Here is a 57,671-nt window from a genome sequence, read left to right as displayed (position 1 = left end):
GACCTGCTTTACGTGCAGCGCGGTCTGACATGAGACCCTTGGAAGTGGAAACAACAGCAACACCAAGACCGCCCATCACTGATGGTAGTTCGTCTTTCTTCTTATAAACACGAAGACCTGGACGAGACACGCGCTTGATTTGCTCGATTACTGGTTTAGCTTGGAAGTACTTAAGAGTAACTTCTAGCTCAGGTTTTGCTTCGCCTTCAACAGCGAAGTCTGCGATATAACCTTCAGCTTTAAGTAGTGCAGCAATTGCAACTTTAAGCTTTGAAGAAGGCATTTTAACAGCAACTTTGTTTGCTGCCTGACCGTTACGAATACGGGTCAGCATATCCGAAATCGGATCTTGCATGCTCATAAACTTTACTCCAAATGATTAAGTGGCAATTACCAGCTGGCCTTACGAAGTCCAGGAATCTCGCCTTTCATGCAAGCTTCACGAACTTTAATACGGCTCAGACCGAATTTACGTAGGAAACCGTGTGGACGACCAGTTTGGTTGCAACGGTTGCGCTTACGTGATGCACTCGAATCACGTGGAAGTGATTGCAGTTTAAGAACTGCATTCCAACGATCTTCTTCAGATGCGTTTACATCGCTGATGATAGCTTTAAGTGTTGCACGCTTTTCTGCGTACTGAACTACTAGCTTGGCACGTTTTACTTCACGTGCTTTCATTGATTGTTTAGCCATAACAGTAACCCTTCACCTTACTTACGGAATGGGAAGTTAAAGGCAGCCAGCAGAGCACGGCCTTCCTCATCGGTACCAGCAGACGTCGTGATAGTGATATCAAGACCGCGTACACGATCGACTTTATCGTAGTCGATTTCCGGAAAGATGATTTGCTCGCGAACGCCCATGCTGTAGTTACCGCGTCCGTCAAAAGACTTAGCGCTAACACCACGGAAATCTCGTACACGTGGTAGAGCGATAAAAATCAAACGCTCTAAGAAATCCCACATGCGCTCGCCACGCAAGGTTACTTTACAACCAATTGGGTAGCCTTCACGGATTTTGAAACCAGCTACAGATTTGCGAGCTTTAGTGATAAGTGGCTTTTGACCAGAGATGGTCGCCATATCAGAAGCTGCGTTTTCTAGTAGTTTCTTATCGTTGATTGCTTCACCAACGCCCATATTGAGGGTGATTTTCTCAATTCTAGGGACTTGCATGACGCTTGTGTAACCGAACTGTTTGGCCAGCTCAGCGACTACAGACGACTTGTAGTAATCATGCAGTTTCGCCATAGTAGAACTCCAAATTACTCTATTAGTTAGAAACGATTTCGTTGTTAGACTTAAAGAAACGAACTTTCTTACCATCTTCGAAACGGAAACCGATACGGTCCGCTTTACCGGTTGCTGCATTAAAGATCGCAATGTTAGATGCATCAATCGCTGCTTCTTGCTCTACGATACCACCTTGGATACCAAGCGCAGGAACTGGCTTTTGATGTTTCTTAACTAGATTGATACCTTCAACGATAACTTTACCAGTTGTTAGAACCTTAGTTACTTTACCTTTCTTGCCTTTGTCTTTCCCAGCAAGAACGATCACTTCGTCATTACGACGGATTTTAGCTGCCATTTTTTGCCGCTCCTTACAGAACTTCAGGTGCTAGTGACACAATCTTCATGAATTTCGCGTTACGAAGCTCACGAGTCACTGGACCAAAGATACGTGTACCGATTGGTTGCTCGGTATTGTTGTTTAGCAATACGCAAGCATTACGGTCGAAGCGAATGACAGAACCGTCTGGACGACGTACGCCTTTACGGGTGCGAACTACCACCGCCTTCAATACATCACCTTTTTTCACTTTACCGCGAGGAATTGCTTCTTTCACAGTAACTTTGATGATGTCGCCAACATGGGCGTAACGACGGTGAGAGCCACCCAGAACCTTAATACACATTACGCTGCGAGCGCCTGAGTTATCAGCTGCGTCCAGCATACTTTGCATTTGGATCATGTTAGTGCTCCGCTAAATATTAAAAAAACTAGACCCATCTCGGGTCGGGCTGCCTCTTTAAAGGGACGCGAATTGTACCACCCTTTTTTGTGATTGGGTAGTCAAAAAACAAGCGGCCCCAAAAATAATCGGGGCCGCTGTATTCGCATTAAAAGCTCAATTAAATTTTCGCTTTTTCTACTACTTTTACCAAAGTCCAAGACTTAGTCTTAGACAATGGACGACACTCACGGATTTCAACGGTATCGCCTGCGCCACACTCGTTGTTTTCATCATGTGCGTGTACTTTAGTCGTGCGACGAACGAATTTACCGTAAATTGGGTGCTTCACGAAACGTTCGATAGCAACAACGATAGATTTGTCCATCTTGTCACTGATAACACGACCTTGTTGGGTACGAATTTTATCGCTCATTATGCGCCTGCCTTCTCAGTCAAAACAGTTTTCACACGTGCGATATCACGACGGACAGCTTTCAGAGTATGAGTTTGCTGAAGTTGACCAGTCGCTGCTTGCATGCGCAAGTTGAACTGCTCTTTCAATAAACCTAGTAGCTCTGCATTAAGCTCTTCAACGTTTTTCTCGCGTAGATCTTGTGCTTTCATCACATCACCTGCTTAGTTACAAATGTAGTCTTGAATGGCAGTTTACGTGCCGCTAGGCGGAACGCTTCACGAGCCAATTCTTCAGGTACACCATCAACTTCGTACATCACCTTGCCAGGTTGGATTTGGGCTACCCAGTACTCAACGTTACCTTTACCCTTACCTTGACGAACTTCAAGTGGTTTTTCTGTGATTGGTTTGTCTGGGAAAACACGGATCCAGATTTTACCTTGACGCTTAATGTGACGTGTCATAGCACGACGTGCCGCTTCGATTTGACGAGCAGTTAGACGACCACGGCCTACAGCTTTCAAACCAAAGGTGCCGAAGCTTACTTCAGTACCTTTTGCTAGACCACGGTTACGACCTGTATGAACCTTACGGAACTTGGTACGTTTAGGTTGTAGCATCTGTCGACTCCTTACTTACGGCCTTTGCGCTGCTTCTTAGGCTTGTCAGCCTTTGGCTCTACTGCGTTAGCAGCTGGCATACCGCCTAGGATTTCACCTTTGAAGATCCAGACTTTAACACCAATCACACCATAGGTAGTGTGAGCCGAAGAAGTTGCGTAATCAATGTCAGCACGTAGAGTGTGTAGAGGCACACGGCCTTCACGATACCACTCAGAACGTGCAATTTCAGCGCCGCCTAAACGGCCACTTACTTCCACTTTGATACCTTTAGCGCCTAGACGCATAGCGTTTTGTACCGCGCGCTTCATAGCACGACGGAACATAACACGACGCTCTAGTTGAGACGCGATGCTATCAGCCACTAGCTGACCGTCTAGCTCAGGTTTACGTACCTCAGAAATATTAATCTGAGCTGGTACACCTGCAATCTTCGCTACTGCTGCGCGTAGCTTCTCAACGTCTTCACCTTTCTTACCGATAACAACGCCTGGGCGAGCAGTGTGAATAGTCACACGGATGCTCTTAGCAGGACGCTCGATAACGATGCGTGATAGAGACGCTTTTGCCAATTCCTTAGTGAGGTATTGACGTACCTTGAAGTCGCCGTCTAGGTTGTCAGCGAAATCTTTGGTATTAGCAAACCATGTAGCATTCCAAGGCTTAACGATGCCTAGACGAATACCATTAGGATGTACTTTCTGACCCATTGCTTACTCTCCTAGTCTTTTAGCGGTCTGCGACAACAATAGTGATGTGGCTTGAACGCTTCAAGATACGATCCGCACGACCTTTTGCACGAGGCATAATACGCTTCATGGTTGGGCCCTCATCTACGAAGATTTTAGCGACACGTAGGTCGTCAATGTCAGCACCTTCGTTGTGCTCCGCGTTAGCGATTGCTGACTCTAGAACTTTCTTAATAAGTTCAGCCGCTTTTTTGTTGCTGAACGTTAACGTTTCTAGAGCTTGGTCAACTGACTTACCACGAATTTGATCTGCAACTAAGCGAGCTTTCTGAGGCGAAATGCGAGCAAAGTTATGTTTAGCGAATGCTTCCATCATCTACTCCTTAACGCTTCTTAGCTTTCTTATCCGCAGCATGGCCGCGGTAAGTGCGAGTTGGGGCAAATTCACCCAGTTTGTGACCGATCATCTCGTCAGTTACAAAAACTGGAACGTGTTGACGACCATTATGGACAGCGATGGTCAAACCGATCATTGTTGGAATGATCATTGAACGACGGGACCAAGTCTTAATAGGCTTTTTGTCTCCGCTTTCCACCGCTTTCTCTACCTTCTTCAGCAAGTGTAGGTCAATAAATGGACCTTTCTTGAGAGAACGTGGCATGGCGATTCCTCTTTAAATAGATTACTTATTACGACGACGTACGATGTACTTGTCAGTGCGTTTGTTGCTACGAGTTTTGTAGCCTTTCGTTGGTACGCCCCATGGAGATACAGGATGACGACCACCAGAAGTACGGCCTTCACCACCACCATGTGGGTGATCAACAGGGTTCATTACCACACCACGTACGGTTGGACGTACGCCGCGCCAGCGTGAAGCACCCGCTTTACCAAGCTCACGTAGCATGTGCTCAGAGTTACCAACTTCACCGATTGTTGCACGGCCTTCAGAAAGTACTTTGCGCATTTCGCCAGAACGTAGACGGATAGTAACGTATGCACCGTCGCGAGCGACAAGTTGAGCATACGCACCCGCAGAACGAGCTAGCTGTGCACCTTTACCCGGAGTTAACTCAACGTTATGAATCGTTGAACCAACAGGGATGTTGCGCAATGGCAGGGTGTTACCTGCTTTGATTGGCGCATCAACACCAGACTGGATAGTATCACCAGCTTGGAGGCCTTTAGGTGCAATAATGTAACGACGTTCACCATCTGCGTATAATACGAGAGCGATGTTTGCGCTACGGTTTGGATCGTATTCTAGACGTTCAACTTTCGCTGGGATACCGTCTTTAGTACGTTTGAAGTCAATCAAACGATAGTGTTGTTTATGACCACCACCGATATGACGTACTGTGATACGACCGTTGTTGTTACGACCACCATTCTTAGAGTTTTTCTCTAGAAGAGGTGCGTATGGCTTACCCTTGTGGAGGTCAGCGTTAACAACTTTAACAACGTGACGACGACCAGGGGAAGTCGGCTTACATTTAACAATAGCCATTATTCAACTACTCCTGTTATTCCGCGCCGCCAACAAAGTCAAGATCTTGACCTTCTTTCAAAGTCACATACGCTTTTTTAACGTCGCTGCGGCGACCTTGGCGTAGACCTTGACGTTTGGTCTTACCCTTAAGAATAAGAGTATTTACAGACTTAACTTCAACTTCAAATAGCTTTTCTACAGCTGCTTTGATCTCTTTCTTAGTTGCATCTTTTGCTACTTTGAAAACGATCGTGTTCGCTTTTTCAGCAGCCATAGTGGCTTTTTCAGAGATGTGCGGTGCACGTAGAACTTTTAGTAGACGCTCTTCACGGATCATGCCAGCATCTCCTCAACTTGCTTAACTGCAGCAGCAGTCATTAGAACCTTGTCAAATGCGATTAGGCTCACTGGATCAATACCAGTTACGTCACGCACGTCAACTTTGTACAGGTTACGAGCAGCTAAGAATAGATTCTCGTCTACTTCGCCAGTCACGATAAGAACATCGTTCAGCTCAAGTTCTTTCAACTTAGCCGCTAGCTCTTTCGTTTTTGGTGCTTCAACCGAGAAGTTATCAACAACGATTAAACGCTCTTGACGAACTAACTCAGAAAGAATGCTTTTCATAGCGCCGCGGTACATTTTTTTGTTTACTTTAACGCTGTGATCTTGTGGTTTCGCAGCAAAAGTAACACCACCTGTACGCCAGATTGGGCTACGGATTGTACCAGCACGTGCACGGCCAGTACCTTTTTGACGCCATGGCTTAGCGCCACCGCCAGAAACTTCTGAACGTGTCTTTTGAGCACGAGTACCTTGACGAGCACCTGCTGCATACGCAACAACTACTTGATGTACAAGAGCTTCGTTGAACTCACGTCCGAAAGTAGTTTCGGAAACAGTTAGTGCGTTAGCACCTTTAACCATCAATTCCATTACTTACTCCTAGACGTTATGCTTTAATAGCTGGTTTGACGATCACGTTAGCGCCAGTTGCACCTGGGACTGCACCTTTAATAAGAAGCAGATTGCGCTCAGCGTCAACACGTACGATCTCTAGGTTTTGAGTCGTTACACGCTCAGCACCCATGTGACCTGCCATTTTTTTGCCTTTAAATACGCGACCTGGAGTTTGACATTGGCCAATTGAACCAGGAGCACGGTGAGACAAAGAGTTACCGTGAGTCATATCTTGAGTACGGAAGTTCCAGCGCTTAACAGCACCTTGGAAGCCTTTACCTTTCGATGTACCAGTAACGTCTACTTTCTTAATTTCGTTGAACAATTCAACAGTCAGTTCAGCACCAACTTCGAACTCTTCGCCGTTTTCTAAACGGAATTCCCAAAGACCGCGACCAGCTTCTACACCTGCTTTCGCAAAGTGACCAGCTTCTGGCTTAGTTACGCGGTTAGCTTTCTTAGTTCCAGCTGTTACTTGAATAGCAGCATAGCCGTCAGTCTCAAGAGTTTTCACTTGAGAAACACGGTTCGCTTCAACCTCAACAACAGTTACTGGGATAGAAACGCCTTCTTCAGTAAATACGCGGGTCATACCCACTTTACGTCCGACTAGACCAATCATTCTTCTAATCTCCCTTAACCTAGGCTGATTTGAACATCAACACCAGCAGCAAGATCAAGACGCATAAGTGCATCAACAGTCTTGTCAGTTGGTTCAACGATGTCGATCAGACGCTTGTGAGTACGAATTTCGTACTGGTCACGTGCATCTTTGTTTACGTGTGGAGAGATAAGAACAGTGAAACGCTCTTTACGAGTAGGCAGTGGAATTGGACCACGAACCTGTGCGCCGGTACGCTTAGCTGTTTCAACGATTTCCGCTGTAGAAGCATCGATTAGTTTGTAATCGAAAGCTTTAAGGCGGATACGGATGCGTTGGTTCTGCATGAGACAGAGCTCCAATAAGTAAAAATTACACAAACAATATCGCCATTCGAACCTGCCATGGCGGGTGAATGTCGATTGATTTATGTGAAACCGTAGTACCCCGATTGGGCACATTGTCAGCTAATTAAATTAACTAAAGCTAATCCTATTAACTGCGAACATAAGCTGAGTATACGTTACCTCACCTGTGTTGCCACAAGCTTGCTCCTCGCTGCTCATTGGTTCACAACTGGCTTAACCAGTGGGGGTGCATTATACAGATCACAGATTGACTTGCAAGGGGGTGTTGGAAAAATAAACGAATGAGGCGAGAAACAAGAAACCTAGGTCAGTAGACCTAGGTTTCTTAACGATGACATCAGCATAAACATTAAACGTTATTGCGTTGACGGACCGCTTCAAATAAGCAAATCCCGGTCGCGACTGAGACATTTAAACTGGAAACACTGCCTGCCATTGGGATTTTGATTAGATCATCACAAGTATCACGAGTTAAACGGCGCATACCATCGCCTTCAGCTCCCATGACAATCGCTAACGGACCAGTCAGCTTGCTATGATAAAGATCATGCGTCGCCTCGCCCGCTGTGCCAACAAACCAAACACCTTGCTCTTGTAGAGCACGCATCGTGCGCGCTAAGTTGGTCACACGCACTAAAGGAACGGTTTCTGCAGCACCACAAGCGACCTTACTTACCGTGGCCGTCATCGGTGCTGAACGATCTTTAGGGACAATCACCGCCGCCACACCAGCAGCATCTGCATTACGCAAACACGCCCCTAAGTTATGCGGATCGGTCACGCCATCCAGTACTAGCAGCAACGGTTGTTCATGCTGACTTAATATTGCGTCTAGATCATGTTCGTTTAACGCTTTAGCTGGCTTGACTTTGGCTATCAACCCTTGGTGATTAGCACCTTGAGCTTTGTCATCCAGTGCCTTACGCCCCATCTCCTGAATGGATAGCCCTAAACGCTGCAATTCATTCAATACCGGAAGTAGCCGATCATCTTGACGACCTTTCAAAACATACACTTCAATGATACGGGCTGGCTCACGCTGCATCACAGCGTTGACCGAATGAATGCCGTAAATCAGTTCATTACTCATTACTTACCTATTTCGTTTTTGTCCGGCTCTTTGCCGTTTTAGAACGAGATTTCGCTTTACTGGCTTTATCAGACTTAGCGCGTTTACTTTTCGCTGAATCTGCGCTCTCTGATTTATCTGGACGCTTGGTTGGCTCAACCATTGGAACGGCTTTTCCACCACGCGTGCCCGCTTTTTTACTCTTGGCTTTTGCTTGCGCTTCTACTGCCCGCTTTTTGGCCGTTTTACCTTCGCCGCGTAGCTTACGACTTGTTTCGACTAATTCAAAGTCAATTTGTCGATCATCCAGATTCACCGATAATACTTTCACTTTCACCGCATCACCTAAACGATAAATATTACCGAATGACTCACCAATCAAACGTTGACCGATAGGATCAAACTGATAATAGTCATTAGCCAAATTGGAGATGTGAACCAAACCATCGATATGTAATTCAGTGAGTCGAACAAAAAAACCAAATCCAGTCACATTGGCAATCACACCATCAAGCTCTTCACCGACATGATCTTGCATGTACTCGCACTTCAGCCAATCAGACACTTCTCGTGTTGCATCATCAGCACGGCGTTCGGTCATTGAACACTGTTGTCCATAAAAATCCATCTCTTCAAACGAGTAGTGATAGCCTCCGGTTGGTGTCCAGCGATCTTGGGTCTGATGTTGTTCTTTCGCTATCAAATATTTGATTGCACGGTGTAAAAGTAAATCTGGATAGCGACGGATTGGAGAAGTAAAGTGCGCATAACGTTTTAATGCTAGACCAAAGTGACCTGCGTTATGGGCGTTATAGACAGCCTGCTTCATTGAGCGCAGTAGCATGGTTTGAATCAGCTCTTTATCTGCACGCTCACCGATTTGTTTCATCAGATTGGCGTAATCGGTTGGCGATGGCTCAAGCCCACCACTCAAGTCGAGTCCTAGTTCGCCCAAGAAGTCTCTAAAGCCCATTAAACGTTCTTCACCTGGTGGCTCATGCACTCGGAACAGAGCGGCTTCCTTGGCTTTTTCGACTAGCGATGCTGAGGCAATATTGGCGAGGATCATACACTCTTCAATCAGCTTATGAGCATCGTTACGGATCACTGGCTCAATGCTTTCGATCTTACGCTGGGCATTAAAGATAAATTTGGTTTCTACCGTTTCAAATTCAATCGCACCACGTTGATCACGAGCCGTTTTCAGCACCTGATACATGTTATGTAACTGTTCAAGATGAGGCACGACCGCTTGGTAGCGCTCACGCAGTTCTTCATCACCCTGCAAAATATCGTTAACTTTGGTATAGGTTAGTCGAGCATGAGAACTCATCACCGCTTCATAATGCTGATAATCGATGAGTTTGCCGCCATCAGAGATCGTCATTTCACACACCATGCATAACCGATCGACTTGTGGGTTGAGCGAGCACAGTCCGTTAGATAAAACTTCCGGCAACATGGGGACCACTTGCGATGGGAAATACACGGAGTTACCACGATTGGTCGCCTCTTTATCCAAGGCGCTGCCAGGACGGACATAATAGCTCACGTCGGCGATGGCTACCCATAAACGCCAGCCCCCCTCTTTTCTAGCTTCACAATACACAGCATCATCAAAGTCACGGGCATCTTCCCCATCAATAGTCACCAAAGGCAATTGCCGTAAATCGACTCGACCTTGTTTGGCCTCTTCAGGGACTTCTTCTTTTAGTCCACTGACTTGCTTTAAGACTTCATCAGGCCATTCATGAGGAATTTGATGGGTGCGAATAGCGATTTGAGTCTCCATACCCGGTGCCATACTTTCACCCAGTACTTCTACAACCTTACCCATCATGCCTCGGGTACGAGTGCCACGATCGGTTACTTCAATCACCACCACATTACCCATCCGAGCGCCTTCGCGGTGTTCGGTTGGGATTAAAATATCTTTATGGATGCGCGAGTCATCCGGCACCACATACGAATAACCTTGTTCAAGGAAAAAACGCCCGACAATTTGTGCATTACGAGCTTCAAGGATACGAACCAAGCGCCCTTCTTTTCGGCCTCGTTTGTCGGTGCCAGTTGGCTGCACTAATACAAAGTCACCATGAATCAAGGTGCGCATTTGGTGGTGCGGCAGTAAAATATCGTTTTCTTTGTTTAGACCACCCTCTGGGCGAACCCAGCCATGGCCATCTTTATGACCAATAACATGGCCTTTAATCATTTCCAGTTTTTCTGGTAGGGCGTAACATTGACGACGCGTAAACACCAATTGACCATCTCGCTCCATCGCTCTGAGGCGGCGACGTAGACCTTCGTAATGATCCTCACCCGATAATTCAAGGGCGGCAAACAGATCGTTACGGTTCATGGGGACATTGGCTTTGGTTAGGAATTCTAAAATATATTCACGACTTGGGATCGGGTTATCGTAGTTATCGGCTTCGCGATCCGCAAACGGATCAGTATGGGTAGTATCAGACATAGGCAGACCTGCTTTTCTAGGAAGGTACATAAAGTATATCCTACTGTGTTCTTAAGCTTAATAGCTAATCCCAACCGGCAGAAGCGCAACAACTTTGTGTATTACGTGACCGGAATCAAGTTGTCACAATAAATAACGAAGAGTTGAATCGTGTGTATGATGACAGGATGTTGAGAGAAAGTGGTAAAGCGAGCGTTAAACGCTAAGTAGGAAATAATAAGATAGGATTGAGTATTAATAATATTCTATATCTATCACTTACTGCATGACAATCATCCAGCAAGCGACAGAATGATAGAGAAAAAAGCTAAGATAAACAAGCTTTATTTACCAGAAGCTGCCACGGCGCTTTGCTCGAGCAATGATATTTTCTGGCATCCTCATTTCTAATCCTTGTCGCAGCAAGGTAATTCGATTATGAGTTCGCTGATCGGCAGTCACGGAATTGTATAACCAACGATAGGCATCTTCATAATCTAACGGGCTACCATGATCGCGTAATAACAGCTCAGCAAGATGAATCCGAGCATTAAGATTGCCCATCGCCGCCGCTTCACGAAGATACGGAATGGCTCGCTCTCTATCTTGCTGGACTAACGTGCCTCGCGAATAATAACGACCAAGCTGTTCTAGGGCACTGGCTAATCCTTGATGGGCAGCATTTTCCATATAATATAAGCCCAGCTCAACATCTTGTTCAACGCAAACGCCCCACGCCAGCATATCACCATATAAAAACTCATACGCAGGCAGACTGATCCGAGTTGCACGAGCAACAATGTCCTCAACCAACTGGCAGCGATCGGCTTTCAGTCGCTCCAAGTGTTGGTTCTGTTCAATCAGTTTGATTAGCTCAGCTTCAGAATAAATCGGCACAGGCTCTTTAACATCCGCCACGTTGGCGTGACCGAAGGAAGAGTGAAATGCGAATAATATAGAAGCGGCTACCGTACGTAGCTTCATACTTGCACTCTTGGTTGAATCCGATAGCCATAATAGTATAGCGCGACAGCGCGCAAGGGCTCGGCTTGATTCTTGTATCGGCAGCCCTAGCATTCACTTTAGGATAAATTGCCTCTTTGCGGCAACTTTTTGCCACCAAGACTAAGAGTATGAAGAATGAGGCATAAAAAAAGCTGGCGAAGCGCCAGCTTTTTAAATAGAGAAATCGTCAAGCGAATCAAAAAATCACACGTTAAATGGGTGTACTTTGATGATCGTTTCGTTACGGTCTGGGCCCGTTGAAATAATATCAATTGGCACGCCCGTTAACTCTTCAATGCGTTTAATGTAATTAATCGCCGCTTGAGGTAATGATTCAATTGATGTCGCGCCAAAAGTATTTTCTGACCAACCTGGCATGGTTTCGTAAATAGGCGTCACCGCCTCGAAAGCATCTGCTGCCATTGGTGATACCTGTGCAACAGAACCATCCGGCATTTGATAACCCGTACAGATTTTTAGCTCTTCCAGTCCATCAAGTACATCTAACTTGGTTAAGCAAAAGCCAGTGACTGAGTTAATTTGAATCGCACGGCGCATAGCCACCGCATCAAACCAACCACAACGACGTTTACGGCCCGTCGTCGCGCCAAACTCATGACCTTTAGTACCTAAGTGGTTACCTACTTCATCATCCAATTCTGTTGGGAATGGGCCCGCACCAACACGAGTACAGTAGGCTTTTGCAATACCTAAGATATAACCTAGATGACGAGGACCAAAGCCTGAACCAGCAGCCACACCACCAGCGGTCGTGTTAGAAGACGTTACATAAGGATAAGTACCGTGGTCAATATCCAACAGCGTACCTTGTGCACCTTCAAACATGATCTTGTCGCCACGCTTGCGGGCTGCATCCAATTCATCCGTCACATCGATGACCATAGAGGTCAACAATTCAGCGTACCCTTGGACTTGAGCTAAGACGTCGTCATAGCTCACTGGATCTACTTTATAAAAATGCTCTAGCTGGAAGTTATGGAATTCCATGACTTCTTTAAGTTTTTCAGCAAAGGAAACCATGTTGAACAAATCGCCAACACGCAGACCACGACGCGCCACTTTATCTTCATAAGCAGGACCAATGCCGCGACCTGTGGTACCAATGGCTTTTTTGCCACGAGCCAGTTCACGCGCTTGATCAAGAGCGATATGATAAGGAAGAATCAAAGGACAAGCTTCAGAAATAAACAGACGCTCCTTAACAGGAATGCCACGCTCTTCAAGCGGTGTCATCTCTTTGATTAATGCATCGGGTGACAGAACCACGCCATTACCAATGATGCATTTTACGTTGTTGCGGAGAATACCGGACGGAATTAAGTGAAGAACGGTTTTTTCACCGTCGATGACTAGAGTATGTCCAGCGTTATGGCCACCTTGATAGCGAACCACATATTTGGCATCTTCTGTTAAAAGGTCAACTATCTTGCCTTTACCTTCGTCACCCCACTGGGTGCCTAGAACGACTACGTTATTTCCCATCTTTCCAAGTCTGATTGCTAGTTAAAAAAGGATTCTAGCACCGAATCCTTCGACTTGCAGTTATTTTTTAAACGCGTGGCAATTGCCAGTCGCCAGTAGTGAGACACTGATGAAAATCAACCTGACACTCAGAAGGCATCGCCGCGTTTATTCATCAGCATAAATTTTTACCGAACAAACCCCATCACAGTCAATCGCCGCGCGATACATGCCGGAACTGTTCATCGCAAAATGAATGTGGCCCTGTTGATCAATAGCGATCAATCCTCCTTCGCCTCCCACTTGCTTGAGTTCACCTTGAATAACCGTCTCACAGGCGGTGACGAGGTCTTGTTGCAGATACCGCATTCGAGCGGCGACTTCTCCCGCTACCTGATAGCGAATAAAATATTCACCCACTCCAGTGGCTGAGATAGCCACATTACCATTTTCAGCCAGCGTACCTGCGCCAATGATCGGCGAATCCCCGACGCGTCCATAGCGCTTGTTGCTGATGCCACCTGTACTGGTCGCCGCCGCCAAATTACCCTGTTGATCGAGCGCAACCGCACCCACGGTGCCATATTTCTTATCATCTGGATAAACCGATTCAGATAACGCCGTTTGATCACTGGCTTTCATGGCTAATAATTGCTCATAACGTCGCTCAGTAAAAAAATAGTCCTGTTCGGTATACGTATGGCCCTGCGCAAAAGCAAAGGCTTCTGCTCCTTCCCCAATCAAAAATACATGCTCACTGTGCAACAGCACATCTCTCGCCAGAACAACCGGATTTTTGATGTGTTTTACCCCAGCAATCGCGCCAACGCGCCGTTGTTGACCATCCATCACCGCGGCATCCATCTCAACCATTTCTTGATGAGTCAAGACGGAGCCTTTGCCAGCATTAAACAACGGCGAATCTTCAAGTAAAGTAACAGCAGCGACAACCGCATCTAGCGCATCGCCGCCTTGCTCTAAGTGCTGATGTCCCGCGCGCACCGCCGCCTCTAAGGTTTGGGTTATTTCTTGCTGCAGTGAAGCGCTCATCTGCTCACGCAAGATAGTGCCAGCTCCGCCATGAATGGCGATTGCAAAAGGTGATTTCATCGTAGAGTTCCTTTAAAAAAAGCGCTAACCGCAGAACAGTTAACGCTTTCAATATCGACAAACTTACACGATTTCCGAATACCAATCGGTCTTAGCCGCTCGTTTCCATCGTAATAAGTTATCTTTGGCTATCGATTAATGAGAGCCGCAGCTACCGCCACCACAGCAGCCTTCTTTTTCTTGTCCATGATGGTGATGACCTTCGCCACCGCAGCAACCATCGTGATCGTGGTCATGCCCATGGTCGTGACCACAGCCACCAGCATGATGAATGTGACCATGCTCAAGCTCTTCAGCTGTCGCTTCACGTAGCGCAATCACTTCAACATAAAACGTCAAGGTCTGGCCCGCTAACATGTGGTTACCATCAACCACCACTTCATCACCATCGACTTCGGTGATCTCAACAGGGATAGGACCTTGATCGGTATCAGCTAAGAAACGCATACCGACTTCCAACTCATCCACACCTTGGAAAACATCCGCAGGAACACGTTGTACTAGCGCATCACTGTGTTCACCGTAAGCATCTTCTGGTGCGACAGTAGCGCTAAATTTATCACCGATAACTTTACCTTCTAGCTCACGCTCAAGACCAGTGATTAGGTTGTTGTGACCATGTAGATACTCCAGTGGGGCTTCCACTGTTGATTGGTCTACGACCACGCCATCTTCCATTTTTACTTGGTAGGCAATGCTCACAACCATGTTTTTTTCAATTTTCATAACGGCTCCAAGGAGGTTGGTTTTGTTTTGCTCATCTCAGATTAAGAGAGAGATGAGCAATATTATGAAGATTATACACTGAAACTCAATTATTCTGGTTTAAAAATCCCAATCATTTGCTCAGTAGCATGTTGGCTTTTTTCTACCGATTGCGGTTTACGTTGCTCTGCGTAATCACATTCTACACACTCAACCAGCTCAATATTATTCTCTATCCACCAGCGCAGTGTGTCTTGTGTTTTACAATTTGGGCAACTGGCTCCAGCAATAAAACGTTTTTTTTTGCTCACTATTTCGTCCTACGTTTTTCCCAATAATCACGAGCTTGACGATCATTAGCCATCTCTCGTCCAAAAATCTCTTCCAGCTCTTTACGAGCCGCTTTAGTCCGTAACGTTAAGTTTTTATCATCACTGTGCTGCGGCAATAATTCTTTAAGCATCGTGACATCCAACCGCCGAAAGTGCGCTTCTGCTCGTTTCGCTTGATAAGGGTGCATGCCTAATTGCACAAGCACTTGGCGGCCTAAATCTAAAGCGCCAAGAAACGTCTCTCGAGAATGCCCTGCGATACCGTGGCTTAATAATTGATAGGCCTCTACCCAACTTCGCGCCCGTGCTAAGATTTTTAATTGTGGGAAGTGCTGTTGACACAAAGTCACAATCCGCATCACTTCATCGGGTTCATCGGTACAGATCACTATCGCCTCTGCCTGTGCAGCCCCCGCAGAGCGCAACAGTTCAAGGTGGGTCGCATCGCCATAAAACACCTTATAACCATATTTACGCAGCAGTTTAATTTGACTGGCATCACTCTCTAATACGGTAATTTTAATCTTATTGGCGTACATTAATCGGCCAACGATCTGTCCAAAGCGGCCAAAACCAGCGATGATCACTTGCGGAGTTTGATGGCCAATCGTGTTGTCAGGCTCCTCTTCAGGGCTATTTAACGTCTGGCTATAATAGAAGGTTTGGAGTTTGAGCAATAATGGGGTCGTCATCATCGAGACACTGATCACTAAAACCAGCAACGCTGACTGACTAGCCGTGAATAATTGCCCCTCCGTCGCGGCCGTCAAAATGACAAAACCAATTTCTCCGCCTTGACTCAAAATCAACGCGCTGCGACTGCGTGCTTTCGAACGCACTTTAGCTAGACGCGCTAAACCATACATGATCGCCATTTTGACACTGATTAGCCCGATCACCAGCAGACTGACCAACCACCACTCCTGCCACAGTAAGGCGATATTAACCGACATGCCCACGGCGATAAAAAATAGCCCCAACAGTAAGCCTTTAAAAGGCTCAATGGCTGTACTTAACTCATGACGAAACTCACTTTCCGCAAGCAGCATGCCTGCCAGAAAAGCCCCTAAGGCCATCGACAAACCCAGCTTTTCCATCAATAAGGCAATCGCAATAACCAACAACAGCGAGGCTACGGTAAATAGCTCGCGCACTTGGCTATTCACCACCCACCGAAATAAAGGCTGCAATAGGAAATGCCCAGCCATTAATAGCCCAGCTACCCCTGCCAACATCCACATTAATGGTAAGCTGTCACTCGTTGTTTGGCCGGCAAAGATGGCCACTAAAGCGAGCGTTGGAATAACCGCTAAATCTTGAAACAGCGACACGGCAAATACCGTGCGTCCCGTATCACTTAAGGTTAACCGCATTTCATCAATGGTACGTAGCGCTATTGCCGTCGATGATTGAGCAAGAATCAACCCAACCGTGATACTCACTGGCCAAGAGAAACCGTACATCCATAAACCGCTCGCGAGCACGCTACTGGTGATTAACATCTGTGACCCACCCTGCCCAAGGATCGGTCCTTTCATTTGCCACAATCGCTTAGGGTTTAGCTCTAAGCCAATCAAAAATAGCAGCAGTACCACACCAAATTCGGCAAAGTTCAAAATCGCATTAACATCAGTGATAAGCTTAAAACCCCAAGGACCAATCACAATCCCGGCGAGTAAATAGCCCAAAATAGCCCCAAGCCCTAAACGTTGCGCAATCGGTACTGCGACCACGGCAGCCGTCAAAAAAATCACCGAACTGGACAGCCAATCAGTCATCATAACGTAACCCTTCTAGCCAAGCGACATACTGATCAGCATGTTGCCTGCGTTCAGCATCACTGATGTGCCTTGCCCAATACATCACTAACGGATCAATCCAGCGCATACGACATAACGCGGCGGTTAATTCAAAAGGTTGTAGAATTTCACTCAATGGATAACGATTGTATCCCTCAGCACTAAAAGCCTCTCTATGCCCACCTGTCGTGATCACGCTTCGCCAACACTTACCTTGCAGCGCACTTTCTGGTCCAAAGGCAAAACCTTTACCGAGCACTTTATCAATCCACTCTTTTAATAATGCAGGACACGAATACATGTACAACGGGTGTTGAAAGACAATCACATCAACTTCCAGTAAACGTTGATGCTCTTGATTCACATCGATAAAAAAATCGGGATAGGTCGCGTACAGATCAAGCACTTCAACATGAGGCAAAGCGATAATTCGTTCAATCAGCAGACGATTAGCCAGCGAGTGATCAGGGTCGGGGTGAGCGTAAATAACCAATACCTTGGGTCGATCGGCGGTGCCCACTTGATGATGGGAGGATGCGTTCTCTTTATCCTTATCCTTGGTCATTCCTTGATTCTCTTTAATAGATGCGAACGGTCGATAGAGCAACCAACGGATTTCCTTATCGTAAGCGGCTCAACAGTAACACAAATTGTAGCCTTAAAGCCGACCAAACGATAGTCGAGCATGTAACGAGCCAATGTCGCTAAACGATAGAGAACAGCCTAGGAAGACCATCAACGAATCGGTATAATCATCGACATTGATCAAGATTACTCCTACTATTCGCGGCGACATACACGGCTAACTAGACACGACTCTTTATGATTATCTTCTCTGACATTCAATTACTCCGTGGCGGAAAACCGCTGCTTGATAAAACTTCAGCCACTATTCATCCCGGCGATAAAGTCGGTTTAGTCGGTAAAAACGGCTGTGGTAAATCAACACTATTTGCATTAATGAAAGAGGAGTTATCGATTGATGCCGGCTCATTTAATCAACCGGCTCACTGGGAGTTGGCTTGGGTTGCCCAAGAAACGCCCGCTTTAGAGCGACAAGCTTTAGAATACGTGATTGATGGTGATCGAGAATATCGTCGCTTAGAACAACAACTCCGTGAAGCAGAACAGCAAGATAATGGCACCCGTGTTGCCGAGTTGCATGGTCATATTGAAACCATTGGTGGTTACAGCATTCAAGCGCGCGCTGCCGAACTGCTGGATGGTTTAGGTTTCAGTCAACAACAAATGAGTTGGAATTTAACCCAATTTTCTGGTGGCTGGCGCATGCGTCTTAACCTTGCCCAAGCGCTGATCTGTCGCTCTGATTTATTGCTCCTCGACGAGCCCACTAACCACCTCGATTTAGATGCAGTGATGTGGCTTGAGCGTTGGCTACAAAGCTATCCTGGTACGCTACTGTTGATCTCTCACGATCGCGATTTTCTTGACCCGATCGTCAATCGAATTATTCATATTGAAAATCAACAGCTCAATGAGTACACCGGTAACTACTCATCGTTTGAAGTGCAACGCGCACAAAAGCTAATGCAGCAACAAGCGCAATATCAAAAACAGCAAAAGCAGATGGCACATATGCAAAGCTATATTGATCGCTTTCGCTATAAAGCCTCAAAAGCGCGCCAAGCACAAAGCCGAATTAAAGCACTGGAAAAAATGGAGCAAGTTTTACCAGCGCAATTTGATAACCCGTTTAGCTTTGAGTTTCGTCAACCTGCCGCCTTGCCTAATCCGATTTTAATGATGGATAACGTGGCCGCCGGATATGACGATCGGCTGATCCTCGAAAAGATTCGTCTTAACTTAGTCCCGGGTAGCCGAATTGGTTTGCTAGGTCGTAATGGCGCGGGTAAATCAACATTAATTAAACTGCTCTCCAGTGAACTGAAACCGCAAAGTGGCGATCTCACTTACTCTCAAGGCGTGAAAATCGGCTACTTTGCCCAGCATCAGTTGGAAACATTACACCCACAAGAAACGCCGTTGCAGCACATGATGCAAATTGCCCCTGATAAAACCGAACTTGAGCTGCGCAATTATTTAGGCAGTTTTGGTTTTCAGGGTGAAAAATCGCTAGAAAAAGTGGCCCCTTTCTCCGGTGGCGAAAAAGCCCGTTTGGTGCTGGCGCTGATTGTGTGGCAAAAACCTAATCTGTTGTTGTTGGACGAACCCACCAACCATTTAGATTTAGACATGCGCCAAGCCTTGACCTTTGCCTTACAAAGCTTTGAAGGTGCAATGGTTATCGTCAGTCATGACCGCTACCTATTACGCGCGACCACTGACGAGCTGTACTTAGTGCATGATCAGCAAGTCGCTCCTTTTGATGGCGACTTAACCGATTACTACAAATGGCTAACCGATCAGCAGAAAATTGCCCGTAAAGAAGCTCAAGCGACTCAGCCAGTCAAAGACAGTACCAACAGTGCTGCGGCGAAAAAAGAGCAAAAACGTCGCGAAGCTGATTTTCGTAAACAAACCGCGCCAATTCGCAAAAAATTGACACAGTTAGAAGAGAAAATGGATAAATTGAATGCCATTCTCGCCCAAGCCGAGTTAAATCTCTCTGAGGCCAGTTTGTATGACGCAGAGAACAAAGCCCAATTAACCGAAGTGATTGCTAATCAAGCGTCAGCAAAAAGCGCGCTTGAGCAAGTAGAAAGTGATTGGATGGCCGAGCAAGAACATCTTGAACAACTGGAACAGGAATTCACTCAGTAATGATCCCAACGCACGCGCATTCATCATTAACGTTAGAAGGCTTATGGCAATTTAGCCTCGACTATTATGCGGTTAATGAAGTGAAAGAAGCGTGCTTGTGTCTGCAAAACCAGTTTCAGGGGAATGTAAATTTACTCTTGCTGCTCAAGTGGTTAGACGAACAACAACTCAGTATTAACGACTCAGAATGGCCACGCTTATTGGCGTGTTTAAGTCATTCAGAAAGCTTAGTTCACTCTTTTCGTGAGTTGCGCCGTAAACTAAAGTCTCACCTATCAGAAACACTATACCGTGAAGCGCTACAGTTTGAATTGCGGTTAGAAAAACAGCAACAAGCAGAGCTGATCGGCTGCGTACAGGGATTCCGATTATCCCCGACCAAAGACCTAGCGTTGACTGAGCGCTACTGTCGACAACTTGGCGCTGAGCATTTGATCTCTCTATTCTCTACCCCGGTAAAACCAACATGATGCTCATAAAGAATTGAGGCTTTTTATGTCGCCGTTTACTGCCGCGAAGGGATTAACCAATCCACATTTACAAACCCTACTACCGCGCTTAATTCGTCGAGCGGCTTGCTTTACGCCGGTTTGGCAAACCTTAACCACGCCAGATAACGATTTTCTTGATTTAGCATGGAGTGAAGCAGCCCTCCCCTGTGTCGATAAACCCATTTTTGTCTTATTTCACGGTTTAGAAGGCAGTTTTTATAGCCCTTATGCTAATGGCTTAATGGATGCGTTTGCTCGACATGGTTGGCTATCGGTGATGATGCATTTTCGAGGCTGCAGCGGAAAACCCAACCGCTTAGCTCGAGCTTACCATTCGGGTGAAACGGAAGACGCGCGTTTCGTACTTGAATACCTACGAGCGCAATTCCCTCAGCGTACCATCATTGCAACTGGAGTCTCTTTAGGCGGTAATATGCTGGTCAACTATTTGGCGCGCTATCGGGATGATCCGATTGTCGATGCGGCAACCATTATTTCCGCACCACTGGATTTAGCGGCGTGTTCGCAACGCATTGAACAGGGCTTTTCAAAAATTTATCGCCGTTATTTACTCTCATCATTAAAAAATAATGCGTTAAGAAAAGCCCCATTGCTACAAAATGAGCTAGGTTTAACCACGCAATCCATTCGTCAAGTAAGCAAGCTCTATCAATTTGATGATTTGATCACCGCACCGCTACACGGCTTTAAAGATGCGCAAGAGTACTATCAACAATGCTCAGGACTCATGAAATTAGGCGCGATTACTATCCCTACGCTGATCATTCATGCTGCCGATGATCCGTTTATGACTGAAGCAGTGATCCCGCGCGGTCCTTTAAACCCACAGATTAACTACCAATTATTTGAACACGGTGGCCATGTTGGTTTTTTAGCTGGCAGCTTACGTCAACCTAGGTTCTGGCTTGAGCAGGCTTTGCCGAGTTACTACGCTAATTGGCGACAGAAATAAAAATTAGCGTCATTTAGCGTCATATGGCAGCAAAATATCGTAAAACAGAGATTATCAGTTCATAAAATCATGAGGTATTTATGATCGTTCCTTGGCAACATATCGCCAGTGACACTCTAGACAATTTAATTCGTGAGTTTGTATTACGCGAAGGTACTGACTACGGTGCAAGTGAAATCAGCTTACAAGACAAAATCGATCAAGTCATCGCTCAACTGCGCAGTGGGCAAGCGATGATCGTCTATTCTGAGTTACACGAAACGATCGATATCAAAAGTACCGCACGCTGACGGCAAAAATCGGCGTTTTCTGCTGCGTTTTTTCCATGATATAGTGAAACCAGCCATGGGCTTTGCCCCTCAAGGATCAACAGACAAGGTATGTCATGTCAGCAAAACACCCCATTATTGCGGTCACCGGTTCATCAGGCGCTGGTACAACGACCACATCAGAAGCTTTCCGTAAAATGTTCAATATGATGAACATTAAACCCGCTTGGGTGGAAGGTGATAGCTTCCACCGCTTCACTCGTCCAGAAATGGATATTGAAATTCGTAAAGCAAGAGAACAAGGTCGACATATTAGCTACTTCGGTCCGCAAGCGAATGACTTCCCTGCTCTGCAGGATTTTTTCCGCCAATATGGCAAAACGGGCGCAGGACAAATTCGTCGTTATCTGCATACTTTTGATGAAGCCGTCCCCTATAATCAGATGCCTGGCACCTTCACACCTTGGCAGCAGTTGCCTGATGATACCAATGTCTTATTTTATGAAGGCTTACATGGTGGAGTGGTCGATGGTGACATTAATGTCGCGCAACATGTCGATTTTTTGATTGGCATGGTTCCAATTGTCAATTTGGAATGGATCCAAAAATACGTGCGCGATACTCGTGACCGCGGCCATTCTCGTGAAGCCGTCATGGATTCTATCGTTCGCTCAATGGACGATTATCTGAATTACATTACCCCTCAGTTTTCGCGTACGCACATTAACTTTCAACGAGTGCCTACGGTCGACACCTCAAATCCTCTCAATGCGAAAGGCATCCCGAGTTTAGATGAAAGCTTTGTGGTGATCCGTTTACGCGGAATAAAGAATGTCGATTACCCCTATTTACTGGCAATGATTGATGGCTCGTTTATGTCGCGTCACAACACGATTGTGGTTCCTGGCGGCAAAATGGGCTTTGCTATGGAACTTATCGTGCAACCCTTACTCCAGCAATTAATTGAATCCGGAAAAATTGGTTGAGATTGCCTTATCTTGACCTGATGAGTAAGAAATTCGCATAATCGGTCAGGCTACGGTCTTATTAACACGATTACTTTTCATACCGTGATCATGTGCACGTTTTTGCGTAAAATATCCATGGTTTGATACGATTAAAATCAAGAAATCGCGTTCGAAAAAGGATACTATTCCTTACCGAACACAAGATAGCTTGCAGCCATTAGGAAGTCCTCTTATTCTAGTTAATCCATTAAGGCTTCGCTAAAATATACGGACAGCAGCGAGCGTACCCTGCAGAGGAAGTGAGATATTATGGTTCTAGGTAAACCTCAAACCGACCCAACACTAGAGTGGTTCCTTTCACATTGTCATATTCATAAGTACCCTTCAAAAAGCACGCTGATCCATGCGGGCGAAAAAGCGGAAACCTTGTACTACATTGTTAAAGGTTCTGTTGCGGTACTGATTAAAGACGAAGAAGGTAAAGAGATGATTCTTTCTTACCTTAACCAAGGTGATTTCATCGGCGAGCTTGGTCTGTTCGAAGAAGATCAAGAACGTACCGCTTGGGTTCGAGCTAAATCCCCTTGTGAAGTCGCGGAAATTTCTTTTAAGAAGTTCCGTCAATTGATTCAAGTTAACCCCGATATCCTGATGCGTCTATCAGGGCAAATGGCTCGTCGCCTACAAGTAACCAGCCAAAAAGTCGGTGATTTGGCGTTCCTTGATGTGACTGGTCGTATTGCACAAACTCTACTAAACCTAGCAAAACAACCCGATGCAATGACTCACCCTGATGGGATGCAAATCAAAATCACTCGTCAAGAAATTGGTCAAATCGTTGGTTGCTCTCGTGAAACCGTTGGCCGGATTCTGAAAATGCTTGAAGAGCAAAATCTGATATCAGCACACGGTAAAACCATCGTGGTCTACGGCACTCGTTAACCTCTGGTTTAACATGCTTAAAGCCTGAATAAGCTACTTTAGTTGACCTAAAGTAGCTTTTTTGTTGTTCATCGTTGGCTACCCGTTCCGTTTTTTACTAACGAAGATCGGTACTTTCAAAGATTTTATCTGCTGAAGCCGCCACAAAGCCGCTATACAGTTGACCGTTCGCCATCGGATAACGTTTAGCGAACTCATAAAAACCACCAGGGATCACTTCAACACCGTCGTTAAACGAGACTGGCACCTTATCAGCCATAGTCGAGGACTGTTCTAGTAATACTTCTGGTGTGCCTTTTACTTCACCGCCATTTTCATTGATAGTAAAGCCCGCCTGACGCAGATGATCATTGACCGCTTTGACCTCATTAAATGCCTTGAGCTGATTAACACTCACCGTAAAGTGATTGGCCCCATAACCATGGGCGGCTAACCACGCCGCATACTCGCTTTCTTTGGCTAAGATTTGATAATCCGCAAACGAAAGATCCCATAGACGGCCCGCGTAAAGAAAATCGACATCATCAAGGCGAGTCGTCTCGACTTGAGCCACTAACTTAGCGACTATCGCTTGTAACTCTGCTGAGCACTCTTCGACCTTCAATTCACTAATAAATACCTTAGGTTGCTTAGGATCAGGGTGCTCATAATGCTTCGCCACCAGCTTTTTGCTTTCAAACAGATAATCACCGCAAGCAACGTAGCCTAAGGCCAGAAACGGCTTGGCCAAAGTCTCTATACCCAGTGGTGCGATATTAAAAGTTCGTAAAGCAATGTGGTCATTGATCAGTACTTCGTCTTCCTGGAGCAAATGATGGACTTTTTCTGCCGCAGGGCAAAGACGCTGAATATAGTCATTCCATAAACATTGAAAAAGCGCACTTGGCGTCATGACGCCTCCTTGTCAGTGGGTGGATAACGTCTCTCGCGATAGAGACGTTATGGGTTAAACATTATCTACACTCTTTAGCTGTGTTGACGACTTAAGGCAAAACAACCCCTGGTGATAGTGTCGCGGGTAATTCTGTCGTTTGCCCTTCCATCGACGCCATTGGGTAAGCACAGTAATCCGCGGCGTAAAACGCGCTGGGGCGTAAGTTACCTGACGCACCCGGCCCACCAAAGGGAGCATCGCCACTGGCTCCGGTAAGTTGACGGTTACGGTTAACAATTCCGGCGCGAATATGATCAATAAAATATTGCCACTCTTGATCGTCGGTCGACACTAAGCCTGCTGACAAACCAAAGCGCGTATTATTAGCCAGTGCTACAGCTTGAGGCAGTGTTTGATAACGAATGACTTGCAATAATGGGCCGAAATATTCTTCATCAGGTAAATCATTAATCGCAGTGACATCAATAATCCCTGGTGTGACGAACGCCGCTTGTTGTGCCTTCGCGGTTAATAAACTTTTTCCGCCTAACGCTTGTAAATTCGCTTGTGCCGTCAAAATAAACTCAGCGGCAGCACGTGAAATCTGTGGCCCCATAAAGGGTGCAGGATCAGCAAAAGGCTGATCAATGCGCAGCTGCTCGGTCGCTTTTAGCAACTTATCAAGCAACTTATCGCCTTTTTCGCCTTCAGGTAAATAAAGACGACGAGCGCAAGTACAACGTTGTCCTGCACTAATAAACGCTGACTGAATAATAGTGTATACCGCCGCATCAATATCGCCATAGTGCTCAGAAATCACCATCGGATTATTGCCGCCCATCTCCAGTGCTAACATTTTATCGGGTTGACCGGCAAACTGACGATGTAAGAGGTGACCCGTATTCGCACTACCAGTAAAGAGCAAGCCATCAATATTTTTTGATTGCGCGAGCGCAATACCCGTTTCTTTCGCACCTTGTACTAGGTTAAGCACACCATCGGGCAATCCCGCCGCTTGCCATAACTGCATCGCTAGCTCACCAGTCCATGGGGTTTGCTCTGAAGGTTTAAACACCACGCTATTACCAGCCAGTAAAGCAGGAACAATATGGCCATTGGGTAAATGGGCAGGAAAATTATATGGACCAAATACCGCCATTACGCCAAGAGGACGATGCCGCAATACAATCGTATTGCCTGCCACCTCACGTTGCTGCTGCCCAGTACGTTCATGGTAAGCACGAATAGAAATCGCAATTTTACCAGCCATCGCCGCGGCTTCGGTGCGCGTTTCCCATAATGGTTTGCCGGTTTCTTTAGCGATCACTTCAGCAATTTTTTCACTGTTGGCTTTGACCTGCTCAGCAAAAGCCAACACCACTTGTTCACGCTCAGCAAACGGGCGATTTTTCCATGCGATGAATGCTTGACGAGCCGCGCTGATCGCTTGTTCAACCTGCTCTGCTGTGGCGCTATTACCTTGCCAAACCACTTGGTCATCGTAAGGGCTGATTGAACTCAACGCATCGCCTTGTCCAGCAATCCATTGACCTGCTATCCACTGAGTCATTGTATCTTCCTTATCTAAAAACTATTGAGCCAAAATTCGCAACCAATCCCCTTGGTCAACGTTTAATGCTTGAGCCACTTCGGGAGTAATCAACACCGTTTCTCGCTCACGGTTGTAGGCCGCTTTTTCGGCGGTAGCACGAAAATGAGTAAATGAGGTATTACACATCAAATATTGTTGGGTGCTGGAATGACGCGCGACTTCAACCCTAGCACGAACAGAATTACGCACCGATTCAATATTACGGACATCACATTCTACGGCTGGGCCGGCATCAAAAATATCGACGTAATTACGGCAAGTAAATCCTTCGTCTTCCAATAACTTGAGGGCTGGACGAGTATTCTCGTGCACTTGGCCAATCACCGCTTGGGCTTCAGGACTAAGTAAATTGATATAAATCGGCAACTTGGGCATTAAGTCGGCAATAAAACCTTTTTTACCGATCCCAGTTAAATAGTCAGCCAAGGTAAAGTCGATTGAAAAGAAGTGCTCTTGCAGCCACTGCCAAAAGGGAGAATTACCATCCGCATCAGAGACGCCTCGCATCTCAGCAAAGATGGTTTTAGAGAAACGTTCTGGATGCTCCGCCATCATTAAAAAACGACTCTTCGACATTAAGCGACCATTCAAACCTTGGCGAAAGTGCTCTCGCAAAAATAAGCTGCAAATTTCTGAGCATCCGGTGTAGTTGTTACCAAAGGTGAGTAATTTAACGACATTGTTGACCCCAAGCTTATGTGAGGCATGGACAATCGTACTAATATGATAAGAATAAAAAGGACGATCCCAACCAACCGCCGCTTCGATCCCCGTCGTACCAGCCACCTCTCCGGTTACACTGTCTACACCGACCATTAAATAACCTTCATCCCCTGGTTGCGTTACGGACGGTTTAGCAAAGCTGTATTCTGAGTGTTCAATACGATTGGTGAGTAATTCTTGATTAACGGGCAGTGACGTAAAGCCATGACCCGATTCAATGGCACAGTCATGAAGTGCCGGATAGTCAGACGTTGCAATAGGGCGAATAACTAGCATCAATATTCCCTCCAGATGCATAGCACTAGGCCAGCTTGGCCTAGCGAAGACAGCAAACACCCACCGCTATCCATGGTGGGTGTGAATAGCAGAAGACTACACGAGTGTTGCGATCGCTTGCTCGAGTTTAGCCAATCCTTGTTCGATTTCTTGTTGAGTGATCAATAATGAAGGCGTCATACGGATCACGTTCGGTCCCGCCACCAACAGCATTAATCCATGCTCTCCAGCCGCTAATAAAATATCTCGAGAACGGCCTTGCCACTGCTCATTGAGTGCCGCGCCAAGCAGTAAACCTTGACCACGGATTTCAGAAAACACATGGTACTTATCATTGATTTTGGTTAATCCCTCGCGAAACCAAGCTTCACGTTGCTTCACACCCGCTAAGGTTTCTGGTTGACTAACAATATCAACGACGGCCAGACCAACAGCGCACGCTAACGGGTTACCGCCATACGTTGAACCGTGGGTACCGACTTTCATATGCTCGGCAAGCTTATTAGTGGTTAACATCGCACCAATCGGGAAGCCGCCACCTAATGATTTCGCCGTACTTAAGATATCTGGCGTGACACCTAAACCTTGGTAAGCATAAAAGTGCCCCGTACGCCCATTACCGGTTTGAACTTCATCAAAAATCAGTAGCGCGTTATGCTTATCGCACAGTTCACGCACCGCCTGAACAAATTCTGGCGTTGGCGAAATAATACCGCCTTCGCCTTGCAGGGGCTCCATCATGATCGCGCAGGTGCGATCCGACATATGCGCTTGCAAAGCATCAATATCGTTATAAGGCAGGTGAGTAATATCGCCGGGTTTCGGTCCAAAACCGTCAGAGTAAGCCGCTTGTCCACCTACCGTGACAGTGAAGAAGGTTCGGCCATGGAAGCCTTGTTTAAAGGCAATGATTTCCGTTTTCTCTGGACCATAAACGTCAGCCGCATAACGACGAGCTAATTTCAGTGCCGCTTCATTGGCTTCAGCGCCTGAGTTGGCAAAAAAGACTTTGTCAGCAAAACTCAGTTCAATCAATTTATTAGCAAGTTGTAATGCTGGCTCATTAGTCATCACATTACTCAAATGCCACAATTTATTGGCTTGCTCGGTTAATGCATTAACCATGGCCGGATGGCAGTGTCCTAAGCAACTGACTGCGATACCACCAGCAAAATCGATGTACTCTCGTCCCTGCTGATCCCAAACTCGGGAGCCTTGTCCTTTTACTGGGATGAACGCCATCGGGTTATAACAAGGCACCATCACCTCATCAAATAAACCACGTTGTATCTGTTTTTCCATTGTCATTACCCATTCCTTCTTATACCGCATGCCAAGTTGCTCTGCCATTTGGCGACAAAACCTTAGCGTAAGATTTTGTATGGCATTATCACTAATACGGCATTGTATTTACAAAATATTAACCAATTCAATAGCGAAATATTCTTTTCACGACATCAATACCAGTGTACTCGATATCGTCTCTGATTATTTATGCACTAACGACTGTCTTTTATGAAGTATTTTTTACCTTCGCATGCAAAATAGAATAGATAGCCATTGTAAGGCAAGGGATTCACCAAGGAGAGAGACTATAAAGGCGCATAAAATCGCACATCACGATCAAGTGCCATTTAGACGAAAGAAATGTTAAGAAAAGTGATCAAGATCGGTAATGGTTGGCTTAACGATTTAAGAAATTAGCCAGTAGCTGATGCCCTTGCTCGGTTTTAATCGATTCAGGATGAAACTGCACCGCATCAATCGGTAACGTTCGATGTTGATAACCCATAATTTCATCGACAGAACCATCGTCTAATTCTGTCCATGCCGTGAGTTCAAAACATGCCGGTAGCGAGTGCTTTGCAACCACTAATGAGTGGTAGCGGGTGACCGTCAAGGGATTGTTTAAGCCAACGAACACACTGCGTCCATTGTGCTTAATCAGTGATGTTTTACCGTGCATGACTTGTCTGGCGCGCACCACTTGTCCACCAAACACTTGCGCGATCGCCTGATGACCAAGACATACCCCTAATATCGGTAGCTTCCCGGCAAAATGAGTGATCGCTTGGAGAGAAATCCCCGCTTCATTCGGCGTACAAGGTCCGGGGGAAATCACTAAATGGCTCGGATTAAGGGCTTCAATCCCCTTTATATCTATCTGATCATTACGTACGACTTTGACCTCTTTCCCTAATTCACAGAAATATTGATATAAGTTGTAGGTAAAAGAATCGTAGTTATCGATGAGAAGCAACATAATGTCAGCCGCGCCAGTCAGTTGAAGAAATAGAAGGCGATATTGTGCAGCACCGTTGTAGAAAGGCAAGTGCTTTACTTGAGTCGAATAAGAGTCATCGACATTAAGGGTCTTGATGTTCCGCCGCATTGAACAATAAAAAACGATCAAATACAGCTTGTGCATGTCCACTTTGCTGGGCATCGAGTAAATACTGGTTAATACCATTGAGTAGGAGTAATGCCTCCGGTAAATCACGACGAATTTGCACATGAAACTGCTTATCTCTCCCCAATAAATGAGGTGTAATTGGCCGTTCAAGCTGATAAAGACCAAGCTGAATACCACCATAAATTGGCTCAATTTCACTGACAAACCAATCACAGCGCTGCTTTTGTAACATATCTAACGCTTGTTGGACGGTGTTTAAACGCAACGATGGCTCGCGAGATAGGCCAAAGTCTTGATAGTTAAAACCATGTACACCACACAATACGCCAGAATCTTGATGATGACTGAGGAGATTATTCGAATCAGCGAGAGTAAAATAACCGAGTTGAATACGATACAGGGTGACTGAAAAGTAGCTGTATTCCGCTCTGTCATGACGATAGCTGGCATTCCACGTTAAATCACAGCGTCCATTCGCCTGAGCTAGCTCATGCTGTACCCTCGCCCACGGCATAAACAAAAGCTGATAATCCACGTTTAAGTGTTCAAGGGATTGTAATACCAATGTCGTGGCTGATCCGGTTAATGATTGAGCTTTTTCTTCATCGGTAGCGCCTTGCCAATAAGTAAAAGGTGGCCATACATTCATATTACCTACACAAACCCGTAAAGGGCTCGCAGCTAATCCATTGCTGATGATCAGCAATCCACACAATAACCACCATTTCATCGCGATCCCCTTACTGTACTACTCCCACTAAGTGTAGACCGTGTTGATTCATCTTGTAGTCGCTAGCAGACAAATAAGCCCAAAGTGAGTCATTCGCTTTGGGCTTATTCAGTGTCGTAGAATCAAGGGGGGGAGCTTATGGACGAGGCACAAATCCAACCGCTTGCTGAACGTTTTTCAGTGTGAGAGCAGCGCGAGCGGAGGCTTTTTCGGCCCCGGCTTTCATGACCGCATCCAGATAGGCTCTGTCATCGCGAATACGATGGTACTCCGCTTGTACCGGAGCAAGCATCGCGACTAATGCCTCTCCAACATCCTTTTTAAAAGGACCGTACATTTCAACGCCTTGGTATTGCGCTTCAATCTCAGCAAAGGTTTTGCCTGTGGCCGCTGAATATAGGCTCATTAAATTCGAGATACCGGCTTTTTGCTCAGTATCAAAGGCGATACGCGGTGGTGTTTCGGTATCCGTTTGCGCTTTATTGATCTTCTTGATAATCGACTTGGGATCTTCTAATAACGTAATCACATTTTTACGATTATCGTCCGATTTTGACATTTTCTTAGTCGCATCTTGCAGGCTCATGACTCGTGCATTGACCTGCGGAATATACGGTTCAGGAATGGTGAAGATCGGTTGTTCCGGACTGTAAATATTGTTAAAACGTGTCGCGATATCACGCGCGAGTTCTAGGTGCTGTTTTTGATCGCTGCCCACGGGAACTTGATGCGCGCCATAGAGCAAGATATCGGCCGCCATCAATACTGGATAACCAAATAGTCCGGCATTAACATCATTGGCATAACGAGCCGATTTGTCTTTAAACTGAGTCATGCGACTGAGTTCACCCATTTGGGTATAACAATTAAGTATCCAGCCAAGTTGAGTATGTTCAGGCACATGAGATTGGACAAACAAGGTGCTTTTTTGCGGATCGACACCAACGGCAAGACAGATGGATAACGCATCGAGTGTCGCTTCATATAACGCCTTTGGATCTTGACGTACGGTAATCGCATGTAAATCAACCACACAGTACTGACAATCATAATCATCTTGCATCTGTTGCCATTGACGCAGAGCACCCAAATAGTTACCAATGCTGAGTTCACCAGATGGTTGAACACCACTCAATACGATGGGTTTGCTCATGAGTATAATTTCCTTGTGATTCAAAATAAGGGAAGGCGATACCCACACCACTGAGCATGACTAATCGGCAGCAAATGAACCTAGCCCACGAGCATAGATAAGTTCTATGCTTGGGGTGAACGAACGTCGCCAACACCGCAATAGCTTCAAGTAGGAAGGGTATAAAACCAATAAAAAACTGCGCTTACAGTGAATAGGCGCAGTTTAGCAGTGTACTCATTGATGAGTATTTTACCAGAGGCAAGTGATAATTTTTACGCGCAAACCATAACAACATCGAGGAGTTGAACGATATCATCCGCCACCACATCAGGCTTGGCATTGGCAATTGGCTCACCGTGGTTATAACCATAGGTTAAGCCAAATGAAGCACAGCCCGCATTTTGGGCCGCTAAAATGTCGTTTTTCGAATCACCGACCATCAACATTTGCTCTGCCTTCAAGTGGTGCTTTTCGAGCAACCAATTAAGGGCCATAGGATCGGGCTTTTTATGGCTAAAGGTATCGCCACCAATCACATCACTAAATAGCTCAGCTAAACCATGTTGAGCAAGAACATCAGGCACAAATTTACTCGGCTTATTGGTCACCAACGCTAAGATAAACCCCGCGCGATGCAGTTCCGCCAAGGTATGCTTTACATTCGGATAGAGGTGGCTCAATTGGTGGCCCGTTTGCGCATAATACTCATCAAATAACAAACGCGCTTGTTGATGAGTATCATTATTCAGCTCAAGGTCGATATTGAGACTTTGACTTAAACAGCGACCGATTAACACATCGGCACCATTACCGACATAGTCACGTACCTGAGATTCCGTTACCCCAGGATAGCCCAAAGCGCGCACCGCTTGATCAGCAGCAACAGCAAGATCTGGCACACTATCAAGCAGTGTCCCATCGAGATCAAACGCGATTAATTTTATTGATTGCAAAACTCTGTCCTATTTGTGCTCTCCCTACCGACGAATCACAGTCGCTTGCCGATGGACGTCATCGGCGCTCAGCGGTAAGGAATAATAACTATCTTATTAATTACGACGTTCAACACCAGCCAGTTCACTACGCATAGCATCAATCACCGCTTTATAATCTGGCTCGCCAAAAATTGCCGACCCGGCAACAAACATATCCGCGCCAGCTTGGGCGATTTCACGGATATTCTCGACCTTTACGCCCCCGTCTATTTCTAAACGAATGGAGCGACCACTTTGCGTAATACGCTCACGTACCGCACGTAGCTTATCTAACGTGTGCGGAATAAAGGACTGGCCTCCAAAACCTGGATTGACCGACATTAGGAGAATCAAATCGACTTTGTCCATAATGTAATCGAGGTGACTGAGCGGCGTGGCTGGATTCAGCACCACTCCAGCCCGACAACCATGCTCTTTGATCAGTTGCAAGGTGCGATCAACATGCTTCGAGGCTTCCACATGAAAGGTGATCATTGATGCGCCAGCGTTAGCAAAATCAGGAATAATTCGATCAACCGGCTCAACCATAAGATGCACATCGATTGGCGCGGTAATACCATAATCACGTAGCGCTTTACAAATTGGCGCACCAAAGGTCAGATTAGGTACGTAATGATTATCCATCACATCAAAGTGAATCACATCCGCTCCAGCGGCAAGCACTTTATCAACATCGTCGCCAAGGCGCGCAAAATCTGCAGAGAGAATGGATGGAGCAATAAGAAAATCTTTCATACCTGACCTCTTCGGTGATAGAACATAGCAAACAAAATATGCCCAGTATTCTAACCTAGGGGTGGCAAAGATCCTAACCGGAAGCGACGTTCACTCCCTCAGAGAGTGAGAATTACCTTATTGACTAAGGTGTAAATAAGGCCAATAACTCATCGACTTTATTCCGCCCAGCACCATTACGACTGATCGTGCGCTTAACTTTAACCACATTCAGTTGCGCACCATGGTAAAGGCGACGAGTTAAAATCGTATCATGATTGGAAATAAGGACCGGAATACCCCGCTCTTGGGCGGTTTTCTCAGCCAAATCGGCTAAAGCCGCTTGGTCATCAAGACTAAATCCATTCCCCGCATAAGCCGTAAAATTTGCAGTATTCGACAACGGTGCATAAGGAGGATCACAGTAAATAGCACTGGATGCCATGGCTTGATGAAAAGTTTGTTGGTAACTTGCGCAAATAAACGTGGCACGCTGCGCTTTCTGTGCAAAAAACTCTAGCTCAGCTTCAGGAAAATACGGTTTTTTGTACGAGCCAAACGGCACGTTAAATCCACCTTTTTTGTTATAACGGCATAAACCATTAAACCCAAAACGATTCATATACAGAAACGCCAACGAACGATACATCACATCATCGCAGTCATTAAACTGTTTACGTACGTCTAAATAGGCTTCTTTACGATTATTTTCTGGTGTAAACCAACGCTTGGCTTCGCGAATATACTCTTGCGGCTGATGTTTTAATAAATTGTATAAATTGATTAAATCCGGATTAATATCCGCCAACAAATAATGTTCAAAATCGCTATTAAGGAAAATCGAACCTGCACCGACAAAAGGCTCAACCAACTGACTTGCAGGTGGCAGATGGCGTTGAATCTCTTCGACTAGGCCAAACTTTCCCCCAGCCCATTTCAAAAAGGCACGCTGCTTTTTCATCTACTGCTCTAATCAATCACCAAAAATAAGGGTGCGGAATGTAACATATTTTCTACTGAATCTCAGCGTTATTTCGCACGTTGAATTTCACGTTGAACTTGGCTAAGTGATTTGGCCCAAGGACCGAGTGCTTGTACCGCAGGCGGTAAAGTAGCCACCGCGTCACGAGCTAACTGGATGGTTGGATAGTTATCATAAGTAACGATATACCAATCCACCTCATCACGAACGGTTGGGTAGACGTATAGCGTTTCTGTCAGTGAATAACGGTCAATAAAGTTTTGGACTTCTTGCAGAGAATTCACCGCCGCCAACTGTAAGGTATAGCTGCGCGGCGACATCGCCATCAACTCTTCTCTGGCGAAAGAGAAACGAATAGATCCTGATGACGGAGCAGATTCCACTATCGACAAATCGTCATTCGTCCCTTGAGTGATAGGATAGCGATTAACCTCAACAGCGACTGATTCCGAACGACCATCCAGTAAGGCATCCACCACATCGGAAGTGATCACCACTCGCTGATGTGCAGTATCAGCGATACCAACCCCTTCTAAACTCTCAACCACTTTGGGAGGCAAAGCAATGGCATCATCGGCCATCGCATTGGATGGGTTCGGTTGTGAAGACGTCACAGCGACGTTTTGATAAGAACGAGCATTGTCCTCTTGAGACGGTAACGTCGGAATCGCCGTTTGCTCAGCTCGTTGAGTTAATACAGGCAATGTCTCATTTGGCGACGGCTGGGACCATAGCCACCAGTAGCCACCACCAATAAATAACATCAATAACAGTACCAGCAAGCCAATATTCAGCGGTGAGCCGATGATCGAGCGAATAATGATGCGCTTCTCACGCTTTTGATCGACTAACGCCATGATCTCCCCCGGAAGATAATTCACTTTTTTATATGCGCTACGAGCTTGACGCTCCAGTGTTGGATCAACATAACGCATGACTCGCTGTTCAAATAACCGGTCGGCCTCATACTCTGATAATGGCTCGATCTCGAGTTCAATCGGTTTATGTTCTTGACCATAAGTTAAGCGAGTTAATAACGCATCAAGACGATTAGCTTGCGCAAATAACACCACATTAATGGTCCAGCGAGGATTAGTCTGAGCTTCAAGCACCCACATCCATAACTCGGAGAGTAACGTATCAGACAACAAATGCGCATCATCAATCACCACAACAATATCGCATGTCGTACGCTCGCCAATCAAACGTGAAAAACTATCAAGCAACGCATCTTTGGCATTAAACAGTGGCTCTGATAACACTTGGCTAAGAATGGTGGTGCGATGCTGCTCATCGCTTTGATTAGGATGACATAAAAGTAAGGATTGATTTTTATCCGCCACCCAATACTCAAGGTAACGTTGCGCTAACCAAGATTTTCCGGCACCTAGACCGCCAAAAACATTCACTAGGTTGGAACCAAAACGCGTCAGTAACTGTAATCGTTCCAACAGTTCAGTTTGCGAATCTAACTCTAGTTCATGTTCCACACTCATCGACGATCCTAATGGCTTAATGTCTGATACTGATACCGAAACTGACTGATCAACGATACAGCGGTCAGATAGACTCATTCTAATTTAGATTGAATGGGAACGTCTGGCCAACACCGCTGTAACATCAAGTAGGCAGAATACCACTATATATTACGACAATCTTCTATCGCTTGCTTAATCACCGTTTGCGAAACCCCTTTTACCACTTCAGACGTTCCGATACCGGTTGGGAGCACTAAGCGTAACTCACCCGCCAAAACCTTTTTATCACGCATCATATGTTTAATGAAATCATCAAAACTCATGCTGCTCGGCGTGTGCACAGGTAAGCGCGCTTTTTTCAGTATGGCATGAATACGCTGTTGCTGCTGCTCTGAGATCAAACCTTGTAACTTAGCCGTTACTGCGGCCATCATTGTGCCTGCCGCTACGGCTTCACCATGCAACCAGCAGCCATAACCTAACTCGGCTTCAATGGCATGGCCAAAGGTATGACCTAGATTTAATAAAGCGCGAATTCCGGATTCCTTTTCGTCTTGAGCAACGACTTCCGCCTTTATCTGGCAGCAACGAGCAATCGCATAAGACAGCGCGGACGCCTCTAACGCATACAAGTCTTCAAGATGGTTTTCAAGCCACACAAAGAAATCATGATCATAAATAATGCCATATTTGATCACTTCAGCCATGCCGGCGGCAAACTCTCGGGGGGGCAGTGTCGCTAGGCAGTCAGTATCAATAATCACCGCTTGAGGCTGGTAAAATGCCCCAATCATATTTTTACCCAACGGATGATTCACCGCGGTTTTTCCACCGACAGAAGAGTCGACTTGAGCCAATAATGTGGTTGGGATTTGAATAAAATCGACACCGCGTTGATAACACGCTGACGCAAATCCGACGAGATCACCAATCACCCCACCACCAAGCGCAATAATCACCACATCGCGGCTGTAATTATGCTCAAGTAGATAGCTCATGACCGTATTGAAGGTATCGAGATTTTTGTACTGTTCGCCGTCTGGAAGTTCCAGTAGAGCCGATGAACAGCCGATTTGGTTTAGAACGGCAAGTAATCGCTCAGCATAAAGTGGCGCAACCGTATGATTGGTGATCACCACCACTTTTTGCTGGGCGGAAAGAGGAAGAAGGGCCGGATTATTTAATAATCCGGCACCAATTGAAATGGGGTAGCTACGCTCACCTAGGCTGACCGTAATCCGTTCCATGGTTTGCACTCCAAAATAAAAGAACTGGTTAGTGTTCTTCTAGCATTTTTACGATCTGGTTGGCTACCACTTTTGCACTTTGATCGTCGGTACGTACTGTGATGTCCGCAATTTCTTCATACAAAGGATTACGCTCATCAGCAAGTGCTTCTAGCACTTCTCGAGGATGATCCGTCTGTAATAAAGGGCGTTTCTTGTCACGGTTAGTACGTGCTAATTGTTTTTCAATAGTGGTTTCTAAGTAGACAACCACGCCTCGAGCAGAAAGGCGGTTACGGTTTTCTTTGCTGATCACTGAGCCACCACCAGTGGCGAGAACAATACCTTGTTGCTCAGTAAGATCATTGATCACCGCTTCCTCGCGTTTGCGGAAGCCTTCTTCACCTTCAACGTCAAATACCCATGCGATATCTGCGCCAGTGCGCTCTTCAATGACAGTATCGGAATCAACAAACTCCATATGAAGTTGTTGAGCCAAGTGTCTACCAATTGTACTTTTGCCAGCGCCCATCGGGCCAACAAGAAAAATATTGCGTTTTTCGGCCATGTTTAGCAGTAATTTACAACGTTAATTCAATGACATCGCCACAAGATTCGCCAGACAGCGGTCGACGATAGGAATGCTTGTGGCACCTATTCCTCACAGATAATTCGTGATAAGACCCGAAATTATCTAGATAAGGTGCCACTAATGCAACTTTAATTTTGCTTTAGCAGAAATAATCACACTAAGTTACTGAATTACAACCTTTGGAGTAACAAAAATCAGTAGCTCACTTTTGCCCATTTGCTGATAGCTACGTCGAAAAAGCGCACCGAGTAACGGTAAATCACCCAGTAATGGCACTTTATCGACCGTATTAGTGATGCTGTGTTGGAAAATACCGCCCAGTACCACGGTTTCGCCATTATTGACTAAAACTTGAGTACCAATCCGTTGCGTGTGGATCGCTACCGCTTCTCCGGTACCGGTTTTGACAATATCGCCAGGTCGGTCTTGGGTAACACTTAAATCCAGCACCAAACGATTATCCGGCGTAATCTGTGGGGTAACCTGTAAACTCAGTACCGCTTTCTTAAATGCCACCGTAGTCGCACCGCTGGAAGACGATTCTAAATAGGGGATCTCTGTCCCCTGCTCTATATAAGCTGGCTTTTTATTGGTAGTGATGAGCCGTGGACTGGAAATAATTTCCGCCTTCGATTCTCGCTGCATCGCTGACAGTTCAAGATCGAGCAGTGTCCCTGAACCCAGCTTTGCCACCTGAAACGCGATGCTCGAAGCATTCGCTGCTGTGGCTCCCAAATTGACATTAAGGAAGTTATTGATCATTTCGCTACCATCTTCTGGTTGATAGAGACCAATACCCGTTAAGTTACCTTCTATTGAACCACCAACTGTATTATTACCGCGTGTTGAGCTCACGCCCCAACGAATACCGAGTTCATCAAGATTACCTTCATTCACGGTCACAATTCGCGCTTCAATTTGTACCTGCTTAACAGGGATATCTAACGCCGAAATGATCTCTCGGATCACATGAATATTTTCCGGCAATTCGCGAATTAATAAGGCATTGGTGCGTTCATCGATACTGATTGAACCTCGTTCAGAGAGCATATTCACCGCTCCCGTCCCACCAATCATCTCAGCGATATCTGACGCCTTCGCGAAACTTATTTTGATGATGGCTGACTGCAAGTCTCCCAACTCTTCTGCTAAACGGGCTTTTTCCAGCTGTTGTTTTTCACGTAAATCGAGTTCCGCCTTAGGCGCTACCAAAATCACATTGCCCTCAACCCGTTTATCCAACCCTTTCACCTGCAAAATAATGTCCAACACTTGCTGCCATGGCACACCATCTAAACGCAGGGTTAAATTCCCTACCACTGAATCAGATACCACTAAGTTAAACTGATTATAATCAGCGATCAGTTGTAAAACGTTACGTACCGGAATGTCTTGAAAGTTAATCGAAATCAGCTTGGCTGATGGTTCAAGTAGATTGGCTGGCGCACTTTGAACCTCGGCTTTTAACGGCGTGATCGTCACTTCAACGTAACGACCTTTGAGCTGATAATCATAATGAAAGGGACCGTGTATTTTAGCCAACAACAACGTGCTTGGTGTTTGACGAAAAACTTCCACACTCTCAACTATGGTTGCGAAATCTTGAACATCAAGTAAATAAAGCTGTTCCTCAGCCACATCGGTTTTTAATAATTCAATACTCAACCCCTGCGTCGTTTTCTGGACATCAACCACACTCGATGCCGACGCTAACTCAATCACAATCACCGCGGCTTTGTCGGGGGTTACCCGAAAATCGATGTGTTTAAACTGATTGCTATCACTCGCTAGAGCAGCCTGCGTCGTCAATGCTAAACCTAGCCATAGCGTGATGCACAGATAGCGCAGCACTACCGCGATACTTGAAGGTAATCCTTTAATCATAATTTAGTCTCTAAACAGAAATGTTTATTTCAAAGCCAATGTGACGTGACGCTGATTCCAGCACCCCAATCCATCTGGTAAGGTTTCTTTAATCAATAGATGATCCTCGGCCACGCGTATAACTTGCCCATTATTTACTCCGACGTACTGACCCGCTTGGAGAGTAACCACCATTCCATCAGGTGTTTGAATCAAAGCAGAAACCTCTCTTTCACGGCGCATCACACCACGCAATTGCAATTGATTTAGCGGATATCGCTCCAGTGAAGTGGTTTTTCCTCTCGATTTAGGCTGCCAGCAATGGCGATTGGTGATCGGTTGATTTTGGGCAATCGCTTCTCGTGGTAAAACAAAAGGCTCGCGTGCGTCATGCTGTGCATATTCAAAAGCTTGAAACGCAATCACTGGCGTTAGCTGAGCAACCTCTTGTTGACTCTTAGCTTCCACTTCCGCTAAGTAGTCCACCAGAGACTCTTGATTGGCTTTACAGCCGATCAAAGAAACAAAAGTGACTAGCGCAGTCACGATTGACGTACTATTTCTCATCGCCTGCCTCCGCTTTAAATTGATAGGTGTAAGCCCGTACTCTGAAATGTAAGGTACTGCTCTCTTGACTGACTCTTTGCCAATCCACATCATCAACATTGATGATTCTTGGTAGCGTGGCTATCGCCTGAGAAAAATCGCCAATGTTGTGGTAACTTCCCGTCAGTTCAATATTCAATGGTAAGCGATACAAAAATGCCTGCGGTTGCTTTTCTCCCCAATCAATTCGAGTAAAGGTTAACCCATGTTCTAATCCCAGCTCGTTGACGGAAGCAAGCAAACTGGCCAGCTCTTGCTGTGCTGGGAGTTGGCGCAATAAAAAATCATAACGCTCAGCTAACTCATCCAATTGAGTTTGCAACTGAGGTAATGCCGCGACTTTATTGGCCTTAATACGTACTAATGATTTAAGACTCTGCTCTTGCTGATTGAGCCCTTCGAGTGCCTCTTGTTTAGGTGATAAATACATGCCATAGCCGATGACTTGAATCACTACCATGACCAACACAATCACCGTCAGTTGTGCGTTGAGCGGCCATTCAAGCAATTCATCGATATCCAGATCACGAAAATTAGCCATGATGTTCACCTTGCCGAATCAACGCCTCTAATCCTGGTTGAGCAGTATGAAAATGAAAAGAGACCTTAAAACTCTGAAAATCTTTATTAAAACGCTGATTCCCAGCGACAATCGAGTGCATGCCTACTGCTGATAAGTGTGGTGACCTTTCTAATTTATCTAACATGGTGGCTAAGCGTGCGGTACTATCGCTAATCCCGCTGACTTCGACCGCATCCCCCTTCATACTAATTTTGTCGACGTAAACCCCTTCAGGAATCAACTCTGGCATCAAGTTCATCAATTGTGTGGTTTTATTGCGCTTTTGCTGTAAGGACTCAACAACACTGAGCCGGGCTTGCAGTGCTTGATGCTCAGCTTCGGTCATTTTGAGCGCCCGTAATCTCTGATCCAGTTGCTGAAGATGCTGATTCAAAAAATCTAATCGTGCCTGTTGGTGCTGTTGTTGCTGATCAAGGTAATGGCCGGCACCCCATTGCATGAGCAAAGCGACTAAGACACCAAGACTCATAAGCTGGAGAAAGCGCCGTTTATGATCAGCACGCTGCGCCTCTCGCCAAGGGAATAAATTGATACTATGCAACATGCCCACTCTCCAACCATGCTATTCCTCGCAACGCAAGACCAGCAGCCGTCGTGAATTTAGGCTGATCATTTAACCGCTTACGTTGAGTGATTTTGTTGACAAAAGTCGCTAATGGCGCGAACCGTTCACAGGGTAATCCAAGCTGCTCGGTGATGGTTTCTGCTAGCCCATCCATCATCGCCCCGCCACCAGATAACCAGATCCCCGCTAGGCTTTGCTGACCATGAACGGAAGTAAATAACTGCAGTTGACGGGTTAGGCGTTCGACAAATAATCGATTGAATAGCCATTGGTTACGTTCATCGCTGCGCGCCATCGTTTCCGCCAGAGACGGCAATTCAAACCAGCGTGTACCTAAAGCAATATCCTTATAAAACGGCGCTTTATCGGCAAAATCGATACATAACGTTGTTTGGGTATAACCAACATCGACCAACATCCAATTCGAGCGCTGTTGAGCCTGACTCACCTGCTGCCAAATCTGAGCCAGACCATGTAATTGCACATCCAGTAAGGTTGCTTCCAGTCCGGCTTGTTGAATCGCCGATAATCGACTCGCGACAACTTCTCTTCGGGTGGCATACACCTGATAGGTCGCAGTTCGGTTTTTAGCGAATGCTTGAATCGGTAAGGGAACAAAATCTAAGCTCAGTTCTTCCATCGGCAACGGCGATTGATGAGAAAAAGCCTGATAAATAGCAAACTCTTTTTCACGAGGGTCTAAGTCGCTATCTATTTGTAATACTTTACTAATTACCGCCGTATCAGGCAGTGCAATCGCAACCTTGCGACTAAATAGCGGCAAACTCTTTTTTAGTTCTTTGAGTTTCTTTACAATTTTCTGATAATTCAACGTGTCGTTATCGGCGAAAATGTCGTCAGTAATGACTATTTCTGTGCAACCGTGTAGCGAATAATTGTCGCCATTTGGTTTAAGAGCCACAGCTTTGATGCTGTGATGACCGATATCGACACCAATAACTAATGATTTACTCATGCCATTAACTCCAGTGACAATTCTCAGCCTCACACACTTATTTGTGAGAAAATAACCGTTCACTATTTTTAAGTGCTGAGGTTTTAGTCTAGAGTACAGGGGTTTGTACTAAGACAGCCTCTACTAAACAGGGATTCTCCGGTGAAGTTCATAAAGCGTTTACTCATATTTTCATTGATTTGCATTATTCTTGGAGTCACTACAATCTTTGGCTTCTATTTTTATGTAAAGCCAGATCTACCCGATGTCGCTGAATTAAAAGACGTTCGGCTACAAACTCCCATGCAGGTGTTTAGTGAAGACGGTAAACTGATTGCTCAATTTGGTGAAAAACGACGCATTCCATTGCGCCTTGATGAAATGCCACCAGAATTACTCGAAGCGGTGATCGCAACCGAGGATTCACGTTTTTACGAACACTACGGCTTTGACCCGATTGGTATTACTCGTGCTGCTGTGGCCGTCATGGCCTCAGGGAGTGCCTCTCAAGGGGCAAGTACCATTACCCAACAACTGGCCCGTAATTTCTTCTTATCCAATGAGAAGAAAATCATGCGTAAAATTAAAGAGATCTTTATTGCCATTCATATTGAGCAGCTCTTGAGTAAAGAAGAGATCTTGGAGCTTTACCTGAATAAAATTTATCTCGGTCATCGTTCTTACGGTGTTGGTGCCGCAGCCCAAACCTACTTTGGTAAAGAAGTCAAAGATCTGACGTTAAGCGAAATAGCGATGATTGCTGGCCTACCCAAAGCCCCTTCTACCATGAATCCCCTTTTCTCTGTGGAGCGAGCCACTCACCGTCGCAATGTCGTCTTATTACGCATGCTGGCAGAAAACTACATCACGCAACAAGAGTATGATCAGGCTCGTAATGAACCATTAATCTCCAAATTCCATGGCGCAGAAATTGAGCTACGAGCTCCTTACGTGGCAGAAATTGCGCGCGCATGGATGGTCGAACGTTATGGTGAAGAAGCGGCCTATACCTCTGGGATGAATGTCTACACGACGGTCAACACCAAGTTACAACAAGCAGCAAACCAAGCCGCTATCGATAATCTCCTCGCTTACGACATGCGTCACGGCTACCGTGGTGCCGAAAAAGTACTCTGGAAAGCGGGGCAATCGGCTTGGGATACCCCGACCATGATCGCTCACTTACGTAGTGAACCCACTTACGGCGATCTTCTGCCTTCAATTGTGGTTAAGGTCGAAGAAAAATCGGCTCAGGTTTGGGTAAAAAATGCCGGACTAAAAACCATTGCATGGGAAGACATGAACTGGGCAAGGCGATTTATTACTGACGACCGTCAAGGGCCTTTACCGACTAAAGCCAGTGATATTCTAGCGGTAGGTGAACAAGTGTGGATTCGTCGCCAGCACGCTATAGGTGATGAACAAGAACACTGGACATTAAGTCAAGTGCCTAATGCGAATACGGCGTTCGTTGCTATGGATCCCGATAATGGTGCGATACTAGCACTGGTTGGTGGCTTTAACTTCGTGCACAGTAATTTTAACCGTGCAACCCAATCGGTCCGTCAGGTGGGGTCAAGTATCAAGCCGTTCATTTACTCTGCGGCTTTGGAAAAAGGCCTCACTCTAGCCTCATTAATCAATGATGCTCCGATTAACCAATGGGATCAAAGCCAAGGTATTGCTTGGCGTCCTAAAAACTCGCCCCCGACTTACGTCGGCCCCACTCGTCTGCGGATTGGTCTAGCGCAGTCGAAAAACGTCATGGCAGTCCGGGTACTGCGAGAAGTCGGCTTGGAAGAGACTCGCCATTTCTTGACCCGCTTCGGTTTTGAGTTATCTCAATTACCTCGCTCTGAGACCATTGCCCTAGGCGCAGGCAGCTTAACGCCCGTCAAAATGGCTCAAGGCTATTCGGTATTTGCTAACGGTGGATATTATGTTGAGCCGTTCTACATCAGCAAAGTGGAAGACAGTTTTGGCCATGTCGAGTTTTTAGCTAACCCCAAAGTGGTTTGTCATCAGGATTGTCAATCTTCATCCGATAATCCGTTCAATGAGCAAGATGCCACGGTCAATTATGCACCACAGGTGATTTCCGAACAGAATGCTTTCCTCGTTCGTGAAATGATGTATAGCAATATCTGGGGTGGCGGTGATTGGCGTGCAGGAACGGGATGGAATGGTACCGGTTGGCGCGCACAAACCTTAAGACGTCGTGATGTGGGCGGAAAAACAGGAACAACTAACGACTCGAAAGATGCTTGGTATAATGGCTTTGGACCAGGCATGGTCGCAACGGCTTGGGTCGGATTTGATGATCATAGTCGTAACTTAGGTAGCACAGCCCCTAACCCGAATACTGATGATGATATTACTGGCGCGGAAGCCGGAGCGAAAACAGCCCAACCGGGATGGGTAGAATTTATGCGCATCGCTCTCGATGGTGTGCCGGCCCAACCCAAAGCCATTCCACCGAAAATCATTCGCGTGAGAATTGATCGCGACAGTGGGCTACTCACCAATAAATTAGATTCCAGTTCTATGTTCGAATACTTTGTCCAAGGAACGGAACCGAAAGAGTATGTACAAGAGGATACCCCTCACAGTATCTACTTAGATGATAGTGACAGCTTATTTTAATCTTGACCGCCCCAATTAGGGGCGGTGTTATTTTCAGACACTGAACAGGCAGGCTATTGAGTGGCTAACGCTTGTAGACGCTCTTTCATCACCTGAGCTAGCTGTTCATAGCGCTGGCGCAGCGGTGAACCGGGGCGATAAGCCAAAACAATTTGTCGTGATGGCTGTGGATTGACCGCTTTGATATAACATACACCATCTTTGGTTTTTTCGTCCGGTAGCGAGAGCTGAGGTAATAAAGTAATCCCAGCCCCAGCGGCGACCATATTACGTAAGGTTTCTAAACTGGTGGCTTTAAAACGCTCATCGTCTTTCGCCCCCGCAGCAAAACAAAAACCTAACGCTTGGTCACGTAAGCAGTGACCATCGCCTAATGCCAATACGGTTTTACCGTTCAGTTCCAACATATCCACCTCATCACGATTGGCCCATTCGTGTGAACAAGGCACAGCAATACTCATCGGCTCGTTGTAGATATCGATCTCTTTAAAAGGGGCACTCTCCTCAACCGAGGCTAATACCAAGCAATCGAGCTTGCCCTCTTCTAACTGACGCACTAATTGATGCGTTTGCGCTTCATGTAAATAGAGTTCCAAATCAGGAAATCGAGCTTTGAGCTCAGGGATAATCTTCGGCAATAAATAAGGGCCTAGCGTCGGAATAAACCCAATGTGCATCGGGCCACTCATGGCCCCTCCCTGTTGACTGGCCATATCTTTGAAAACTTTAATTTCACTGAGAATACGTTTGGCTTGGTCAACAAGCTGTAGCCCAGAATCGGTAAATAATACCCGCCGACTACTACGCTCTAACAATACCGTACCAAGTTCATCTTCTAGCTTGCGAATTTGTCCACTAAGAGTCGGCTGACTGACAAAGCAGGATTCAGCGGCTTTACGAAAATGCTTGTGCTCAGCAAGAGCAACTAAGTATTCAAAATCTCGAATGTTCATCTTATTCCTAGATAAAAACCATCAATCATATCGAAAGCAACAGAAAAGGCGTCTCGTTATAGCGTCACTGCTGCAGTAAGAATATACCTATCAAAAACCATAACATTGAATACTGATGACTATCAAAGCTTTTATGTTTTGCCACTAATCTCACACTGATGGGTTAATACTTCTCGTGTTTCGCTTAACGCGATAACATACTTAAGCGCTGCACCTCATCCATTAAGGAGTCACCATGAAACTCACCAGTTGTCACTACTGTGATCAAGCATGGTTCTGGAAAAAAATCGGTCGTTGCCAACGCTGTATTGATTGGTTAACCGTACTATCTGTCGCTTGCTGGGGAGTCTGGTTTTGGTTATTTAGAAATGAGCCAACCGCCATCGCATCCATCGCCCTTCTCTTCGCAGGTTTCGCTTTTAATGGTTTGTTATTTTTACATTTATGGATGAAGTTTGTCGTACTGCCTTGGCGAGAGCGTCAAAAAAACTCGACTGATCACTCGCCCACAAAAAAGCCCTAAAACGAAAAGGAGTTTTAGGGCTCTCTTAGAGCGATCTAAGAAAAAGCAGTGGTACAGATATAGACTGTGCTTTTTCTGGTTGGTTCCACTTTACACGATCTTTTTTGATCTTTTCTTTTGCTTGGCTTCACCATAAAAGATCTCAACACTTATCGTTGATGGATAACAATCCGCTGGGCAAAATCCACTTCTAAGGCTACTTCATCACAAGCATGTTGCCGCGGGCACTGCTCACAATCTTTTAATACCTTTTCCGGCAATAACGTTTTCGAGGTTGGAATAAAGTTCAGTTTCATAAAGAACTCCGGAGAACGAGTCAGTACGAACACTTTATTAATCGCCATTTGCTGGGCTTTTTTCACTAAGTAATGGACAATCGCACGCCCTTGACCTTGACGCTGCCAGCCCGCTTCAACCCCAAGAGAACGAATTTCTGCTAATCCTGAATCGTAAACGTAGAGCGAGGCGCATCCCGTTATCTCACCATGATGTTCAGCCACAGCGAACGAACCAATATCGCGTACAATGTCGCTTCGTGAACGGGGTAAGTTCTCGCCCATGTTTGCCCAATAAGCAACCATGCCTTCTAAACGTTCAATATCGGTTAAGCGTGCCGGACGTACTTTGACCGCACTTGCATCCCGCTTCGCCAAACGTTTTTCGGCTTCTTCAACCGCATAAGCCACTTGTGACGGAGCGACGCCACCGAGTGCACTGCGTTTTTCTAAGCATGATTCGATGGTTAAAATGGCGTAAACATCATCTTCAATCACAGGAGAAAAGGCTTTTAACTCAGCCAAGGATAACTCTTCCAATGCGCAGCCTTTTTCGATAGCGCCAACTACCGCGACGCCAACAATATGGTGTGCTTCACGAAACGGAATACCTTTAGCCACTAAATAATCCGCCAGTTCAGTAGCATTAGCATACCCTTGTTTGGCCGCTTCTAAAGTCCGCTCAGTTTTCACTTTGATCCCGTCAAAACACAATGCTGCCATTTCCATACAATCATGCCAAGTATCAAGCGCGTCAAACAGCCCTTCTTTATCTTCTTGCATGTCTTTGTTGTAAGCCAAAGGCAAAGCTTTTACGGTCATCACCATCGCCGCTAATGACCCATAAACCCGACCAGTTTTACCGCGAATCAGTTCCAGAGCATCAGGATTTTTCTTCTGCGGCATTAATGAAGAGCCAGAGGTTACGGTATCTGCTAATTCAATAAATCCAGACTCACCGGAGTTATAGAAGATCATATCTTCGGCTAAACGCGATAAGTGAAGCATCGAAATCGATGCCACCGACATCAGTTCCATCACATGATCGCGATCCGACACCGAATCGAGTGAATTACGCGTAGCCCGGCGAAACCCAAGATCATAGGCCAACTGCTGACGATCAATAGGATAAGCGGTTCCAGCCAAAGCGCCAGAGCCGAGGGGACAAGTATCCAGCCGTTGTAGCGCATCTTGTAAACGTGAGTAGTCACGCTCAAACATCTCAACATATGCCAAACACCAATGAGCAAACGTGACGGGTTGAGCACGTTGCAAGTGCGTATAACCAGGCAGTACTGTCGCTTGATGTTGTTCAGCGACCGAAACCAACTGACTCTGCAATCTATCTAAGCCGAGCAGTAATTGCTGGCCTTGCTGACGACACCATAATTTTAAATCGGTGGCGACTTGATCATTACGTGAACGTCCGGTGTGCAGTTTCTTACCTAAATCGCCCACTTTACTGATTAACTGCTGTTCAACCCACGAGTGAATATCTTCCGCATCCGATGACAAGATCTGCTCAGGATCTTCCATTACCGCGAGCTTCAACTCATTTAATGCTAATTCTAATGCTTGTTGCTCTTGTTCTGTTAGTACGTTGACTGACCGTAACGCTTTCGACCAAGCAATCGAGCCGACAATATCTTGCTCAGCCAATCGGTAGTCAAAACGCAGGGAGTCGTTAAATTGTTTAAACCGGGTGTCTGCTGCTTGGGTAAATCTTCCGCCCCATAATGCCATTGCGTTTCTCCTACCTTTGACCTAAGGCGCATACGCCATAGGAAAACATCTTGTACTCGGGTTAAAAACAAGGATCGCCGAGCGATCCTTATGAGCTAATCTCTAACGATGGCCTCATTCAATCCAGTGAGGCTTATTTATTTTCGTTCAAGGCACGAATCCGACTCGCCAAAGAATACAAACGAATGAATCCACCAGCATGACTTTGATCGTACACTTCATCAGCCCCAAAGGTAGCAAACGCTTCTGAATACAAACTGTTCGCAGAACGCTTCTGAGTAGCGATCGCTTGCCCTTTGTAAAGCTTGATCACCACTTCACCATTAACCTGCTGAGCGAGCTGATCGGCAGCGGCAAATACTGCTTCACGTAGTGGGGTGAACCAACGGCCATCATACACCAGATGTGAGGCTTTAATGCCGAGCTCTTCACGAAACTCAAACGATGCCTTGTCTAACACCAGTTGCTCTACTGCACGTAGTGCTTCCATCATGATCGTGCCTCCCGGAGTTTCATAACAGCCGCGAGATTTCATCCCCACCAAACGGTTTTCAACAATGTCGATCCGACCAACACCATGTTTAGCCCCTTTTTCGTTCAAATAAACTAAGGCGTTATAAGGTGTCATCAGCTCACCGTCGACACCAACTACCTGACCCTTTTCTACTTGTAAAGTGACATACTCAGCGTCATTCGGTGCTTGTTCAGGATCAACGGTCCATACCCAGCAGTCCTCATTGGGTGCATTCCAAGTGCTCTCCAGTACACCACCTTCAGTGGAAATGTGCCACGCATTAGCATCACGTGAGTAAATTTTAGTTAACGATGCTGCACAAGGGATATTACGCTCAGCCAGATAGTCGAGGCACTCTTCACGGCTGACAATATCCCACTCTCGCCATGGGGCAATAACATGCAAATCTGGTGCAAGGGCAGCAAATGCACCTTCAAAACGTACTTGATCGTTGCCTTTACCAGTACAACCATGACACAGCGCATCAGCGCCTACTTTACGAGCGATCTCTACTTGTGCTTTAGCGATGATTGGGCGAGCCATTGAGGTGCCCAGCAGATATTTCCCTTCGTAATACGCGCCAGTTTTTAAGGTTGGGTAGATGTATTCAGCAACCATTTGTTCTTTTAAATCGACCACATAACACTCTGAAGCGCCTGAGGCTTTCGCTTTTGCTTCAATGCCTTGTAACTCTTCTTCTCCTTGGCCGACATCTGCAACAAAGGCAACCACTTCACAGGCATAGTTTTCTTTTAGCCACGGAATAATCACTGAAGTATCTAGACCACCAGAATAGGCAACTACTACTTTATTAACTTGAACTTTACTCATCGATGCTTTCTCCATTACCCAGTGCCCGCTTAGCGGTCTGCACTAAGGTCTATTGATTGTGTTTAGTGGTCATGCGCCACTCATTGCCTATTGTGATTTATTGCGGTAAAAATTGGGTTCCAATACTTTCACCAGCAAATAGTTTGTGCAGCTTTTCCGGATAGCGCCATGTGGCGACTTGAATCGGACGCCCCAAATCATTGGCGGCCTCTAGCGCGGCTTTGACTTTGACGATCATCCCATCGGTGATCACTTTACCAGCAATCAAACTGGTGGCTTGCTGAGCGTTCAAGCTCGGCAATAAGTGCCCTTTGCCATCCAATACCCCACTCACATCAGAGAGCAGAACTAACTCGGCATCGAGTGCACCGGCCACGGCGACCGCCGCCTGATCGGCATTGACATTCATCATTTGTCCGTTTGCAGTAAGCCCAATCGAACTGATGATCGGTAGCCCGCCAGCATTAAGAATGGCTTGTAACAGTTGTGAATCGCCCGGCAGAGCTTTACCCACCGCTCCCAGTTCAGGATCGAGTTCCTCGACTTGACATAAGCCGCCATCCGCTAAACATAAACCGATGGCATTCAAACCGTCTTTTATGGCTTGTCCTTGGAGCATTTTATTGGCCGTTCCCGCTAACGCTCCGGCAATAAAAGGAATTTGTTCATAAGGGGTAACGCGTAGCCCTTCTTTCTTTACCGTCGGCAGGTGTAATTTTGCCATCAACTCATCGACCAAATAGCCGCCACCATGAACAATGACAATTCGTCGCTGAGCTTGAGCTTGATACAGTGCGATAGCGCCAAACAATTTGCTTAGCGTGTCAGAACAAGACAGCGCTGCGCCGCCTAATTTAATCACCAATGGATTATGCTGTGTATCTGTCATATTTCACCCTTACGCTTGGTGCTTTACACCAAAGCCGTTAGCTCAGAAAAACCGTAATGAATATTTAAACATTGCATCGCTTGACTCGACGCCCCTTTTAGTAAGTTATCGATCGCTGAAACGACGATGATATGCTCACCTTGAACTCGCCATCCCAAATCACAAAACGGCGTAAATTCCACATCTTTAATCGATGGCAAACTGGATTTTAGCCTCACCGCAGGCTGATCAGCATAAGCCTGAGTAAACGCCTCATCGACTTGCTGCGCCGTAACACCGGCTGCCAACTTCATGGTTATTGTGGCTAAAATACCCCGTTTAAAATTGCCCAGATGCGGGGTGAAAATCACCTCACAGCCTAAATGGGTGGCAATTTCTGGTTGATGACGGTGAGTAAATACGCCATAAGGCTGCAGGCTAACTTCACAAAAACTGTTGGTTAGGGTCGCTTTTCGACCTGCCCCCGTCACGCCGCTGGTCGCGTTAATCACTGGCCATTGCTCAGTATCCAACAAATTTGCGTTAATCAACGGTTTAATAGCCAGTTGCGCCGCCGTCGGATAGCATCCTGCCACGGCAATCAGTGAACTATGCTGAATGGCTTCACGGTTCCATTCTGCTAAGCCATACACCGCCTTATCTAACCACTCACGGTGCTGGTGCTCAAAACCATAATAATTAGGATAAAAATCCTCACTTTTCACACGAAAGGCACCAGATAAATCAAAAACCTGACAATCTTGGGCGAGAAAAATCGGTGCCAGGTCGTGACTCACTTCATGAGCCGTCGCTAAAAACACCACATCGCACTGACTCGCAACAACAAGTGGGTCAACTAAAGGCTCAATCTCCATGTCAATCAGCCCAGCTAATTTACCATGCAGCTCAGCCATTGATTTTCCTGCATCGAGACTGTTGGCGGAAACATATAAACCTGCTAGTTTGAGTTGAGGGTGTTTTTCCACCATCAGCGCTAATTCAGCACCGGTATAGCCACTTGCACCAATAATTGCGGTTTTTAACATTAATACCCATCCCAAAGCGGAGTGAAAGCCAAGTTAAAACTGATTTTTAATTTATAAAAACGAGTCTTAATTGGTTTTTTATTCATAAAAAGTGATTTAATATGTGTTTTACATTTTCAGCGATACTCTGTCAATAGTAGGAGCAAAGATAATATGCAATTACCTAGTTTCTTGGAGGTCTATTCGGGCCTGATTTCCACGCCTTCCATCAGCTCCACTGACCCGACATGGGATCACGGCAACAGTGAGGTGATTGCAAAATTAGCCGAATGGTTTGAAGCACTCGGCTTTACCACTCAAGTCGAAGTGGTTGCGCCAGGAAAACATAATTTAATCGCCAAAAAAGGCGCGGGAGAAGGCGGACTACTCTTGGCTGGGCATAGTGATACGGTGCCTTTTGATCAAGGTCGCTGGAATTTTGAACCTCATGCTTTAACTCAAGCGAACGATCGTTTCTACGGCTTAGGCACCGCCGATATGAAGGGATTTTTTGCTTTCATTTATCAAGCAGTAAAAAATATCGATTGGAGTAAGCAAAATAAACCCCTGTATGTCTTAGCGACCTGTGATGAAGAGACGACCATGCTGGGTGCCAGACATTTTACGGCTAACGCACCTTTTCAACCCGATTACTGCATTATTGGTGAACCGACCAGCTTAGTGCCAGTTCGTGGACATAAAGGCCACGTCGCCAATGCGATTCGCGTTACAGGGCAGTCTGGTCATTCATCCAATCCTGCGCTGGGTGTTAATGCGATTGAGATTATGTACGAAGTCATGTTTGCCCTGATGCAACTGCGTGACCGACTGATTAAAGAGTATCATCACCCAGGCTTCGAGATTCCGAGTCCGACCCTCAATCTCGGCCATATTCATGGCGGCGATAGTCCGAACCGTATCTGTGGCTGTTGTGAGCTGCATTATGATGTCCGGCCTTTACCGGGAATTAGCTTAGATGGACTCGATAACCTACTGCGCGGCGCACTCAAAGACGTTCAAGACAAATGGCCAGGTCGAATTGCGATTGAAGCATTGCATGAACCTATCCCTGGTTACGAGTGTCAGCACGATCACCCGTTTATCCTTGGCGTGAGTGAACTGTGTGGACAACCCTCGCAAACGGTCAACTATTGCACTGAAGCTCCGTTTCTACAGCAGTTGTGTCCAACCTTAGTTCTCGGTCCCGGCTCTATCGATCAAGCGCATCAACCCGATGAATATTTATCCTTCGATTTTATCGAACCGACCGTAAATATTCTTTCTCAAGCCATCAATAAATACTGCTTTACTGAGTAATCCCATTTCCCCCGCGCCGCTCGTTGGATGGTGTTGATAGCGAGAGCGGCGCAACATCTCATCAAGGTTTTATATCGATGATGCCAGCATAAGCATGCTAATGGTTTCAATCAATTGTAAGAAAATTTCAACAAAATAAGTTATTTTGCCACCATTTTTCTAACAAAATGCAGCCTGACATAAATGAAATCTTTGTATGCTTTGTTTGACTCTACTAGACAAACTTCGCTAGATTGTGTAATTAAATAGATGACATTGGATGTAATTTTTTTACAAGGCAGGATGATAATGAATGAAAAATACGCCGCTCTAAAAAGTAACGTGAGCATGCTGGGTCGATTATTAGGGCAAACCATCCAAGCCGCTGACGGCGACGTTATTTTGGCAAAAGTCGAAACCATCCGACAACTTTCTAAATCAGCTCGAGCCGGCAACCAAGCCGATCGAGAAAAACTCATCGAAGAAATCAAACACCTCAATAATGATCAACTGACTCCGGTCGCGCGCGCCTTTAACCAATTTCTCAACTTAACCAATATCGCGGACCAATATCATACCATTTCTCGGCATAGCGAAGACCATCTTGGTGAAGCCAACGAGCTGCAAAGCTTATTCGCCAAATTGGCCGATAAAAAAATCAGCCAATTCGATGCAATCCAAGCCGTTCGTGATTTAAACATTGAATTAGTTCTCACCGCCCATCCGACGGAGATTACTCGTCGTACCATGATCAATAATTTGGTCAAAATTAACCAATGTTTATCGAATCTTGAGCTGAGCGATCTGTCTTCTAAAGAACGTCAAAAAACTGAACGTCGTTTAGAGCAATTAATTGCTCAAGGCTGGCACTCTGACGTCATTCGTAAACAACGTCCAACACCACTCGATGAAGCGAAATGGGGCTTTGCGGTGGTCGAAAACTCTCTCTGGCAAGCCGTTCCAGAATTTTTACGTGAGCTAAACGACAATATTAAAGCTAACCTTGGTGAAGGGTTACCGATTGACGCACGTCCCGTGCATTTTTCGTCTTGGATGGGTGGAGATCGCGACGGCAACCCCTTTGTGACCCATAGTGTCACACGTGAAGTTTTACTCCTCTCACGCTGGAAAGCCGCCGATTTATACTTAGCTGACATTAATGAATTGATCAGCGAATTATCAATGACCAAGTGTACCGATGCACTCCGCGCTTTAGCGGGTGAAGAAGAGCACGAACCTTATCGCGCGGTCCTCAAAGGTGTACGTCACTTATTGCAAGACACACTGGATATTCTCGACAGTAAGTTACATGGCCAAAAATTGGCGGTTAAAGCGCCTTTACGGACCGAAAGTCAGTTATGGGACCCCTTATACGCGTGCTATCAATCACTGCATGAATGTGGCATGGGGGTGATTGCCGATGGATCACTGCTTGATGCTCTGCGTCGAGTCAAAGCCTTTGGCGTCCATTTGGTTCGTCTCGATATTCGTCAAGAAAGTAGCCGCCACGCTGAGGCATTATCCGAACTGACACGCTATCTAGGGATTGGCGATTACAATCAATGGAGCGAACAAGACAAACTGGCTTTTTTAACCAATGAGCTGAGCTCTAAACGTCCGCTACTTCCGCTAGATTGGCAGCCGTCTGAATCGGTCAAAGAGGTCTTAGAAACGTGCAAAATCATTGCCGCCCAACCGCAAGATGCCTTTGGTGCTTATGTAATTTCTATGGCTCATACCGCCTCTGATGTCTTGGCTGTCCATCTATTATTAAAAGAGTCTGGCTGCCCTTACCGCATGAGTGTCTGCCCGTTGTTTGAAACGCTCGACGATCTCAATAATGCCGAAAGCGTGATTAAACAGCTACTCGCTATCGATCTCTATCGTGGCTTCATTCAAAACCAACAAATGGTGATGATTGGCTATTCTGATTCCGCAAAAGATGCAGGGGTGATGGCCGCCGGATGGGCTCAATATCGGGCCATGGAAGACTTGGTCAAGGTGTGTGAAGAAGAGAGCATTGATCTGACGTTATTCCACGGTCGTGGTGGCTCGATTGGTCGTGGTGGTGCGCCGGCTCATGCTGCGCTGTTATCACAACCACCGAAGAGTTTAAAAGCCGGATTGCGCGTCACCGAACAAGGGGAAATGATTCGTTTTAAACTTGGTTTACCCGAAGTTGCGATCAACAGCTTACATCTTTACGCCAGCGCTATTTTAGAAGCGAATCTATTACCACCACCAGAACCAAAGCAAGAGTGGCGCGACTTAATGGAAGTCCTCTCACAAGTCTCTTGTGAAGCGTATCGAGCGATTGTTCGTGGCGAACCGGATTTTGTCCCTTACTTCCGTCAAGCAACCCCTGAACTTGAGTTAGGTAAACTGCCGCTTGGCTCACGCCCAGCCAAACGTAATCCGCAAGGTGGTGTGGAGAGCCTACGAGCGATCCCTTGGATCTTCTCATGGAGTCAAAACCGTTTGGTACTCCCAGCGTGGCTCGGTGCTGGGGAAGCGATTCAATACTCGGTTGATAAAGGCCATCAAGCTCTGCTTGAGGAGATGTGTCGTGAGTGGCCATTCTTCTCCACTCGCTTAGGCATGTTAGAAATGGTATACACAAAATGTAACCTTGATGTCTCTCGTTACTATGACCAACGTTTGGTCGAGCCAGCATTACGTCCATTAGGCGATCGCTTACGAGACCAGCTCCAAAAAGACATCAAAGCGGTACTCAATGTTGAAAATAATGAGAACCTGATGCAAAGCGATCCGTGGGGTCATGAGTCGATTCGTCTGCGTAATATCTATGTTGAGCCATTGAACATGCTGCAGGCTGAGTTGTTGTATCGGACTCGTCAATCCACCGAGGCGGATCCCGAGTTAGAGGAAGCGTTAATGGTCACTATTGCTGGCATTGCAGCCGGAATGCGCAATACAGGTTAGTAAAACCAGAATAAAACTCTAGACAGAGACCAAAAGGCCATCTAAAGATGGCCTTTTCTATGCCTTTCCGCGATTATTGAGAAAATTATCAACTTTTTTATTCGAAAAACTGTTTTTATTCTACTTTATGCTTATTATTTAGATATAATGCTAAATCCTGTGATGCCCTAATAACTATTTCAAATCACAGTCCAATCAATACAACATCATAATCCTAGGTGATACAAGGCTTTTTAAGGTGACAGAGACAGCACTCGATGCTGCATGACTGATACCTCATATCCCAATGTACCGATAGAAGTACATAAGATGGTTCAGTCGATTACGAAGTTACTCACCATTTGGATTAAAGACATGTCATTACCACACGTTATTCTCACCGTTCTTAGTACTCGTGACGCTACTGGATACGATATCACTAAGGAATTTTCAGCCAGTATTGGCTATTTTTGGAAGGCAAGTCATCAACAAGTTTACCGTGAACTGAACAAAATGGGGCAGCAAGGGTTAGTGACTTGTGTACTAGAGCCTCAAGATGGCAAGCCTGATCGTAAAGTTTACTCAATAACAGAAGCCGGCCGCCGAGCTTTAGGCGAATGGTTTGACCAACCAACGGCACATCCAACCGTTAGAGACGAGTTCAGTGCGAAGCTCATGGCGTGCTCAGTACAATCTGCTGAACCTTATCGTCTCCAGTTAATTGGATTAATTGAGGAATCTCGTAAGCTTGTTACCCACTATCAAGACATCGAGTCTGCATACTATGCCAATCCTGCGATGATGGATAAACAGCAGCGTTTAGAACGCCTGACCTTACGCCGTAATTTACTTACCCGTCAAGCATGGATCGAATGGGCAGAAGAGACGCTCGCTGAACTCAATGCGATGGCTTGATTGACCCAACATGAAAAAGAGGATGCTGAGCATCCTCTTTTTTTGTTGGTTTACTTCCCTTCCTAACCGCCACTCGAAGTGGTCAGGGTAGCTAAGGTAGATAGCCGATCAAATACCATCACCACCAATAAAGGTTTGTGAGCGACCATTAAATTGCTGGTCCATATCTAATGAGGGCTTATCTGTTTTCGGACGACCAACAATACGCGCTGGCACTCCAGCAACGGTGGTATGAGGAGGTACCGGCTGCAATACCACTGAACACGAGCCAATTTTCGCGCCTTCACCGACTTCAATATTGCCCAGGATCTTGGCCCCCGCACCAATCATCACTCCTTCGCGAATTTTTGGATGACGATCACCACACTCTTTACCAGTACCACCTAGCGTCACATCTTGTAAAATGGAGACGTCATTTTCAACCACGGCGGTTTCACCAATCACAATCCCAGTTGCATGGTCAAGCATGATGCCACAGCCAATGGTTGCAGCAGGATGAATATCCACCTGACAAGCCACTGAAATTTGATTTTGTAGATAAGTCGCCAGTGCAATGCGCCCTTGCTTCCAAAGCCAGTTGGCGACGCGATACCCCTGTAGCGCATGATAACCTTTGAGATACAATAGCGGCATCGAGTACATCGATACGGCAGGATCGCGATTCACGGTCGCACAAATATCGCAGGCAGCAAACTCACTGATCGTCGGATCAGCGGCCAAAGCTTCCTCTACCACTTCACGCACCGCCATGGCCGGCATAGAAGCCGTATTGAGTTTATTGGCTAAAATATAGCTTAATGCTGCCGATAAACTGTCATGCTTAATGATCGTCGCGTGATAGAAACTCGCCAACATCGGCTCTTGCTCGGATTGTTCACGTGCTTCTTGGATGATGGTTTGCCAAACTTTTTTCTGTGCGCACTGCTTCATTTTATTTTGCCTTTCACTGAGTTAGCCTCATCACGCTCATCCTCCAGACGGGTCGCGATAGCACTATCCTTCCACAGTATCTATCAGGTATTGAAAATTCAACCGTTATCGATTACTGATCACATCAGCAGTCTCGATCATTGCTCAGCTTTTTTATCTCGTGCGAGCAAGTCTTGCGCAGCCAAACGGGCATCTTTACCTTGATATAAGACCTGATAAATTTGCTCAACAATCGGCATTTCAACCCCCATACGCGCAGCTAATAACGACACTTCCTTGGTGTTACGATAACCTTCAACCACTTGTCCAATCTCTTGCTGAGCAGCATCCACCGCTTTACCTTGACCCAACGCTAAACCAAAACGACGATTACGAGACTGGTTATCGGTGCACGTTAATACTAAGTCGCCTAATCCTGCCATGCCCATAAAGGTTTCTGGCTGTGCTCCTAAGGCAGCGCCAAGACG

Annotated in this window: 60 protein-coding genes and 2 pseudogenes (2 of these 62 cut by a window edge); 11 read left to right on the top strand and 51 right to left on the bottom strand. The window is 46.0% G+C overall.

The genetic code is table 11. From position 1 onward, the window contains the following. The 25 genes from rpsH to kefG form a co-directional block, all read right to left on the bottom strand. Positions 1–361: the 5' portion of a 30S ribosomal protein S8 gene (gene rpsH, locus FKN88_RS12985; protein WP_004394536.1), read on the bottom strand. It extends 32 nt beyond the left edge of the window; 361 of the gene's 393 nt are visible here — the first part of the coding sequence; its start codon is at positions 359–361; its stop codon lies beyond the left edge, outside the window. A 29-nt stretch (positions 362–390) separates the two neighbouring features. Then, positions 391–696 (bottom strand): 30S ribosomal protein S14, encoded by a 306-nt coding sequence (gene rpsN / locus FKN88_RS12980; RefSeq protein WP_004394535.1) that lies wholly within the window; start codon positions 694–696, stop codon positions 391–393. Between the two features lie 17 nt (positions 697–713). Beyond that, positions 714–1,253, bottom strand: coding sequence for a 50S ribosomal protein L5 (gene rplE, locus FKN88_RS12975; protein WP_004394534.1), 540 nt, complete (start codon positions 1,251–1,253; stop codon positions 714–716). Positions 1,254–1,275: 22 nt separating this feature from the next. Beyond that, the gene (rplX, locus tag FKN88_RS12970; RefSeq protein ID WP_004394533.1) at positions 1,276–1,593 is read right to left on the bottom strand and encodes a 50S ribosomal protein L24; all 318 of its coding nucleotides are present in this window, start codon (positions 1,591–1,593) and stop codon (positions 1,276–1,278) included. 13 nt (positions 1,594–1,606) lie between these two features. Then, on the bottom strand, positions 1,607–1,978 hold the full coding sequence (gene rplN / locus FKN88_RS12965; protein WP_004394532.1) for a 50S ribosomal protein L14: 372 nt from the start codon (positions 1,976–1,978) through the stop codon (positions 1,607–1,609). 160 nt (positions 1,979–2,138) lie between these two features. Continuing rightward, the gene (rpsQ, locus tag FKN88_RS12960) at positions 2,139–2,393 is read right to left on the bottom strand and encodes a 30S ribosomal protein S17 (RefSeq protein ID WP_072670433.1); all 255 of its coding nucleotides are present in this window, start codon (positions 2,391–2,393) and stop codon (positions 2,139–2,141) included. Then, the gene (rpmC, locus tag FKN88_RS12955; RefSeq protein ID WP_072670434.1) at positions 2,393–2,584 is read right to left on the bottom strand and encodes a 50S ribosomal protein L29; all 192 of its coding nucleotides are present in this window, start codon (positions 2,582–2,584) and stop codon (positions 2,393–2,395) included. Before rpmC ends, rpsQ begins: the two co-directional genes overlap by 1 nt. Continuing rightward, positions 2,584–2,994: a 50S ribosomal protein L16 gene (gene rplP / locus FKN88_RS12950; protein WP_004394529.1), complete on the bottom strand. Its 411-nt coding sequence runs from the start codon at positions 2,992–2,994 to the stop codon at positions 2,584–2,586. The genes rpmC and rplP overlap by 1 nt, the downstream gene beginning before the upstream one ends. Positions 2,995–3,005: 11 nt before the next feature. Continuing rightward, a complete protein-coding gene (gene rpsC / locus FKN88_RS12945) occupies positions 3,006–3,704 on the bottom strand; it encodes a 30S ribosomal protein S3 (RefSeq protein ID WP_004394527.1) in 699 nt (232 codons plus the stop codon). Between the two features lie 19 nt (positions 3,705–3,723). Further along, positions 3,724–4,056 carry a 50S ribosomal protein L22 gene (rplV, locus tag FKN88_RS12940; protein ID WP_004394526.1) on the bottom strand — a complete coding sequence of 111 codons (333 nt, stop codon included), beginning with the start codon at positions 4,054–4,056 and terminating at the stop codon, positions 3,724–3,726. Between the two features lie 10 nt (positions 4,057–4,066). After that, positions 4,067–4,345: a 30S ribosomal protein S19 gene (rpsS, locus tag FKN88_RS12935; RefSeq protein ID WP_004394525.1), complete on the bottom strand. Its 279-nt coding sequence runs from the start codon at positions 4,343–4,345 to the stop codon at positions 4,067–4,069. Between the two features lie 21 nt (positions 4,346–4,366). After that, positions 4,367–5,191 (bottom strand): 50S ribosomal protein L2, encoded by an 825-nt coding sequence (gene rplB / locus FKN88_RS12930; protein ID WP_004394524.1) that lies wholly within the window; start codon positions 5,189–5,191, stop codon positions 4,367–4,369. A gap of 16 nt (positions 5,192–5,207) precedes the next feature. Further along, positions 5,208–5,510 carry a 50S ribosomal protein L23 gene (rplW, locus tag FKN88_RS12925; RefSeq protein WP_004394523.1) on the bottom strand — a complete coding sequence of 101 codons (303 nt, stop codon included), beginning with the start codon at positions 5,508–5,510 and terminating at the stop codon, positions 5,208–5,210. Then, positions 5,507–6,109 carry a 50S ribosomal protein L4 gene (gene rplD, locus FKN88_RS12920; RefSeq protein ID WP_004394521.1) on the bottom strand — a complete coding sequence of 201 codons (603 nt, stop codon included), beginning with the start codon at positions 6,107–6,109 and terminating at the stop codon, positions 5,507–5,509. The genes rplW and rplD overlap by 4 nt, the downstream gene beginning before the upstream one ends. Positions 6,110–6,125: 16 nt before the next feature. Continuing rightward, the gene (gene rplC, locus FKN88_RS12915; protein ID WP_004394520.1) at positions 6,126–6,755 is read right to left on the bottom strand and encodes a 50S ribosomal protein L3; all 630 of its coding nucleotides are present in this window, start codon (positions 6,753–6,755) and stop codon (positions 6,126–6,128) included. Between the two features lie 14 nt (positions 6,756–6,769). Further along, on the bottom strand, positions 6,770–7,081 hold the full coding sequence (gene rpsJ / locus FKN88_RS12910; protein WP_001181007.1) for a 30S ribosomal protein S10: 312 nt from the start codon (positions 7,079–7,081) through the stop codon (positions 6,770–6,772). A 370-nt stretch (positions 7,082–7,451) separates the two neighbouring features. Beyond that, positions 7,452–8,192 (bottom strand): 23S rRNA (guanosine(2251)-2'-O)-methyltransferase RlmB, encoded by a 741-nt coding sequence (rlmB, locus tag FKN88_RS12905; RefSeq protein ID WP_004394510.1) that lies wholly within the window; start codon positions 8,190–8,192, stop codon positions 7,452–7,454. Positions 8,193–8,199: 7 nt separating this feature from the next. Then, complete coding sequence (rnr, locus tag FKN88_RS12900; protein ID WP_004394509.1) at positions 8,200–10,647, bottom strand: ribonuclease R; 2,448 nt, start codon at positions 10,645–10,647, stop codon at positions 8,200–8,202. A gap of 327 nt (positions 10,648–10,974) precedes the next feature. After that, a complete protein-coding gene (locus FKN88_RS12895) occupies positions 10,975–11,610 on the bottom strand; it encodes a tetratricopeptide repeat protein (RefSeq protein WP_040903975.1) in 636 nt (211 codons plus the stop codon). Positions 11,611–11,835: 225 nt separating this feature from the next. Then, a complete protein-coding gene (locus FKN88_RS12890) occupies positions 11,836–13,134 on the bottom strand; it encodes an adenylosuccinate synthase (RefSeq protein ID WP_004394507.1) in 1,299 nt (432 codons plus the stop codon). Positions 13,135–13,281: 147 nt separating this feature from the next. Next, positions 13,282–14,223 (bottom strand): isoaspartyl peptidase/L-asparaginase family protein, encoded by a 942-nt coding sequence (locus tag FKN88_RS12885; RefSeq protein ID WP_004394506.1) that lies wholly within the window; start codon positions 14,221–14,223, stop codon positions 13,282–13,284. Between the two features lie 135 nt (positions 14,224–14,358). Continuing rightward, positions 14,359–14,949 (bottom strand): peptidylprolyl isomerase, encoded by a 591-nt coding sequence (gene slyD / locus FKN88_RS12880; protein WP_306687534.1) that lies wholly within the window; start codon positions 14,947–14,949, stop codon positions 14,359–14,361. An 89-nt stretch (positions 14,950–15,038) separates the two neighbouring features. Next, positions 15,039–15,239, bottom strand: coding sequence for a YheV family putative zinc ribbon protein (locus tag FKN88_RS12875; protein ID WP_306687533.1), 201 nt, complete (start codon positions 15,237–15,239; stop codon positions 15,039–15,041). Continuing rightward, entirely contained in the window at positions 15,239–17,041 is a 1,803-nt protein-coding gene (kefB, locus tag FKN88_RS12870; protein ID WP_373567180.1) for a glutathione-regulated potassium-efflux system protein KefB, read from the bottom strand. The genes FKN88_RS12875 and kefB overlap by 1 nt, the downstream gene beginning before the upstream one ends. Then, entirely contained in the window at positions 17,031–17,624 is a 594-nt protein-coding gene (gene kefG / locus FKN88_RS12865; RefSeq protein ID WP_306687532.1) for a glutathione-regulated potassium-efflux system ancillary protein KefG, read from the bottom strand. The genes kefB and kefG overlap by 11 nt, the downstream gene beginning before the upstream one ends. A gap of 257 nt (positions 17,625–17,881) precedes the next feature. Here kefG and FKN88_RS12860 point away from each other — a divergent pair, with 257 nt between their 5' ends. The 6 genes from FKN88_RS12860 (at position 17,882) to crp (ending at position 23,444) form a co-directional block, all read left to right on the top strand. Continuing rightward, positions 17,882–19,801 (top strand): ABC transporter ATP-binding protein, encoded by a 1,920-nt coding sequence (locus FKN88_RS12860; RefSeq protein ID WP_161438947.1) that lies wholly within the window; start codon positions 17,882–17,884, stop codon positions 19,799–19,801. Next, the gene (locus FKN88_RS12855) at positions 19,801–20,271 is read left to right on the top strand and encodes a TIGR02444 family protein (protein ID WP_154170012.1); all 471 of its coding nucleotides are present in this window, start codon (positions 19,801–19,803) and stop codon (positions 20,269–20,271) included. Before FKN88_RS12860 ends, FKN88_RS12855 begins: the two co-directional genes overlap by 1 nt. Before the next feature lie 25 nt (positions 20,272–20,296). Next, positions 20,297–21,265, top strand: a complete 969-nt coding sequence (locus tag FKN88_RS12850) for a hydrolase (RefSeq protein WP_306687531.1) — start codon at positions 20,297–20,299, stop codon at positions 21,263–21,265. Between the two features lie 80 nt (positions 21,266–21,345). Then, a complete protein-coding gene (locus FKN88_RS12845; RefSeq protein ID WP_306687530.1) occupies positions 21,346–21,555 on the top strand; it encodes a YheU family protein in 210 nt (69 codons plus the stop codon). Between the two features lie 95 nt (positions 21,556–21,650). Further along, positions 21,651–22,520, top strand: a complete 870-nt coding sequence (locus tag FKN88_RS12840; RefSeq protein WP_004394498.1) for a phosphoribulokinase — start codon at positions 21,651–21,653, stop codon at positions 22,518–22,520. A gap of 291 nt (positions 22,521–22,811) precedes the next feature. Next, a complete protein-coding gene (gene crp, locus FKN88_RS12835; RefSeq protein WP_004394497.1) occupies positions 22,812–23,444 on the top strand; it encodes a cAMP-activated global transcriptional regulator CRP in 633 nt (210 codons plus the stop codon). A 97-nt stretch (positions 23,445–23,541) separates the two neighbouring features. Here crp and FKN88_RS12830 read toward each other — a convergent pair whose 3' ends face one another. From FKN88_RS12830 to pilM, 19 genes and pseudogenes are all read right to left on the bottom strand, one after another. Next, positions 23,542–24,336 carry a DUF1338 domain-containing protein gene (locus FKN88_RS12830; RefSeq protein ID WP_154170008.1) on the bottom strand — a complete coding sequence of 265 codons (795 nt, stop codon included), beginning with the start codon at positions 24,334–24,336 and terminating at the stop codon, positions 23,542–23,544. Between the two features lie 91 nt (positions 24,337–24,427). Further along, a complete protein-coding gene (gene astD, locus FKN88_RS12825) occupies positions 24,428–25,888 on the bottom strand; it encodes a succinylglutamate-semialdehyde dehydrogenase (protein WP_154170006.1) in 1,461 nt (486 codons plus the stop codon). A gap of 21 nt (positions 25,889–25,909) precedes the next feature. Next, positions 25,910–26,929 carry an arginine N-succinyltransferase gene (gene astA, locus FKN88_RS12820; RefSeq protein WP_040903963.1) on the bottom strand — a complete coding sequence of 340 codons (1,020 nt, stop codon included), beginning with the start codon at positions 26,927–26,929 and terminating at the stop codon, positions 25,910–25,912. 96 nt (positions 26,930–27,025) lie between these two features. Continuing rightward, entirely contained in the window at positions 27,026–28,237 is a 1,212-nt protein-coding gene (locus tag FKN88_RS12815; RefSeq protein ID WP_004394493.1) for an aspartate aminotransferase family protein, read from the bottom strand. A gap of 376 nt (positions 28,238–28,613) precedes the next feature. Next, a complete protein-coding gene (locus tag FKN88_RS12810) occupies positions 28,614–29,192 on the bottom strand; it encodes an aminodeoxychorismate/anthranilate synthase component II (RefSeq protein ID WP_306687542.1) in 579 nt (192 codons plus the stop codon). Between the two features lie 103 nt (positions 29,193–29,295). After that, the gene (locus FKN88_RS12805) at positions 29,296–30,072 is read right to left on the bottom strand and encodes an ABC transporter substrate-binding protein (protein WP_306687529.1); all 777 of its coding nucleotides are present in this window, start codon (positions 30,070–30,072) and stop codon (positions 29,296–29,298) included. Positions 30,073–30,208: 136 nt separating this feature from the next. Then, positions 30,209–31,225, bottom strand: coding sequence for a tryptophan--tRNA ligase (trpS, locus tag FKN88_RS12800; RefSeq protein ID WP_004394490.1), 1,017 nt, complete (start codon positions 31,223–31,225; stop codon positions 30,209–30,211). A gap of 254 nt (positions 31,226–31,479) precedes the next feature. Beyond that, a complete protein-coding gene (locus FKN88_RS12795) occupies positions 31,480–32,160 on the bottom strand; it encodes a phosphoglycolate phosphatase (RefSeq protein WP_154170003.1) in 681 nt (226 codons plus the stop codon). 96 nt (positions 32,161–32,256) lie between these two features. After that, positions 32,257–32,937: a ribulose-phosphate 3-epimerase gene (gene rpe / locus FKN88_RS12790; RefSeq protein ID WP_306687528.1), complete on the bottom strand. Its 681-nt coding sequence runs from the start codon at positions 32,935–32,937 to the stop codon at positions 32,257–32,259. Positions 32,938–33,061: 124 nt separating this feature from the next. Continuing rightward, entirely contained in the window at positions 33,062–33,877 is an 816-nt protein-coding gene (locus tag FKN88_RS12785; protein WP_004394487.1) for a Dam family site-specific DNA-(adenine-N6)-methyltransferase, read from the bottom strand. A 68-nt stretch (positions 33,878–33,945) separates the two neighbouring features. Continuing rightward, positions 33,946–34,473 (bottom strand): annotated as a pseudogene (locus FKN88_RS17525) (SPOR domain-containing protein); the annotation flags it as partial. A gap of 525 nt (positions 34,474–34,998) precedes the next feature. Then, a pseudogene (locus tag FKN88_RS17520) lies at positions 34,999–35,394 on the bottom strand (AAA family ATPase); the annotation flags it as partial. A gap of 143 nt (positions 35,395–35,537) precedes the next feature. Next, a complete protein-coding gene (aroB, locus tag FKN88_RS12775; protein WP_004394485.1) occupies positions 35,538–36,623 on the bottom strand; it encodes a 3-dehydroquinate synthase in 1,086 nt (361 codons plus the stop codon). Between the two features lie 28 nt (positions 36,624–36,651). Continuing rightward, positions 36,652–37,170, bottom strand: coding sequence for a shikimate kinase AroK (gene aroK / locus FKN88_RS12770; protein ID WP_040903956.1), 519 nt, complete (start codon positions 37,168–37,170; stop codon positions 36,652–36,654). A 186-nt stretch (positions 37,171–37,356) separates the two neighbouring features. Further along, entirely contained in the window at positions 37,357–39,078 is a 1,722-nt protein-coding gene (locus FKN88_RS12765) for a type IV pilus secretin PilQ (RefSeq protein ID WP_158144635.1), read from the bottom strand. A gap of 24 nt (positions 39,079–39,102) precedes the next feature. Then, positions 39,103–39,624: a pilus assembly protein PilP gene (locus FKN88_RS12760; protein WP_040903953.1), complete on the bottom strand. Its 522-nt coding sequence runs from the start codon at positions 39,622–39,624 to the stop codon at positions 39,103–39,105. Further along, positions 39,614–40,204: a type 4a pilus biogenesis protein PilO gene (locus FKN88_RS12755; protein WP_154169997.1), complete on the bottom strand. Its 591-nt coding sequence runs from the start codon at positions 40,202–40,204 to the stop codon at positions 39,614–39,616. Before FKN88_RS12755 ends, FKN88_RS12760 begins: the two co-directional genes overlap by 11 nt. Further along, positions 40,197–40,790, bottom strand: coding sequence for a PilN domain-containing protein (locus tag FKN88_RS12750; RefSeq protein ID WP_110167721.1), 594 nt, complete (start codon positions 40,788–40,790; stop codon positions 40,197–40,199). Before FKN88_RS12750 ends, FKN88_RS12755 begins: the two co-directional genes overlap by 8 nt. Beyond that, entirely contained in the window at positions 40,780–41,787 is a 1,008-nt protein-coding gene (gene pilM, locus FKN88_RS12745) for a type IV pilus assembly protein PilM (protein ID WP_154169995.1), read from the bottom strand. Before pilM ends, FKN88_RS12750 begins: the two co-directional genes overlap by 11 nt. Positions 41,788–41,928: 141 nt before the next feature. Here pilM and FKN88_RS12740 point away from each other — a divergent pair, with 141 nt between their 5' ends. Then, positions 41,929–44,409, top strand: coding sequence for a penicillin-binding protein 1A (locus tag FKN88_RS12740; protein WP_110167722.1), 2,481 nt, complete (start codon positions 41,929–41,931; stop codon positions 44,407–44,409). A 53-nt stretch (positions 44,410–44,462) separates the two neighbouring features. Here the strand turns inward: FKN88_RS12740 and oxyR are convergent, their stop codons facing one another. Beyond that, positions 44,463–45,362: a DNA-binding transcriptional regulator OxyR gene (gene oxyR / locus FKN88_RS12735; RefSeq protein ID WP_004394478.1), complete on the bottom strand. Its 900-nt coding sequence runs from the start codon at positions 45,360–45,362 to the stop codon at positions 44,463–44,465. A 235-nt stretch (positions 45,363–45,597) separates the two neighbouring features. Between oxyR and FKN88_RS12730 the strand changes: the two genes are divergently transcribed. Beyond that, entirely contained in the window at positions 45,598–45,885 is a 288-nt protein-coding gene (locus FKN88_RS12730) for a DUF3624 domain-containing protein (RefSeq protein ID WP_040903944.1), read from the top strand. 149 nt (positions 45,886–46,034) lie between these two features. Here FKN88_RS12730 and argH read toward each other — a convergent pair whose 3' ends face one another. The 4 genes from argH to argC all read right to left on the bottom strand — a co-directional run bounded on the left by argH (position 46,035) and on the right by argC (position 51,162). Continuing rightward, entirely contained in the window at positions 46,035–47,903 is a 1,869-nt protein-coding gene (gene argH, locus FKN88_RS12725; RefSeq protein ID WP_306687526.1) for an argininosuccinate lyase, read from the bottom strand. Positions 47,904–48,036: 133 nt separating this feature from the next. Next, the gene (locus FKN88_RS12720; protein ID WP_158138964.1) at positions 48,037–49,248 is read right to left on the bottom strand and encodes an argininosuccinate synthase; all 1,212 of its coding nucleotides are present in this window, start codon (positions 49,246–49,248) and stop codon (positions 48,037–48,039) included. A gap of 97 nt (positions 49,249–49,345) precedes the next feature. Then, a complete protein-coding gene (gene argB / locus FKN88_RS12715) occupies positions 49,346–50,137 on the bottom strand; it encodes an acetylglutamate kinase (RefSeq protein ID WP_158138965.1) in 792 nt (263 codons plus the stop codon). Positions 50,138–50,160: 23 nt separating this feature from the next. Then, positions 50,161–51,162 carry an N-acetyl-gamma-glutamyl-phosphate reductase gene (gene argC, locus FKN88_RS12710; RefSeq protein WP_187026390.1) on the bottom strand — a complete coding sequence of 334 codons (1,002 nt, stop codon included), beginning with the start codon at positions 51,160–51,162 and terminating at the stop codon, positions 50,161–50,163. Positions 51,163–51,315: 153 nt separating this feature from the next. On the opposite strand from argC, the gene argE reads away from it, so the two are divergent. From argE to FKN88_RS12695, 3 genes are all read left to right on the top strand, one after another. After that, positions 51,316–52,458 carry an acetylornithine deacetylase gene (gene argE / locus FKN88_RS12705; protein ID WP_004394473.1) on the top strand — a complete coding sequence of 381 codons (1,143 nt, stop codon included), beginning with the start codon at positions 51,316–51,318 and terminating at the stop codon, positions 52,456–52,458. Between the two features lie 288 nt (positions 52,459–52,746). After that, positions 52,747–55,380: a phosphoenolpyruvate carboxylase gene (gene ppc, locus FKN88_RS12700; RefSeq protein ID WP_161426185.1), complete on the top strand. Its 2,634-nt coding sequence runs from the start codon at positions 52,747–52,749 to the stop codon at positions 55,378–55,380. A gap of 354 nt (positions 55,381–55,734) precedes the next feature. After that, positions 55,735–56,274 (top strand): PadR family transcriptional regulator, encoded by a 540-nt coding sequence (locus FKN88_RS12695; RefSeq protein WP_158139081.1) that lies wholly within the window; start codon positions 55,735–55,737, stop codon positions 56,272–56,274. A gap of 108 nt (positions 56,275–56,382) precedes the next feature. Here the strand turns inward: FKN88_RS12695 and cysE are convergent, their stop codons facing one another. Together cysE and gpsA are read right to left on the bottom strand one after the other, a co-directional pair. Then, positions 56,383–57,204, bottom strand: coding sequence for a serine O-acetyltransferase (gene cysE, locus FKN88_RS12690; RefSeq protein WP_004394470.1), 822 nt, complete (start codon positions 57,202–57,204; stop codon positions 56,383–56,385). A 137-nt stretch (positions 57,205–57,341) separates the two neighbouring features. Further along, positions 57,342–57,671, bottom strand: partial view of an NAD(P)H-dependent glycerol-3-phosphate dehydrogenase gene (gpsA, locus tag FKN88_RS12685; RefSeq protein WP_158138968.1) — the final stretch only. It continues 705 nt past the right edge of the window; 330 of the gene's 1,035 nt are visible here — the last part of the coding sequence; the start codon falls outside the window, past its right edge — the gene reads right to left on this strand; it ends in the stop codon at positions 57,342–57,344.

The sequence above is a fragment of the Vibrio sp. 2017_1457_13 genome (genome assembly GCF_030851525.1).
Lineage (GTDB): Bacteria > Pseudomonadota > Gammaproteobacteria > Enterobacterales > Vibrionaceae > Vibrio > Vibrio metschnikovii.
The sequence above is the reverse complement of the archived record's forward strand: the minus strand, read 5'-3'. Positions and strand labels throughout refer to the sequence as shown.

Bases quoted from the DNA above. Each gene is read 5' to 3' on its own strand.
- rpsN (WP_004394535.1), bottom strand. From the start codon at position 696: ATGGCTAAACAATCAATGAAAGCACGTGAAGTAAAACGTGCCAAGCTA.
- rplE (WP_004394534.1), bottom strand. From the start codon at position 1,253: ATGGCGAAACTGCATGATTACTACAAGTCGTCTGTAGTCGCTGAGCTG.
- rplX (WP_004394533.1), bottom strand. From the start codon at position 1,593: ATGGCAGCTAAAATCCGTCGTAATGACGAAGTGATCGTTCTTGCTGGG.
- rplN (WP_004394532.1), bottom strand. From the start codon at position 1,978: ATGATCCAAATGCAAAGTATGCTGGACGCAGCTGATAACTCAGGCGCT.
- rpsQ (WP_072670433.1), bottom strand. From the start codon at position 2,393: ATGAGCGATAAAATTCGTACCCAACAAGGTCGTGTTATCAGTGACAAG.
- rpmC (WP_072670434.1), bottom strand. From the start codon at position 2,584: ATGAAAGCACAAGATCTACGCGAGAAAAACGTTGAAGAGCTTAATGCA.
- rplP (WP_004394529.1), bottom strand. From the start codon at position 2,994: ATGCTACAACCTAAACGTACCAAGTTCCGTAAGGTTCATACAGGTCGT.
- rpsC (WP_004394527.1), bottom strand. From the start codon at position 3,704: ATGGGTCAGAAAGTACATCCTAATGGTATTCGTCTAGGCATCGTTAAG.
- rplV (WP_004394526.1), bottom strand. From the start codon at position 4,056: ATGGAAGCATTCGCTAAACATAACTTTGCTCGCATTTCGCCTCAGAAA.
- rpsS (WP_004394525.1), bottom strand. From the start codon at position 4,345: ATGCCACGTTCTCTCAAGAAAGGTCCATTTATTGACCTACACTTGCTG.
- rplB (WP_004394524.1), bottom strand. From the start codon at position 5,191: ATGGCTATTGTTAAATGTAAGCCGACTTCCCCTGGTCGTCGTCACGTT.
- rplW (WP_004394523.1), bottom strand. From the start codon at position 5,510: ATGATCCGTGAAGAGCGTCTACTAAAAGTTCTACGTGCACCGCACATC.
- rplD (WP_004394521.1), bottom strand. From the start codon at position 6,109: ATGGAATTGATGGTTAAAGGTGCTAACGCACTAACTGTTTCCGAAACT.
- rplC (WP_004394520.1), bottom strand. From the start codon at position 6,755: ATGATTGGTCTAGTCGGACGTAAAGTGGGTATGACCCGCGTATTTACT.
- rpsJ (WP_001181007.1), bottom strand. From the start codon at position 7,081: ATGCAGAACCAACGCATCCGTATCCGCCTTAAAGCTTTCGATTACAAA.
- rlmB (WP_004394510.1), bottom strand. From the start codon at position 8,192: ATGAGTAATGAACTGATTTACGGCATTCATTCGGTCAACGCTGTGATG.
- rnr (WP_004394509.1), bottom strand. From the start codon at position 10,647: ATGTCTGATACTACCCATACTGATCCGTTTGCGGATCGCGAAGCCGAT.
- FKN88_RS12895 (WP_040903975.1), bottom strand. From the start codon at position 11,610: ATGAAGCTACGTACGGTAGCCGCTTCTATATTATTCGCATTTCACTCT.
- FKN88_RS12890 (WP_004394507.1), bottom strand. From the start codon at position 13,134: ATGGGAAATAACGTAGTCGTTCTAGGCACCCAGTGGGGTGACGAAGGT.
- FKN88_RS12885 (WP_004394506.1), bottom strand. From the start codon at position 14,223: ATGAAATCACCTTTTGCAATCGCCATTCATGGCGGAGCTGGCACTATC.
- slyD (WP_306687534.1), bottom strand. From the start codon at position 14,949: ATGAAAATTGAAAAAAACATGGTTGTGAGCATTGCCTACCAAGTAAAA.
- kefB (WP_373567180.1), bottom strand. From the start codon at position 17,041: ATGATGACTGATTGGCTGTCCAGTTCGGTGATTTTTTTGACGGCTGCC.
- kefG (WP_306687532.1), bottom strand. From the start codon at position 17,624: ATGACCAAGGATAAGGATAAAGAGAACGCATCCTCCCATCATCAAGTG.
- FKN88_RS12860 (WP_161438947.1), top strand. From the start codon at position 17,882: ATGATTATCTTCTCTGACATTCAATTACTCCGTGGCGGAAAACCGCTG.
- FKN88_RS12855 (WP_154170012.1), top strand. From the start codon at position 19,801: ATGATCCCAACGCACGCGCATTCATCATTAACGTTAGAAGGCTTATGG.
- FKN88_RS12850 (WP_306687531.1), top strand. From the start codon at position 20,297: ATGTCGCCGTTTACTGCCGCGAAGGGATTAACCAATCCACATTTACAA.
- FKN88_RS12845 (WP_306687530.1), top strand. From the start codon at position 21,346: ATGATCGTTCCTTGGCAACATATCGCCAGTGACACTCTAGACAATTTA.
- FKN88_RS12840 (WP_004394498.1), top strand. From the start codon at position 21,651: ATGTCAGCAAAACACCCCATTATTGCGGTCACCGGTTCATCAGGCGCT.
- crp (WP_004394497.1), top strand. From the start codon at position 22,812: ATGGTTCTAGGTAAACCTCAAACCGACCCAACACTAGAGTGGTTCCTT.
- FKN88_RS12830 (WP_154170008.1), bottom strand. From the start codon at position 24,336: ATGACGCCAAGTGCGCTTTTTCAATGTTTATGGAATGACTATATTCAG.
- astD (WP_154170006.1), bottom strand. From the start codon at position 25,888: ATGACTCAGTGGATAGCAGGTCAATGGATTGCTGGACAAGGCGATGCG.
- astA (WP_040903963.1), bottom strand. From the start codon at position 26,929: ATGCTAGTTATTCGCCCTATTGCAACGTCTGACTATCCGGCACTTCAT.
- FKN88_RS12815 (WP_004394493.1), bottom strand. From the start codon at position 28,237: ATGACAATGGAAAAACAGATACAACGTGGTTTATTTGATGAGGTGATG.
- FKN88_RS12810 (WP_306687542.1), bottom strand. From the start codon at position 29,192: ATGTTGCTTCTCATCGATAACTACGATTCTTTTACCTACAACTTATAT.
- FKN88_RS12805 (WP_306687529.1), bottom strand. From the start codon at position 30,072: ATGAAATGGTGGTTATTGTGTGGATTGCTGATCATCAGCAATGGATTA.
- trpS (WP_004394490.1), bottom strand. From the start codon at position 31,225: ATGAGCAAACCCATCGTATTGAGTGGTGTTCAACCATCTGGTGAACTC.
- rpe (WP_306687528.1), bottom strand. From the start codon at position 32,937: ATGAAAGATTTTCTTATTGCTCCATCCATTCTCTCTGCAGATTTTGCG.
- FKN88_RS12785 (WP_004394487.1), bottom strand. From the start codon at position 33,877: ATGAAAAAGCAGCGTGCCTTTTTGAAATGGGCTGGGGGAAAGTTTGGC.
- aroB (WP_004394485.1), bottom strand. From the start codon at position 36,623: ATGGAACGGATTACGGTCAGCCTAGGTGAGCGTAGCTACCCCATTTCA.
- aroK (WP_040903956.1), bottom strand. From the start codon at position 37,170: ATGGCCGAAAAACGCAATATTTTTCTTGTTGGCCCGATGGGCGCTGGC.
- FKN88_RS12765 (WP_158144635.1), bottom strand. From the start codon at position 39,078: ATGATTAAAGGATTACCTTCAAGTATCGCGGTAGTGCTGCGCTATCTG.
- FKN88_RS12760 (WP_040903953.1), bottom strand. From the start codon at position 39,624: ATGAGAAATAGTACGTCAATCGTGACTGCGCTAGTCACTTTTGTTTCT.
- FKN88_RS12755 (WP_154169997.1), bottom strand. From the start codon at position 40,204: ATGGCTAATTTTCGTGATCTGGATATCGATGAATTGCTTGAATGGCCG.
- FKN88_RS12750 (WP_110167721.1), bottom strand. From the start codon at position 40,790: ATGTTGCATAGTATCAATTTATTCCCTTGGCGAGAGGCGCAGCGTGCT.
- pilM (WP_154169995.1), bottom strand. From the start codon at position 41,787: ATGAGTAAATCATTAGTTATTGGTGTCGATATCGGTCATCACAGCATC.
- oxyR (WP_004394478.1), bottom strand. From the start codon at position 45,362: ATGAACATTCGAGATTTTGAATACTTAGTTGCTCTTGCTGAGCACAAG.
- FKN88_RS12730 (WP_040903944.1), top strand. From the start codon at position 45,598: ATGAAACTCACCAGTTGTCACTACTGTGATCAAGCATGGTTCTGGAAA.
- argH (WP_306687526.1), bottom strand. From the start codon at position 47,903: ATGGCATTATGGGGCGGAAGATTTACCCAAGCAGCAGACACCCGGTTT.
- FKN88_RS12720 (WP_158138964.1), bottom strand. From the start codon at position 49,248: ATGAGTAAAGTTCAAGTTAATAAAGTAGTAGTTGCCTATTCTGGTGGT.
- argB (WP_158138965.1), bottom strand. From the start codon at position 50,137: ATGACAGATACACAGCATAATCCATTGGTGATTAAATTAGGCGGCGCA.
- argC (WP_187026390.1), bottom strand. From the start codon at position 51,162: ATGTTAAAAACCGCAATTATTGGTGCAAGTGGCTATACCGGTGCTGAA.
- argE (WP_004394473.1), top strand. From the start codon at position 51,316: ATGCAATTACCTAGTTTCTTGGAGGTCTATTCGGGCCTGATTTCCACG.
- ppc (WP_161426185.1), top strand. From the start codon at position 52,747: ATGAATGAAAAATACGCCGCTCTAAAAAGTAACGTGAGCATGCTGGGT.
- FKN88_RS12695 (WP_158139081.1), top strand. From the start codon at position 55,735: ATGTCATTACCACACGTTATTCTCACCGTTCTTAGTACTCGTGACGCT.
- cysE (WP_004394470.1), bottom strand. From the start codon at position 57,204: ATGAAGCAGTGCGCACAGAAAAAAGTTTGGCAAACCATCATCCAAGAA.